The organism is Amycolatopsis sp. cmx-8-4 (assembly GCF_046548675.1).
GTDB lineage: Bacteria > Actinomycetota > Actinomycetes > Mycobacteriales > Pseudonocardiaceae > Amycolatopsis.
This window is the reverse complement of sequence record NZ_JAEBDZ010000006.1, coordinates 111,830-167,980: the sequence shown is the minus strand read 5'-3', so window position 1 is coordinate 167,980 and position 56,151 is coordinate 111,830. Positions and strand designations below refer to the sequence as shown.

Here is a 56,151-nt window from a genome sequence, read left to right as displayed (position 1 = left end):
CTCAGGTCGCTGTGCGGCCCCTCCCTCCGGTCGTACGCTCGGGTGATGACCGGCTCGGCGACCTGCGTCCGCCCTGGCCCGCTGACGGCCGCGGCGGTCGTCGGTGCGGCCGCGACAGCTTGGGGGCAGTACGCGTCCGGTGACCTGCGGGCCTACGACGTCCTGGCCGGGCTGCTCGGCTGCGCGCTCGTGCCGCTGGTGTTCCGCCGGCCGGTGCGGAGCACGCTCGCGCTGGCGGTGCTGGCCGTCCTGTCGCCGCTCGCGACACCGCCCGCCGTGCTCGGCGTGCTGCAGGTCGCGCGGTCCCGGCCGTGGAGCCACGCGGTCGCCGTCGCCGTGGCCGGTGTCGCGGCCCACGCCCTGCGTGGCCTCTGGCGGCCGACCGCCGGGCTGCCCTACGGCTGGTGGCTGGCGCTGGCGGTGCTCGCGCACGTCGCCGTCGTCGGGCTCGGCGCGCTCTCCGCGGGCCGTGACGCCGTGCTCATCGCCCTCAACGAACGGGCCCTGCGCGCCGAAGCCGAGCAGGGCCGGCGCATCGCCGAGGCGCGCGCGGCCGAACGCGCGTCGATCGCGCGCGAGATGCACGACGTCCTCGCGCACCGCCTTTCGCTGCTCGCGACCTACGCCGGCGCGCTCGAATACCGGCCCGACGCCCCGCCGGAGAAGCTCGCCCAGGCGGCCGGGGTGGTGCGGGCCGGGGCGCACCAGGCGCTCGGCGAGCTGCGGGAAGTGATCGGGTTGCTGCACGACGACCCGGTGCTCGACGGCACGGAACAGCCCGTGCCCGAGCTGACCGACCTGCCGGGGCTCGTCGAGGAGTCCCGCGCGGTCGGCACGGCGGTGCAGGTGACCGGCGAGGTCGGCGGGGTGCCGGGGATGGCGGGACGCACCGCCTACCGCGTCGTCCAGGAAGCTCTGACGAACGCCCGCAAGCACGCGCCGGGCCAGCCGGTGCGGATCGCACTGGGCGGGGAAGCCGGGGCCCGGCTGGAGATCGACGTCACCAACCCGCTCGGCCCGGCCGGGGATCCCCAGCGGGTGGCCGGGCACGGGCTCGTCGGCCTCACCGAGCGCGTCCGGCTGGCCGGCGGGCAGCTCGACCACCAGCGGACCGGCGGCGAGTTCCGGCTGCGGGCCTGGCTGCCGTGGCCGCGATGACCCGGTTGCTGCTGGTGGACGACGACGACCTCGTCCGCGCCGGGCTGACGCTGATGCTCGACGGTTTCGGCGGCATCCGCGTGGTCGGCGAGGCCGCCGACGGTGACGAAGTGGCCGCGGCGCTCGACGCGCACCCCGCCGACGTCGTGCTGATGGACGTCCGGATGCCGCGTGTCAACGGGATCACCGCGACCCGGCGCGTGCGGGCGCGGCCGAACCCGCCGGAAGTGATCGTGCTGACGACGTTCGACACGGACGAGAACGTGCTGCTGGCGCTACGGGCCGGGGCGAGCGGGTTCCTGCTGAAGGACGCGCCGCCGCCGCAGATCGCGGACGCCGTCCGGCGGGTGGCCGACGGCGAGCCGATCCTTTCGCCGCGGGTGACGCGGCGGCTGATGGACCGCGCGGCGACCGAGGCCGGAACTTACGAGCGGGCCACGCGGGCGCTGTCCGCGCTGAGCCCGCGGGAGCAGGAGGTCGCCGACGGCGTCGGCCGCGGGGCGGCGACCGCCGAGATCGCGGCGGACCTGCACGTGGGCGTGACGACCGTCAAAGCGCACATTGCCCGCATCCTGACCAAGCTGGACCTGGGCAACCGCACCCAGGTCGCCCTGCTGATGCACGACGCGGGCGGTGCTGACGCGGGTCAGTCGGCCTTGGCGGGCGAGGTGTCCTCGGTCGCCTTCGTCTTCTCGACCGGCTCGGCCTTCGCCTGCGGCTCGCCCTCGGCCGGTGCCGGCTCGGCCTTCTCGGCCGGTTCGTCGAAGCTGGCCGGGACGCGCTTGAGGTGCTTCGTCATCGAGCGCACCAGGAAGGCCACCGCGATGAGGAACAGGATCAGCACCAGGAAGCCGACCGGGGACGACTTGCCGAAGTCCTCCCCCTGCCCGCCGTTGTCGCCGTTGCCGGGTTGCTGCGCCAGCACCACCGCCGACGCGGTCACCGGAAGCGCCACGACGGCCGGCAGCGTCAGACTCATGTGTTCACCTTCTCCTTGATGCCGGCGAACAGGTCATCCTCCGGCAACGTGCTGTCCACCTGCGACTTGACCAGCTCGTACTCTTCGGTCGGCCAGGTCGCCCGCTGGATCTCCAGGGGGACGAAGAACCAGCGGCTGTTCGGGTCGATCTGCGTGGCGTGCGCCTTCAGCGCCTCGTCCCGCGCCTCGAAGTATTCACCGCACTCGACACGGGTCGTCACCCGCTCCATCACATCGGCCCGGTCGGGGTCCCACTTCGCCAGCCACTCGGTGTACGGCGACTCGAGCCCGGCCTCCTTCAAGGCGGCGTCGAAGGCCATCATCCGGGCCTTCGAGAACCCGTGCATGTAGTACAGCTTCAGCGGCTGCCACGGCTCGCCGGCGTCGGGGAAGCGGTCCGGGTCGGCCGCCGCGTCCCACGCCGCCATCGACACCTCGTGGGTGCGGATGTGGTCGGGGTGCGGGTAGCCGCCGTTCTCGTCGTAGGTGGTGATGACGTGCGGGCGGAACTCCCGGATCACGCGCACCAGCGCCTCGGTGGACTCCTCCAGCGGCACCACCGCGAACGAGCCCTCGGGCACCGGCGGCAGCGGGTCGCCCTCCGGCAGGCCGGAGTCGACGAAGCCCAGCCAGCGCTGGCTCACGCCGAGGATCTTGGCCGCGCGGGCCATTTCCTCCCGGCGGACCTCGCTCATGTTGGCCAGCACTTCGGGGCGGTCCATCGCGGGGTTCAGGATGCTCCCCGCTTCACCCCCGGTGCACGTGACGACCAGCACCTCGTGGCCCTCGGCGGCGTAGCGCGCCATGCTGGCGGCGCCCTTGCTGGACTCGTCGTCCGGGTGCGCGTGCACGGCCATCATGCGCAGGCGCGGCCCGGCGGTGTTCCTCAGCTCGTCAGCTTCCACCATGCTCCGAACGACTCCCTCTCGACCCTTATTCCGTAACCCACCCAGGACCCACCTGCGCGGCGCGCACCCGGCCAGCGGATACTCGGGTCCCGTAGGCGGTACCCGTGCCGGACGACACCATTGTCCCCAGGGGTACGACAAGTTCGAGCAGGAGGCCCCGGGTTGGCAGGCGGACCGGCGGAAACGGTCGTCGGGAGCAGCGCGTCGACGCTCCCCGAAGGCCGCTACGGCACCGACCGCGCACCGACGTCCCGGCGCTGGCGGCGCTGGTTGTTCCTGGCCATCGCCCTGGTCGTCAGCGGGGTGGTCGCGTACGTCGCCTACGTCAACCTCGGGTCCGCGCCGATCGACGCCGAGCGCGTCGCCTTCAGCGGCAAACCGGGCAACGCGATGGAAATCACCCTCAACGTGACCCGTGACGACAACAACCGGCCGGGCGTGTGCGTCGTCCGCGTCCGCGACAAGACCGGCGCCGAGAGCGGCCGCAAAGAGCTCCTGATTCCCGCCGGCGCGAACTACAGCACCATCACCACCACGATCAAGAGCATCGGGGCTCCGGTGACCGCCGACGTGTACGGCTGCTCGTACGACATACCACGGTACCTGTCAACCCCATAGCGGCCAACGGGGTGAACCGCGCGCTCAACGCCCACGACGCGCGGAAAAAAGGGGCTTGGCCCTGTCGTGCCGTGATAGTCTGACCCCTCAGCACGGCCCACGACGGGCCGTGTTTTTCCTTTATCTCAGCCACGCGGGCACCTAGGCCCGTGTGGGCCGGCTTGAACACGCAAGCCTGGCAGGCCCGACGAGGAGATGGTGACCGTGAGCGACACCAAGGTGACCTGGCTGACCCAGGATGCCTACGACCGGCTCAAGACCGAGCTCGACGAGATGATCGAGAATCGGCCGGTTATCGCCGCGCGCATCAACGACAGCCGCGAAGAGGGCGACCTCAAGGAGAACGGCGGCTACCACGCCGCCCGTGAAGAACAGGGCCAGGCCGAGGCACGCATCCGGCACCTGCAGGAACTGCTGCGCGGGGCCAAGGTCGGCGAGGCGCCGGCCAACGACGGCACCGCCGGCCCGGGCAAGGTGCTGACCGTCCGGTACGACGGTGACGACGACGAGGAGAAGTTCCTGCTCGCCACCCGCGAAGAGGGCGCCGAGGGCGGCCTCGACGTCTACTCCCCCGAGTCGCCGCTGGGCAAGGCCCTGCTCGGCGCCAAGGAGGGCGAGTCGCGCGAGTACGAACTGCCGAACGGCAAGTCCCAGAAGGTGACCCTCGTCAAGGCCGTCCCCTACAGCGACGGCAAGTAGCGGTCCGGGCGCGCCCGGTTTATCCGTCGCCGGGCGCGCGTCCCCGCAGCTAGCGTGTCCTCCCAGGAGCCACATTCCGGGAGGACGTCAGTGAGCACGGAACCGATCTGCCAGGCCTGCGGCATGCAGTACGCCGAGGCCCGGGACAACTGCCCGGTCTGCGAGGACGAACGCCAGTACGTCCCGGCGGCCGGGCAGCAGTGGACGAACCTGGCCGCACTCCGCGCGAGCGGCACGTACACCCCGCGCGTCGAGGAACAGGGCCCCGGCATCGTCGGCGTCGGCTCGAACCCCGGGTTCGCGATCGGCGAACGCGCCCTGCTGGTGCAGGCGGAGTCCGGCAACTTCCTCTGGGACTGCGCGGCGTACCTCGACGACGCGCTCGTCGAGCGGGTCCGCGCCCTCGGCGGGATCACCGGAATCGCGATCAGCCACCCGCACTACTACACGACGATGGTCGAGTGGGCGCACGCGTTCGACGCACCGATCCACCTCCACGAAGGCGATCGGCAGTGGATCGGCCGGCCCGACCCGGCGGTGCAGCTGTGGTCCGGCACGACCCTGGACGTCGCTCCCGACCTGCGGCTGATCAACCTGGGCGTCCACTTCGACGGCGGCACGGTCCTGCACTGGCCGGCGGGCGAAGAGGGCCGCGGCGCGTTGCTGTCGGGCGACATCGTGCAGGTGATCCCCGACCGCACGCACGTCGGTTTCATGTACAGCTACCCGAACCTCGTCCCGGAGCGCCCGCACATCGTCCGCCGCGCGGCGGAACTGCTGGCGGGCTACCGCTTCGAGGCGATCTACGGCGCGTGGTGGGACGCGATCGTGCGCACCGACGGCTTCGAGGTCGTGCAGCGCTCGGCGAAGCGCTACCTGGATCAGGTCGTCGACAAGGACTGAGTCAAAGCCCGGGTCAGCCGCGGGCGGTGCGTTCCAGCAGGGGGCGGACGCGCGGCGGGACCGGCGTCGACAGCGCGATCGACGTCGACGTCCGCTGGACGTCCGGGACGCCGACCACCTCGTCGATCACCCGCTGCAGGTCGTCGTTGCCCCGCGCCACCATGCGGACGAACAAGTCGCCCTGGCCCGTCGTCGCGTGGACCTCGCAGACCTCGTCGATCGCCGCCAGGGCCTCCGCCACCTCCGCGCGGCGGCCCTGCGCTATCTCGATCACCGCGAACGCCGTGAGGCCGTAGCCCATCGCCGCGAGGTCGAGCTCCGGCGGGAACCCGCCGAGGATGCCGCGCTCGGCCAGGCGGTCCAGGCGCGCCTGGACCGTGCCGCGGGCCACCCCGAGGCGGCGGGCGCACTCCAGCACCCCCAGCCGCGGGGTGTCGGTGAGCAACAGCAACAGCCGCGCGTCCAATGCGTCGAGGTTCTCCGACATTGCCCTCTTCCCTGCACAAGTTGTCCATGATGACAGCCGATGTCCCGCAAACACCGATCATATTGTCCAGCAAAAACTGAGACCATTGCACATCTTGCCTCACGAGGCGGATCCTTCGAGGTATGACCCAGACTGCCGAACCCCACCAGGGTGCCCTCGACGACGTCAGCTACGACCAGCTGCGTCAGCTCGTCGGCCTCGTCGACCACGACGCCTCGACAGACCCGTTCCCGGTCAAGGCCATGGACGCGGTCGTGTTCATCGCCGGCAACGCGACCCAGACCGCCTGGTACTACCAGATCGCGTTCGGGATGCAGCTCGTCGCCTACTCCGGCCCCGAGACGGGGAACTTCGAGCGCAAGTCCTACGTGCTCAAGTCCGGCTCGGCCCGGTTCGTCATCACCGGTGGTGTGCGGCCGGACTCGCCGCTGCTCGAGCACCACCGCAAGCACGGCGACGGCGTCATCGACCTGGCGCTGGAGACCACCGACGTCGACAAGTGCGTCGAGCACGCCCGCGCGCAGGGCGCGACCGTTCTCGAGGAGCCGCACGACGTCTCCGACGAGCACGGCACCGTGCGCGTCGCCGCGATCGCGACCTACGGCGAAACCCGCCACTCGCTGGTCGACCGGTCGCGCTACACCGGCGTCTACCTGCCCGGCTACGAGCCGCGCGAGAGCACCGTCAAGCGGCCCGAAGGCGCGCCGAAGCGGCTGTTCCAGGCCGTCGACCACTGCGTCGGCAACGTCGAGCTCGGCAAGATGGACTACTGGGTCGACTGGTACCACCGCGTCATGGGCTTCGTGAACATGGCGGAGTTCGTCGGCGACGACATCGCGACCGAGTACTCGGCCCTGATGAGCAAGGTCGTCTCGAACGGCAACCACCGGGTGAAGTTCCCGCTGAACGAGCCCGCCGTGGCGAAGAAGAAGTCGCAGATCGACGAGTACCTCGAGTTCTACGGCGGCGCGGGCTGCCAGCACATCGCGCTGGCCACCAACGACATCATCGCCACGGTCACCGCGATGCGCGCCGCCGGCGTCGAGTTCCTGGACACCCCGGCGTCGTACTACGAGGACCCGGAGCTGCGCGCGCGGATCGGCAACGTCCGCGTGTCGATCGAGACGCTCAAGGAGCACAGCATCCTCGTCGACCGCGACGAGGACGGCTACCTGCTGCAGATCTTCACCAAGCCGATCGGCGACCGGCCGACCGTGTTCTACGAGCTCATCGAGCGCCACGGTTCGCTGGGCTTCGGCAAGGGCAACTTCAAGGCTCTGTTCGAGGCCATCGAGCGTGAACAGGACCGCCGAGGCAACCTGTAACCACCGCACGAAACGGCGAAGGCCACCATCGGGTACCTCCGGGTCCCCTATGGTGGCCTTTGGCGTGTTTCCGCGCGGACCGGAACCAGGGGCGGCTCCGATCCGTCAGTGTGGAGACGTCGAGAGGGAGGGCCGGGATGCCGGACAGCGTCGACGCGAGCGACGAGATGATCGACAACTGGACCAAGCGGCTCGAGGACAACGCCGCCCGGTACCAGGCGCTGGCCGATCGCATGCAGGGCCAGACGGTCACCGAGCGGTCGAAGGACGGCCTCGTCACGGTGACGGTCGATTCGCGCGGGCTGTTGAAGAACCTCGTCATCGCGGAGTCCGCCGCCGGCGCCAAGCGGATGGCCGAGGTCTCGGCGCAGGTGATGCAGCTGGTGCAGCGCGCGCAGGCGCGGATCCCGGAACTGCTGCAGCAGGCCATGACCGAGACCACCGGCACGGGTGACCAGGCCGCCGTGGAGATCGTCCGCGAGGCGCAGAGCACGTTCCCGCAGCCGCCGCCGGAGCCCGAACCCGCGTTCCCGGAACCCGACCGCGTCCGCCGGTTCCTGCCCGACGACAACGAAGAGCAGCCGCCGCGCACTCCGCCGGCACCACCGCAGCCGCCGGCACCGCCGCAGCAGCCCCGGCGCCGCCGTCCGGCCGACAACGACGATGACGACGACTTCGGCGGCCCGATCCTTTCCTGAGGGGGAAAACCGTGTCAGACGTGGAACTCAGCACCGACCTCACCGCGCACGCCAAGCAGCTGGACGCCATCGGTGACGGGCTGCAGCAGGCCGTCGACGCGGCGAACCAGGTCAGCATGCCGACGGACGCCTACGGCATCCTCTGCCAGCCGTTCCGGATGCTGCTCGACCCGGTGGAGCAGTACGGGATCGACGCGCTCAAGGACGCCGTGCAGGCGATGACCGCCGTCTCCGGCAAGGTGCGCGAAGCCGCGGCGGCGTACCACACCTACGAAGCCGGGGTCGCCGACGATCTCACCAAGTCCACGGACGGTGCGTGATGCCCGAGGGCAACCCGCTCGTCGCGGACGCCAAGCAGGACCCCGACGGGCCGGGCGCGCTGACCGCCGGCAACGGCGACTACGGCTGGGCCGGCGGCATCGGCCTCGCCGAGTCGTCGATGGACGCGTTCAACGGGATCAAGGACGGCGACTGGGTTTCCGGTGGCCTGGGCGTGCTGAGCCTGGCCGGCGAGATCGCGGGCGCGGCCGTCGACCCGTTCGGGTACCTGATGTCGTCGGTGGCGTCGTTCCTGATGGAGCACATCCAGCCGTTGAAGGACATGCTGGACTCGCTCGCGGGCAACCCGCCGGTCATCCAGTCGTATGCGGACACCTGGGGCAACGTCTCGAAGGCGCTGGGCGAACGGAAGACCGACTTCGACAACGCGGTCAAGACGGGCACCGCGGGGTGGCAGGGCGCGGGCGCCGACGCCTACCGCAAGTTCGCCACCGAGCACAGCGACGCCCTGTCCGGCGCGGCGACGGTCGCCGGCGCGATCAGCACGGTCACCATGATCATGGGCCAGGTCGTCTCGTTCGTCCGCGAGACCGTGCGCCAGCTGATCGCGGACCTGGTCGGCAAGCTCATCTCCTGGGTGATGGAGGAAGCCTTCTCGCTGGGCTTCGGCACGCCGGTCGTCGTCGCGCAGGCGTCGGCCGCGATCGCCAAGTGGGGCAAGAAGATCGGCGACCTGCTCAAGAAGCTGACCGACACGATCCGCAAGGTGTCGCCGCTGCTGTCGAAGCTCGTCGACATCTTCGAGAAGATCGCCAAGGTCTTCGGCAAGGTGCTGGGCAAGGTCAGCGGCCTGGACGGACTGAAGATCAAGGAAGGCGGCTTCGTCCACAAGGTCCCCAAGGGCGAGGGAGGCGTCCACGCGAGAGCCCACGGCGGTGCGGAGGACTCGCCGGACGGCTCTTCGGGCGACTCCGTTGGCAGCCATGGGGATTCGGACTCGCCGAGTGCGGACCCGATGAACACGGACTCCTCGCCCGACACCGGCTCCCGCCGGAGTCCGAGCCGCGAGGAGCCCGGTTCCCCGAACGGCGACAGCGCCCACGCGGGCGACGGCGACACATCGGCGAGCGACGGGGGCTCGCCGACCGGGGACTCGAGCCCGTCGACGGCTCGCGGTGACTCTCCCTCGCAGGCGGGGAACACCGGCCCGTCGACCCGCGCGGGCGACAGCTCGCCCTCGCATGCCGGGGACGGTTCGCCTTCGCACGCCGGGGATTCCAGCCCCTCGGCACGCACCGGTGACAGCTCGCCCTCGCATGCCGGAGACTCCAGCCCGTCCGCGCGGGCCGCGGACAACAGTCCCTCCACGCATGCGGGCGACAACACGCCTTCCCGCGCCGCGGACGGTTCGCCTTCCCACGCCGGGAATTCCAGTCCCTCTGCACGCGCCGGGGACAGCTCGCCCGCGCACGCCGGAGACTCCAGCCCCTCCGCACGCGCCGCAGACAGCTCGCCCGCGCACGCGGGCGACAACTCGCCTTCCCACGCTGGGAATTCCAACCCCTCGGCACGCGCTGGCGATAGTTCGCCCACGCACGCGGGCGACTCCAGCCCCTCCGCACGGGCTACCGACAGCGGCCCCGCACCGACGCACTCCGGGACACCCGGCCACGCCGGCTCGGGGAGTCCTGCACACTCGTCGCCCGCTGGGCGGGCCGACGGGCCCGGCTCGCACGTCGGTGGGGACAGCCCCAGCAGTGCCGTGCCGCCGCGGGCCGACGGCACCACCTCCGCCAGCGGTACCGCTCCCGCCCCTTCACGCACCGGCGATCCGGGAGCCCAGTTCCCGTCGCCGCGTGGTGGGGACGGTGCCGCCTCCGGTGTTCCGCCGCAGGGTGGCGCGCCGATGAGCGGGGGCATGCCGCCCGGTGGCGGACCCGGCGGCGGCGGTGGTCCCGGCATTGGTTCCCCGCGCACGGGCGGCGGCTGGACCGGCACCCCGGGCAGCCCCGGCGCGCACTCGCCGCACGTCGACGCGCCCGGGCGCCCCCGCACCGGCGACGACGTTCCCGCAGGTCGCCCCCGCACCGGCGGCGACCTTCCCGACGGACGTCCACGGCCCGGCCGCGACCTCCCCGAAGGGCGGCCTGGTGACACCCCGCGTCCGCGCACCCCGGACACGCCCGCGCCGGCGGCCCGCGGCTTCGGGCCCGGCACCCACGGTCCCGACACCCGCCCCGGTGGCCACGCCCCCGGCACCCGGCCGGGCGGCCCCGGGCACACCGGCCCCGGCGGTCCGCACAGTCCCGAAAGCCATGGCCCGCGCGAAAACGGCCCACACGAAAACGGCCACCACGACCCGGACGGTGGCCCGCCCCACCACGGCGAGCCGCTCAGCCCGGACGAGGTCAACGCGCGGCACGCCGAAAGCACGCCGGCCGGCAGCTCGTACCACGCCGGCGACCCGGACATGGGCGACCTGCCGCACCGCGTGCAGCCCGATCCCGACGGCCGCTACACCGTCGACGTGCACGTCACGCCGGACGGCCACGCCCGCATCGGCGACCGGCTCTACACGCCGGAGGAGTTCGCGGATGTCTTGCGCCGCAACGGCGACTACGACGGCCGGCCCGTCCGGCTGATCGGCTGCGACGCGAGTTCCAACGACTTCGCGCACCGGCTTTCCCGCGAGCTCGACACCGAGGTGATGGCCCCGACGAAGCCGGCGTGGACCGACGCGCACGGCCGGGTCTTCTCGTCCGACTACGAAATCGGCCCGGACGGGAAGATGCGCCCGCGCATCCCGCCGGACGGCGAGTGGAACACCCACCACCCGGACGGCACGGCCCACCGTGCCGGCGACGACGGCTTCGCGCCGGACAGCCACCACGGCGACCCGCACGACGTCGACGCCGAGAGTGCCCGGCACCGCGGCGAAGGCGACGAAGACGGCTCGCCGTCCCACGCGGACGAAGACGACGACGAATTCGACTTGGACGGTTGGGGCGAGCACGAAATCTCGCCCACGGACCCGAGGTACGACGAACGGCTCGTCGACTTCGACCGCCCCGGGCACGAGCACCCGCACGACTCGCCGGCCAACCCGTACCACCGGCCGCCCGACTCGCCGCAGACGATCGAGTCCGGCCCGCGCCCGCGGGACCGCACCACGCCGGGCGACTTCTCGACGCCGGTGCCCACCCAGCCCCGGGTGCTCGGCGACGTCGAGCTCAAGCCCGACACCGAATACCGGGTGGTCAACAAGACCAAGACCGGGGAGATCGCGTCGGAGACGCGGTTCTTCACCGACTCCGAGGGCAAGGTCAAGTGGGTGGAGTGCACGCCCGGTGGCGGCCGGACGGCCGACGGCGTCAAGCTGCCCGCGAACCCGGACTTCAACTACCCGCTGCTGCCCGACTGCCAGTACCGCGTCGACAACTTCAACGACCCGGCGAAGAAACTGGACTACCACACGGATGCCCGTGGCCAGACGGACGCCGCGACGGGGCAGCCGGAGTACCGCGAGTCGAACGAGGACTACCGCGACGCCGGCGGCCGGTTCACCGGGCAGGGCCGCGCGGGCCACGAAGGCCAGAACGCCTACCGCGGCGACCCGGACCACGGCGAAGTCCGGTGGGCGGGCGGTCACCTCGTCTCCACCGAAGGCGGTGGCCCCCCGGGGTACGGCAACATGCACGGGCAGATGGCCGCGTCCAACAGCGGGCACGCCCGCGACGGCTGGGATCCGCCGGAAACCTGGCGGCGCCAAGAGGAACAGCTCGCCTCGTACCACAACCCGCCCGACCGTGAGGTCGAACTGCTGCAGGTGAGCACGCCGCGGCGGGCCGACGGACTGTCCGAAGAGGACGTCATGCGGTGGCGGGTCACCGAGGTCGACCCGGAGACGGGCGAGCGCGTTTCCCGGGTGTACGAGCGGGTGTTCGTCAACGTGCCGGAGAACATCGACCCCAACGCGACGGTGAGGCGTTATGGCGAGCCCTGATGAGCTGGTCCCGGCGATCTTCGACGCGGTCGGGCTGGCGCTGCCGCCGAACTGGCGGCGCGTCACGTTCCGGGTGTGGGCGACGGTCGTGGCGTACCAGACCGAATTGACGGTCGCCATGGCCGACGGCAGCTCGCCGGAGGTCGCACCGCCCGCGGTGACGAACCTGATCGCCGCGCTGCGCGAGGTGATGTACCAGCCGGGCCGGGGCACCTGGTTCTCCGCGAGCTTCCGGCTGCGCGCGGGCGAAGAGCCCGAGGCGTCGTTCAACTACGACCAGGACCCGCGGTGGTTCCCGGAGCTGCCGCCGGTGGCGTTCGCCCGCGACGTCGCGGCTTTTCCTCGCGCGGACGAGCGGATCCCGGACTGGCTGCGCGCGGTGCTGGCCGACGCGGCGGCCGTGACGGCGGCGCCGGAAGACTAGGGTCACCAGGACGAATCTCCCACCGGTGAACGAAAACGGAGGACCGGACAGCATGACGCTGACCCCCATCGAGCAGAACGAGCTGCTCGGCGAGATCGCCGAGTCGCTCATCGCGGCGGCCCCGCCGAACTGGCAGCGGCTGGTGTTCGACTTCATGGCCGTCGGCAAGCACGTCGACGTCGGGCTGGGCGCGGCGCTGGACAACGGCGTCCGGCAGCCGGTGCCCGCGCCGCGGGAAGTGTCGAAGCCGCTGGCGAAACTGCGCCGGGGGATGTACGCCGACGGCCTCGGCACGTGGTACTCGATGGACATGGTGATCGACCGGCCCGACCGGTTCCAGGCGCGGTTCAACCGCGACGACGAGCCGCCGTTCCGGACCCCGCCGGCGCCCGAGCAGTACGCGCTGGACCAGGAGCGCTACCCGCGCACCCCGGAAAACACCCCGCCGTGGTTCCGGGCGAAGCTCGGTTCGTGACCACGGCCGGAGGGCTCGAGCGCACCCGCGTGCCGGACCGGGCGCGGGCCGGCGAGACCGCTCGTCAGTGAACCCGGAGGGGGATGAACCGTGAGCCAGCCACGAGGACCGTTGCGGCCGGAGCAGCAGCATGAGCTCGTCCGGCAGATCGGCGCGGTGCTGACGGGGCAGGTGCCACCGGGCTGGCGGCAGCTGCGGGTCGAGTACCGCGCCGCCGGGCGGCACATCGAGGCCGATCTGCTGGTGACCGCCCCGGACGGGCTCCCCCGGACGTTGCCGCCGCACCCGGAGGCCGTGCGGCTGCTCGGCGTCCTGCGGGCGGGCATGTACCAGCCCGGGCTCGGCACCTGGCTCGGCGCGGTCCTCGTGTTCGACCCCGGCGGGCCGGCCGACGCCGACTTCGGCCGGCCGGACCTCGAACCGCCGTTCCGGCACCAGCCGCCGCCCATCGGTTTCCAGGACGAGCTGCGGTTCTTCCCGCGCGCCGACGAGCAGATCCCTGGCTGGCTGCGGGAGCGGGCCGGCCTGCCGACGCCGGCCCCGGCCCCGCAGCCGCTGCTCGGCCCGGACGAGAAGGTGCGCACGCCCCGCGTCCACGACGGTCTCGACGCGTCGGGCCGGCCGCTCATCCGGCGGCCGCCCCTCGTCCCGGCCGAGATCGAGCGGGTGCTGGCCTACCTGGAGGCGGCGCCGGTCATCCTGGCGTCCCGCAGCAACGGCGCCGACGTGTTCGCGCCGGAGCGGACCGACGCCGTGCCGATGAACTTCCGCACCGACGGGGCGTGGGCCTGGCCCGGCGCCGTCGGGTACTACCTGCGTGAGCACGGAGTACCGCCGGATCCGGACCTGGTCGCCCACATCCGGGCCCGGCGGTTCGCCGCGCCGTCGGAGGTCTCCGCCGAGGCCACGGTCCTGGCGCTGGCGGCGATCACCGGCGAGCGGCAGTAACAGCCTTAGACGACCGTGTAACCGGCGTTCGTCAGCGCGATCTCGATCTCCTTGCAGTGCTCGGGACCGCGGGTTTCCAGCGCCAGGGCGACGTCGGCCTCGCCGAGGTCGAGGCTGCCGGAGATCCGGGAGTGCTCGACGTCGAGCACGTTCGCGCCCTGCCCGCTGACGCACGACAGCACGCCCACGAGCGACCCCGGCCGGTCCGGGACCCGCAGGTGGAGCCGCAAGTAGCGGCCGCCCGCGGTCATGCCGTGCTGGATGATCTGCAGGAGCAGCACCGGGTCGACGTTGCCGCCGGAGAGGATCGCCACGACCGGCGGCTCGAACGCGCCGGGGTGCTGCAGCAGCGCGGCGACGGTGGCCGCGCCGGCGGGCTCGACGACCAGCTTGCGCCGCTCCAGGCAGAGCAGCACCGCCCGCGAGAGCGACTGCTCGGACACCGTCACGACGTCGTCGACCAGTGACGCGACGTGGGCGAAGCTGACCGGGCCCGGCTCGCCGACCGCGATGCCGTCGGCCATGGTCGACGTCTGGCTCAGCCGGACGGGCGCGCCCGCGACCAGCGACGGCGGGTACGCGGCGGCCTCCTGGGCCTGGACGCCGATGACCTTGACGTCCGGCCGCACGGCTTTGACCGCCGAGGCGACCCCGCCGACCAGCCCGCCGCCACCGGTGGCGACCAGGATCGTCTTGACCCCGGGCACCTGCTCGAGGATCTCGAGCCCGACCGTGCCCTGGCCGGCGATGACGTCGTGGTGGTCGAAGGGGTGGATGAACACCGCGCCGGTCCGTTCGCCGAACTCGATCGCGGCGGCGAGGGTCTCTTCGAGCAGCGCCCCGTGCAGGTGGACCTCGGCGCCGTAACCGCGCGTGGCGGCCAGCTTGGGCAGCGGCGCCCGCAGCGGCATGAAGACCGTCGACCGGGCGCCGAGCAGCGACGACGCGAGCGCGACGCCCTGCGCGTGGTTGCCGGCACTGGCCGCGACGACGCCCCGCGCGCGTTCCTCGTCGGTGAGGCCGTGGATGCGGGTGTAGGCGCCGCGGATCTTGAACGAGCCCGTGCGCTGCAGGTTTTCGCACTTCAGGTGCACCGGACCGCCGTGGAGCCGGCGCAGGTCGCGCGCGTGCTCCATCGGCGTCACCCGGGTCACTCCTTTGAGGAGTTCGCGGGCGGCCTGGATCCGCTCGATGGTGACGAGTTCCATGAGCCGGATGATGCCACTCAGGAGATCCACAGGTTGATCGGACCGGGAGCCGGGTACTCTTGGCGTGTCAACTTGCGGTAAACAGGGAGCAACCATGGCACGGGGGAAACCCGCGAACGCCGCTCGACGGGCGCGCGCCACCCGCTCCGCCGGGCTGGTCCCGCTCGTGATCGGGCTGGCGTCGGCCGCCGCCCTCACCGGAGCCGCGTACATCACGGTGGACAGCGCTTCGTGCGCGTCGCCGGCCCAGTACATCCGCCACGACAGCCACGTCGAGCTGGTCGGCGGCTGCGTCGACGGCGCGGACCTGCCCGCCGCCGGCACCCCGAAGTCCGGCACCGTGGTGCACGGCAACTACAACCCCTGACCTGCGCTCATCCCGAACGCCCCAATGTGGCGTTGGGTGCATCCAACGCACCCAATGTGGCGTTCGGTGCATCCAACGCACCCAACGCCACATTGGGGCGCTTGCGTCTCAGCCCAGGGCGGTCAGCAGGTCGGCGACCAGGTCGGTGCCGTCTTCGATGCCGACCGAGAGGCGCAGCAGGTCCGCCGGGACCTGCAGCGTCGAGCCCGCGGTGCTCGCGTGCGTCATCTTGCCCGGGTGCTCGATCAGCGACTCGATGCCGCCGAGGGACTCAGCAAGGATGAAGAGCTTCGTGCGCGCGGCGACGTCCAGCGCCGCCTGCTCGCCGTCGACGTGGCTGAACGAGACCATGCCGCCGAAGCGGCGCATCTGCTTCGCCGCGATCTCGTGGCCGGGGTGCTCCGGCAGGCCCGGGTAGTAGACCTTCGCGACCTTCGGGTGCTTCAGCAGCGCCTGCACGACCAGCTCGGCGTTGTCGCTGTGCCGCTCCATCCGCAGGGCCAGGGTCTTGATGCCGCGCAGGGTCAGCCACGCGTCGAACGGGCCGGGGACCGCGCCGGCGGCGTTGCGCAGGTAGAAGAACTGCTCGCGCAGCTCGTCCTCGTTGGTGACGATCGCGCCGCCGACGACGTCGGAGTGACCGCCGAGGTACTTGGTGGTCGAGTGCAGCACGATGTCCGCGCCGAGCGACAGCGGGTTCTGCAGGTACGGCGTCGCGAAGGTGTTGTCGACGACCAGGCGGGCGCCGGCGTCGTGCGCGACCCCGGCCAGCGCGGCGATGTCGGCGATGCCGAGCAGCGGGTTGGTCGGCGACTCGCACCAGATCAGCTTGGTCTCGGGCCGGATCGCGGCGCGCACCTCGTCGAGGTTGCCGAGGTCGGCGACGGTGTGCTCGACGCCCCAGAGGCTGAGCACCTTGTCGATCAGGCGGAACGTGCCGCCGTAGGCGTCGTTCCCGAGCACGAGGTGGTCGCCGGGGCGCAGCGTGCTGCGCAGCACCACGTCGGACGCGGCCATGCCGGACGCGAAGGCGAGGGCGTGCCGGCCGCCCTCCAGCGAGGCGAGGGCCTCCTCCAGCGCGCTGCGGGTCGGGTTCGCGGTGCGCGAGTACTCGTAATCGCCTTCGCGGGTCCCGCCGACGCCGTCCTGCGCGTAGGTCGAAGTCTGGTAGATGGGCACGATCACCGCGCCGGTGCGGGGGTCGGGCTTCTGACCGGCGTGGATCGCGCGGGTCTCGAAGCCCAGTTCGGAGTAGTCGTCCACCATCCCTTCAGCGTACGGCCCGGGCCGTACATTCCCGGCAGGTGGGATGGCTCTCGTCACTCACGTCCAGTGACCGGGAGGCCGCACCAGCGGGCGGTCGGCGCCGCCGCCGAAAGGACCAGCGTCGCGACGGCCGGGGGCAGCACCAGGACCAGCGCCAGCACCCCGCCCGCCGCCAGGTCACCGGGGCCGCCGAGGTCGACGTACGCCAGCCCGGTCGCCGCCAGCAGCAGCGACGTCAGCGTCGCGACGATCGCCGTCGCGCTGCCCGCGATGCAGCCGAGGCGGCCCAGCGGGTCGTGGCGCAGCAGGAGGACGCCGCCGGGCAGCAGCACCGCCGTGAGGAGCAGGTCGACCGCCGCGTGGACGGCCGTGCGGGGCGCGTCACCCGGGAACCGGACCAGCGCGACGACGTCGAGGAGCAGGCCGGCCAGGTAGAGCAGCCCGCCGAGGACGGCGAGGGCCGCGGCGGCCCGCGCCGTCCGGCCGGCGACGGAGGTGAGCGCGGAGAAGATCACGCGCCGAGGATAGGGCCACGGCGGGTGACCGCGCGATCACCAGCTCTCGGACGTGTACGCGCCCTGGCCGGTGAACACGGGCAGCGTGGGCGTGCGGTAGCGCAGGTAGCGGAACGTCGGCGGCAGGAAGGCCAGTACCAGCACGAACACCGAGAGCCCGGCGAGGCCGACCCGGTCGACCATGGCGAGGCCGCCGTGGGTGAACATCGCGTCGACGAACCGCGACAGCGGCACCCCGGCCGACAGCGGCTCGGTCAGCAGGGCGCCGATCGCCAGCAACGCGCCGAGCCCGAGCAGGACCGCCCCCGCGGTCGCGCGGAACAACGTCGCCAGCGAGCCGAGCAACAGCACGAGCCCGGCGAGGAGAAACGCGCCGAGATCCACCAGCACCAACGCGGGCAGCATGCCGAGACTGAATTCGGCGGGCATGTCGAGAAAGATCTTGACCGGCACGAAACCGGCGGCGACCGCGGCCGGCAAACCGAGCAATCCGGCGAGAACGGCCGTTACTCCGGACGGCCTAGCGGATGAATACGAATGCGAATGAGCTACCGGGTAACCGATCGGACCGGCCACGAATCCCCCATCGACAGAACACGAACATCGGCGCTCAGCCTAGTCTGCACCTGGGGAAGTAGTCCTAAAAAATATCGGAATTCGGCCAGACGGCGGAACCCAAGATCATTTTCCTGCGCTAGAGGCAGAAATCCTGTCACGCGATCACGGCGCGCGATTCACCGACCGCTTGTCCTATTCGGACAATTGCACGCCCCGCTATAAATGCAGCGTGCCCCGGAGCCGAATTGGCTCCGGGGCACGAAAACGGTGTTCACTCACCACTGCTGCGGCGGCTGACCGAACCCTCCGCTGGGCGGACCCTGCTGCTGCGGCGGCTGGCCCCAGCCCTGCGGCGGCTGACCCGGCTGCTGGCCCGGTTGCTGCGGGTAGCCGTGCGGCGGCTGACCCGGCTGGCCGAAGCCACCCGGCTGCTGCGGCTGCTGGTGCGGCGGCGGGAACCCGCCACCCTGCGGCTGCGGGAACCCGCCACTGGCCGGGTTGGGGCCGCCCGGCTGGCCGTAGCCCGGGGGCGGGCCGTAACCCTGCGGCGGCTGACCGAAGCCCTGCGGCGGCGGACCGGGCTGCCCCGGCTGGCCGAACCCGGGCTGCTGCGGGCCACCGAAGCCTTGCGGCGGACCGTCGAAGCCCTGCTGCGGGCCACCGAAGCCCGAGGGCGGACCGCCGAAGCCCTGCGGACCCGCCGGCGCGGCAGCACCGTCGCCGAGGCCGACGAACTGCTTGGTCGCCGGGAGGAGCCCCAGCACGCCGATCGCCAGCACGAAGATCCCGGCGACGAGGTAGAGGGCCTGGCCGTTGCCGAACTTGATCGTCGCGCCGTCCGGCACCTCGATGCTCAGCTCGATCATGATCAGGATCGCGAAGATCAGCAGCACCGCGCCGCCGCCGACCGCCAGGAACGAGGCGATCTTGTTCTTCAGGAACGTGAACACGGCGGCGCCCAGCGCGGCCAGACCGCCGACCAGCACCAGGATGTAGTAGATGGTCAACGCGCCGGGCGAGATGTACTGCCCGGCGTCCTTGGCCGCCTGGATCTGCTGGTCGGTGACCTTGCCGACCGCGTCGGAGTACGTGGTGAAGTCGCTGTCGAACATGTCGACGAAGAAGAACACCACCGCGAGCAGACCGAAGATCGCGAGCAGACCGGCCGCGATGTAGCCGAACAGCGGGTTGCCGCCGCCGGCCGGCGACGCGCCGAACTGCTGCTGCGGCGGACCCCCGAACTGCTGCTGGGGACCACCGAACCCGGGCGGCCCGCCGAAGCCCTGCGGCGGCTGGCCCGGCTGGCCGAAGCCGCCCGGCTGCTGCTGCCCGTAACCACCCGGCTGGCCGTACCCACCCTGCTGCTGGCCGAACGCCGCGGCCGGGTTGTCGGCCGCGCTCGGCGGCGGGTTGTACGGGATCGCCGGCGGCGGCTGGGATCCCGGCGGGACCAGCTGCGTGGAGTCCGCGACCGGGGCGTCACCGCCGGCCGGGTCCACCCACTGCGTCGCGTTCGCGTCGACCGGCGGCAGCGCCTGGGTCGCGCCCGCCCCGCCCTCACCCGGCTGGGCGGGCTGGACGACCTGCGTCGGTTCCGGCGTCTCCCCGAACGGGGAACCGCCTTGTGGCTGCACGACCTGCGTCGGCTCCGGACTACCGAACGGGTTGTCCTGCTGCGGATGGGGGCCACTCGGCGGGCCCTGAGGTGGCTGGTTGCCACCCCACGGCTGGTTCGGTGGCTGCGGTGCACTCATGTGGGTCTTGAACCCCCTTGACGAGGACGCGAAAGTGTTCTATTTGCGCCCACGCTATCGGATCACCCGGCAGGGCGCTCGTAACGCCCCAGCCGGGTTCGCCGATCAAGACCCTTTTCGGCTCTTGGTCACCGACCGGCCAGGAAACCCAGGAGGTCGTGCCGCGTGACGACGCCGGCCGGCTTGCCGTCGACCAGCACGAGGGCGCCGTCGGCCCCTTCGAGCGCCGTCATCGCGGAACCCACCTGCTCACCGCCGCCGATCGTCGGCAGCGGCGGGGACATGTGCCGGTCGAGCCGGTCGGCCAGCTGGGCCTTGCCGGTGAACAGCGCTTCGAGCAGGTCACGCTCGTTGACCGCGCCGACGACCTCGGCCGCCATCACCGGCGGCTCCGCGCTGACCACGGGCATCTGGCTGACGCTGAACTCGGCCAGGATCGCGATGGCCTCGGCGACCGTCTCGTTCGGGTGCGAGTGCACCAGGGCCGGCAGCTGACCGCTCTTCTTCGTCAGCACGTCGGCGACCGTCGCGCCCGAGGAGTCCGGGGGCAGGAAGCCGTAGGAGGACATCCAGGTGTCGTTGAAGACCTTCGTGAGGTAGCCGCGGCCGCCGTCGGGCAGCAGCACGACCACGACGTCGTCCTCGGTGAGGCGTTCGGCGAGCTTCAGCGCGGCCGCGACCGCCATCCCGCACGAGCCGCCGACCAGCAGGCCCTCTTCGAGCGCGAGGCGGCGGGTGACCTGGAACGAGTCGGCGTCGGAGATCGGGATGATCTCGTCGGCGACCTGGCGGTCGTAGGTGTCCGGCCAGAAGTCCTCGCCGACGCCTTCGACCAGGTAGGGACGGCCGCTGCCGCCGGAGTAGACCGAGCCCTCGGGGTCGGCGCCGACGACCTGGACGGCGCCGTCGCTGACCTCCTTGAGGTACTTGCCGGTGCCGGAGATGGTGCCGCCGGTGCCGACACCCGCGACGAAGTGGGTGATCTTCCCGTCGGTCTGCTTCCACAGCTCCGGGCCGGTCGAGAGGTAGTGGCTCTCCGGGTTCTGCGGGTTGGCGTACTGGTTGGGCTTCCAGGCGCCGTCGATCTCGCGGACCAGGCGGTCGGAGACGTTGTAGTAGGAGTCCGGGTGCTCCGGCGCGACCGCCGTCGGGCACACCACGACGCGGGCGCCGTACGCCTTGAGCACGTTGCGCTTGTCTTCGCTGACCTTGTCCGGGCAGACGAAGACGCACTTGTAGCCCTTGCGCTGGGCGACCATGGCCAGCCCGACGCCGGTGTTGCCGGACGTCGGCTCCACGATCGTGCCGCCGGGGCGCAGCGCGCCGGACTTCTCGGCCGCTTCGATCATCCGCAGCGCGATCCGGTCCTTGACCGAGCCACCCGGGTTCAGGTACTCGACCTTGGCCAGCACGAGCGGCTTGAGCCCCTTGGTCAACGAGTTCAGCTTGACCAGCGGGGTGTTGCCCACGAGGTCTGCGATGTGCTCTGCGTACTCCACGCCGTCAGCCTAAACGGCCTACCGGTGGCGTTGTCCACTCAGCACGTGACAAGGCCTCCGGGCGGTCTCCGGGTGCGCGTCGGAAGTGACGGGCGTTGTGCGCGAGGTCGGGCCGTTCCGGCGCCGGCGTGTCGCTAAGCCACCAAGCCGCTACCGGTGCCGATTCACAGACCCGAGGGTCGCCGCACGCTGAGCCGTCATTCCGTCCCGGAGGTCCCGCCCGGCGCCGTGCGCGCGGTCGCGACCCATCAGAGAAGGCAGGAAGGCCCAGCAAGTGCCTCGAGGTTCGACCATCCGGCTCACCTCCCCCGGTTTCGGAATGACGAAGCTCTTTCCGGAACCGATCCTATCGGGTGCCGGCATCCGGCGGTGCGTCCTTTCGAGTCAATCGTGTGCGGTCCGGCTGGTCGGCGATCGGGCGTTCTTCCCAGTCCGGGGGCCAGGTCCTGGCGAAGCCGCGCTGCGCCTCGGCTCCGGCGAGCCGGGCCGCGGTCTTCGTCCCGAAATCGACCGGACCTGCGAAAAAGGCGCCGTTGAAGGAGTCCTTGTCGCCACCGAAAACGGTGCCGCGGAAATCGACGCGCTCCTTGAAGATCGCTTTGTTGAAGTCGGCTTTGGTGCGGAATCCGGTGCCGCGGAAGGACACCAGTTCGAGGAACGTCGTCCCGTAGCAGACGATCGACCGGATCGAACAGTGCGTGAGGTTCAGCCCGACGAGCGTCGCCCCGGAGAAGTCGAGGTCGACGTCCGGCCAGAACCCTTCGTTCGGTTGTTCGACGGACCCGGCGCGCAGGTGCAGCTGCAGGATACGCTGCGCGGTCTTGCGGACCTGCAGCTCCTCGGCGTTCTTCGCGTTGTGCTTGAACGGCATCCGCAGGTACGCGCAGAGCACGTTGACGATGGTCTGCCGGTGCGGCGCGTACCCGCCGGCGAGCCGTTCGAGGGCGTACAGCCCGGCGAGCCGGACCGGCGCCTTCTCACTGCCGAGCTGGTCGGCGGCCTTGCTGTACATCTCGGTGACCCGGCGTTCGGTGGCGTCGTGGTCCTTCTGCACCAGGTCCAGCTCGGCGGAGCGCTGCCGCCGGGCGGCCAGCAGCAGCGCGGCCGCGCCCCCGGTGCCGACGACGATGTTGGCCGCGGTGCGCAGCGCGTCCAGCCGGGCGGAGTCCTCGGGCCGGCCCCCGCCGAGCAGCGACAGCAACAGCGTCGCCGCCAGCCCGGCGAGCAGCAGCAGGCCCGCGCCCCAGAGCAGGATCGTCCTCGTGCCCAGCACCCGCGCCTCGGTCCCCACCCGGGTGATCCTGCCAGCTCGGCTGTTGCCTTGGTCGCGTTCGGCTTTGTCCCGGGCGTGGTTCACGGCACTATGGTGAGCAACCGCTTAGCTCGCGATACGAGGATGTGTCACGTCATGCCTGAAGCCGTCATCGTCTCCACCGCGCGCTCGCCGATCGGGCGCGCCAACAAGGGCTCGCTGGTCAGCATGCGACCCGACGACCTGACCGTGCAGATGATCCAGGCGGCACTGGCCAAGGTGCCGCAGCTCGACCCCACCGACATCGACGACCTGATGCTGGGCTGCGGCCTGCCGGGCGGCGAGTCCGGGTTCAACATGGGCCGCGCGGTCGCCGTCGAGCTCGGGTACGACCACCTGCCCGGCTGCACCATCACGCGCTACTGCTCGTCCAGCCTGCAGACGACCCGGATGGCGTTCCACGCGATCAAGGCCGGCGAGGGCGACGTCTTCATCTCGGCCGGCGTCGAGACCGTGTCACGCTTCTCGAGGGGCAGCTCGGACTCCTGGCCGGACACGCACAACCCGCTGTTCGCCGACGCCGAGAAGCGGACGGCGTCGACGGCGGAGTCCGGCACCGACAGCTGGACCGACCCGCGCTCCGCCGGGGACGTCCCCGACGTCTACATCGCGATGGGCCAGACCGCCGAGAACCTGGCGCGGCAGAAGGGCGTCACGCGCGAGGACATGGACGAGTTCGGCGTCCGCTCGCAGAACCTGGCCGAGAAGGCCATCGCGGACGGCTTCTGGGCCAAGGACATCACCCCGGTGACGCTCCCGGACGGCACGGTCGTCTCGAAGGACGACGGCCCCCGCGCGGGCGTCACGGTCGAGGGCGTCTCGGGCTTGAAGCCGGTGTTCCGCCCGGACGGCCGCGTCACGGCGGGCAACTGCTGCGCGCTGAACGACGGCGCGGCGGCGCTGGTCGTCATGTCCGACACGAAGGCGCGCGAGCTGGGCCTGACGCCGCTGGCGCGGATCGTGTCGACGGGCGTGACGGGCCTGTCACCGGAGATCATGGGCTACGGCCCGGTCGAGGCGTCCAAGCAGGCGCTGTCCCGCGCCGGCCTGTCGATCGGCGACATCGACCTGGTGGAGATCAACGAGGCGTTCGCCGCGCAGGTCATCCCGTCGTACCGCGACCTGGGCATCGACCTGGACCGCCTGAACGTCAACGGCGGCGCGATCGCGGTGGGCCACCCGTTCGGCATGACGGGCGCGCGCATCACGTCGACGCTGATCAACTCCCTGCAGCACCACGACAAGCAATTCGGCCTGGAGACGATGTGCGTGGGCGGCGGCCAGGGCATGGCGCTGATCATCGAACGCCTCTCCTGAGGCTGTGACGCCTGAAGGCCACCACCGGAAGTCCCGGTGGTGGCCTTCGGTGCGTCCGGACGTGTGATCCGGAAGCCGGCACGCGTGATCGGGAGGTCAACTCGCGTGATCAGAGGGTCGACACGGCGAACCCGGACGGCGGGGCCGTGTCGACCTCCCCATCACGCGTGTCGGCTCTCCGATCACGCGTGTCGACCCTGTGATCACAACCCACCGACGTGACCCCGGCCGATCCCCGCGCACCGGCGGTCGGCTCGCGTGCCTGGAGGGTCGGGTCGCGTGCCTGGAGCGTCGGCTCGTGTGGCTGGTCAGTGGAGCATCACTGGTGGGGTCAGTTCCTCGCCTTCCGGGACTGCCGGGGCGGCCGGGCGGGACTTCGGGAGGAAGAGCGCCGGGATCACGCAGAGGACCACCAGGACCAGGGACCAGACGAACGTCGTCGAGAAGGCGTCCGCGGCCAGGCCGGTGGCCGCTTCGTGGGTGGCCGGGTTCATGATCGCCGCCGTGGCCGCGAGCTGGCCCTGGGCCGTCGGGACGCCGAACTTGCCCGCCAGCAGGGCCGCCAGGATCGTCGCCATCACCGCCGAGCCGATCGCGCCCGCGGTCTGCTGGACGATGTTCGTGGCCGTGGACGCGCGGGCCATGTCCTTGGGCTGCAACGTCTGCAGCGCGGACGTCGTGATCGGCATCATCGTGCAGCCCATGCCGAGGCCCATCACGAACAGCGCCGACAGCAGCACCCAGTACGGCGTGGTCGCGGTGACCTGGGTCAGCATCGCCATCGACCCGACCAGCAGCACCATGCCCGGCAGCACGATCTTGCGCACCCCGACCTTGTCGGCGAGCCTGCCGGCGATCGGCATCGTGATCATCGCGCCGAAGCCCTGCGGGGCCAGCAGCAGCCCGGCGTGCAGCGTCGTCTCGCCGCGCACCAGCAGGAAGTACGTCGGCAGCAGCATCATCCCGCCGAGGAACGCGACGAAGAACAGCGACATCGTCACCATCGCCGAGGTGAACGCGCGGTTCTTGAACAGCCGCAGGTCGACCAGCGGATTGGCCACGCGCAGCGCGCGCAGCACGAACGCCACCAGCAGCGCCAGGCCGCCCAGCGCCGGCAGCCAGACCTCGACGGCCGTGACGCCGCCCGCGGACGGGATCTTCGAGACGCCGAAGATCAGCGCGGCGAGACCGGGCGACACCATCAGCATGCCCGCGAAGTCGAAGCGGGACGCCGCCTCCGGGTCGTCCTTCGGCAGCAGCCGCCACGACAGCAGCAGCGTGACGACGCCGATCGGCACGTTGATGAAGAAGATCCAGCGCCAGCTCACGGCGTCGACCAGCCAGCCGCCGAGGATCGGGCCGCCGATCGGGCCCAGCAGCATCGGCACGCCCAGCACCGCCATCACGCGGCCGATCCGCTGCGGGCCTGCCGCGCGGGTCAGGATCGTCATGCCGCAGGGCATCAGCATGCCGCCGCCGAAGCCCTGCAGGACGCGGAATCCGATCAGCGTCTCGATGTTCCACGCCAGGCCCGCGAGCATCGAACCGGCCAGGAACAGCACGATCGCGACCATGTAGAGCCGCTTGGTGCCGAAGCGGTCCGACGCCCAGCCCGTGATCGGGATCACCGTGGCGAGGGCGAGCAGGTAGCCGGTGGCGACCCACTGGATGACGTCGAACGAGGTCGAGAACTCGATCGTGAGTTTCTGCAGCGCCACGTTGACGACCGTGGTGTCGAGGATCGCCATGATGGCGCCCAGCACCACCACGGACGCGACCTTCAGCACCCCCGCGTCGAGCGCGTCACCCTGCGGCGCGGCGGCCGTACTTTGCGTTGACATCAGGAACAATTCCCCCAGGTAGTGGTTTCGTCCGCGAGACTACCGGGGGCCACCGACAGAAAACGTCTCAGCAGATGCCGGCGGTCGGAACCGGGTTCGCGAGCCCGAACAGCGACCGTGGCGGCCAGCGACGTCGCGTTCGCCTTCTGCTGCCAGAACGCCCAGCTCTCCGGGTGCAGCCCGAACACCTGCAGGACCTTCGCGCCCCACAACGAGAACGCGCTGGTGATCAGCGCGAGCCCGAGACCCAGGCCGAGCAGCAGGAGGACGCCGGTCTTGGCGCCGTAGCTCGCCCAGACGTACCAGGTCAGGCCCACCGCCAGGACGCCGGCGACGGCCAGCGGGACGCCGCGGACGGGTTCTTCCGGCCGGGGCCGTCGCAGCTCGTCGCACAGTGTGGGACGAACGCCGTGTGGGACGAATGACCCAGTCCCGCTGCCCCTGAACGCCGCGAAGGCCCCCTCGCCGAGGCGAAGGGGCCTTCTCCGGTCTTGCGGTGTTACTCGTTCGTCTTGACGCACATCGTCGTCGCCGGCTCCGGGTAGACCGCGACGCGCGTGGCGTCGGTCCCCTCGCAGACGCTCTGGTCGGCCTGGCCGCTGACGACCTTGACGAGCTCACCGTCCTTCGACGGGTCGGAGCACGGGACCTTCTTGTAGCCCTGCGTCTTCGAGGTGAAGTTCGTCAGGCAGTCGCCCTGCTTGGCGTTGATCATCAGGCACAGCTTGTAGGAGCTGCGGCCGCTGACGGTGTAGGTGTCGTACGCCGCGTCGCTGCCGCCCGGGCAGGAGTCACTGGAGCTGTCCAGCTTCTTGGCGATCTTCACGTTCGCGCTCGGGTCGTTGCAGTCGGCCTTGCTCGGCTCGTCGCCGCCCGAGGTGAACTCGGTGACCGACAGGCAGTCACCCGCGTTGGAGCTCTCGGGCGAGTTCATGAAGGAGACGATCGCCAGCGTGCCGCCGACGACCACGATCACGGCCACGATGGCGAGGCGGATCCAGAGCGCCTTCGACTTCTTCGGCGGGACCGGCGGCGCGGGCGGGTAGCCGGGCTGACCGGGCGGCGGACCGTACGGGCCGGGCTGGCCCGGCGGCGGGCCGTACTGGCCGGGCTGACCCTGGACCGGCTGGCCCTGGGGCGGCGTGCCGTACTGCGGCTGCGGCTGGCCCTGCGGCGGCGTGCCGTACTGCGGCTGGCCGTACTGCTGCTGCTGGCCGCCGGGAGGCGGCCCGTAGGGATCGGGCTGACCCACCGGCTGCTGGCCCCCGGGGGCCGGAGGGGGAACGCTCACTGTGAACCTCACACATGTGAAAGAGAACTGACCGGCACATCAAACACGCAGGGTGATCAGCGTCCGCAGCGGGGTCCACGGATGAGACATTTACCGACAGAAAAGGCGCCCCGTCGATTACGGAGCGCCTTCACTGCAGGACTGTGAGCCAGCTTACTCACGGAGGTACGACAGCAGTCGCAGGATCTCCAGGTACAGCCAGACCAGGGTGGTCATCAGGCCGAAGGCGACGTACCAGGCCCACTTCGACGGCATGCCCTCGCGGATCATCCGGTCCGCCTGGTCGAAGTCGAGCAGGAAGCTGAAGGCCGCGATGCCGATGCAGACGATGCTGAAGATGATGGCGATCGGGCCGCCGTCGCGCAGCGGGTTGAAGCCGAAGGCCAGCGCGCTGATCAGGTTGAACAGCATCAGGATCGCGACACCGACGACGGCGCCGACGATCCACTTGGTCAGCTTCGGCGTCACCTTGACGGCGCCGGTCTTGTAGACCACCAGCATGCCGATGAAGACACCCATGGTGCCGACGATCGCCTGTAGCGCGATCCCCGGGTAGATCACCTCGAACACGCCGCTCAGCGCGCCGAGGAACAGGCCTTCGGCGGCCGAGTAGACGAGCGTGAGGGGCGCGCTCGCCTTCTGTTTGAAAATGATCACCAGCGAGATGACGAGCCCGACGACCAGGCCGCCGAGCATCGCACCGATGAGCGCGCCGGACAGCCGGCCGGTGTCGGCCAGCTGGTTCTGCGCCCAGATCGCCGTGACGATCCCGACGAGCAGCGTGGTGCCGAGGCTCATGCCCGTCTTGACGACGACGTCGTCGACCGTCATCGGGCGGTCGCCCTCGCCGGAGGAGACCTGTCCCGGGCCGTACCCGGGCACGCCGCCCTGGGGCTGGTTGAAGCCCACCGGGGGGCCGTACTGGCCGTAAGTCTGCGTTCCGCCCTTTGGCAGGTTGCGGAACGCCGGGTTGCTACTGGAACGCACCTGATCCTCCTGGATCTGCTGCTTTGTCAATCAAGCTGCGTGAATCAACGCTGCATCGGGTCCAACGACCGCCGGGGACGCGCGGTTCCCGTCGAGTAAAGACGACTTTACTCGACAGCTGGTCAGCGGTCCTCGCGCACACCGTATGCGACGGACGTCACGACCGTTCGCCGACAGGCACCCGATGGACGCTAGACATCCCCGACCTGTTCGAGCGACCCTCACTTGGCGTGTTCGGATCTTCACCGAAAGCGTGCCTGGGACTTGATCAAACGTGTGACCTGCGACGACACCCCGACGTCGGCGCGGGACCGTCGAAGGAGTCGAAACACCATGGGGTGGTCTGCACGCCCGCGCGCGGGTCGACGCGCGCTCACCGGCCTGGTCGCGGCCGCCCTGCTCGGCGCCCTCTCGGTGACGGTCGGGGCTCCGGCGGCGTCGGCGGCGTCCCAGGAGGGCATCGGCTACGAGGTCAAGCCCGGGCAGCCGATGAAACCGACCCCGAGCCGCAACTGGCTGGGCTCCTACATCGTCGGCGGGCAGCAGGTGTTCTGCGTGAGCTTCCAGCTCAAGGCCCCGAACACCGACGAGCAGTACAAGCCCGGTGACGAGCTGCTGACGAAGTGGGGCACGAAGCTGCCCGCGGACCAGGCGGCCAACATCTCCTACCTGCTGCTGCGCTACGGCGACACGAAGAAGCCCGAGGAAGCCGCGGCGCTCGCGCACCTGCTGCACTCCTGGACGGCGGCGCCGCGCTCGGCCGCCGACCTCGACCCGTCGCTGACCGCCGACAAGATCGGCTACGACGCGGACTTCCACCTGAGCAAGCTGCCCGCGAACGCCGTCGCCGCCGTGAGCAGGCTGACGACCGAGGCCGAGACCAACCGCGGCCCGTGGACCGCGTCGATCACGACGCCGAAGGACGACCAGCACGCCGGCACCGCCGGCGAGTGGACGGTGACGGTCAAGAACGCCAAGGGCAAGGGCGTCGCCGACGTCCCGGTGAAGCTGACGGCGACTGCCGCGACGCTCGGCGAGGAGAAGGCGGCCACGGACGCGGGCAACTCGAGCCCGCAGGCCGCGGCCAAGGACGTCACGCTCAAGACCGGCGCGGACGGCACCGTGAAGGTGTCGCTGACGCCGACCGGGGACAAGCCCGAGCTGGCCGCGGCCCTCACCGCCCCCGCCGACCGGCCGTACGTGCGCGCGCCGGTCAACACCGGCGTCCAGCGGGTCGTCTCGACCGGCGGCGAGAAGGAACTGACCGCCCAGGGCGTCGTCAACGTCGCGAAGCCGGGCGTGGTGCAGGTGACCAAGGTCGACGCGAACAGCGGCAAGGGCGTCGGCGGCGCGGTCCTGCGGATCACCGGCACGGACAAGACGTCGGCCGCCCTCGGCCAGGACGGCAAGCCGCTGACCGGCGCCGACGGCAAGCCCGCCGTCGTCACCACCGACGGGAAGACCGGCGGGGTCATCGTCGAGAACCTCCGGGCGCCGCAGGACATCTGCGTGGTCGAGGCCAGCCCGCCGCCGGGTTACACGAACGCGTACGACCCGCAGAACCCGCCGTCGGCCTGCGGGAAGATCGAGCCGGGCAAGACGCTCGCGCTGACCGTGTCGAACAAGCCGAACGAGGTGCCGCACGCGATCCCGGCGGGTGACCAGCCGGTCGCGCTGGCCCACGGCACGGTCGAGACGAGCTACTCGGGGCTGGGCGTGGCCGGGCTCGGCCTGCTCGCCCTGCTGGGTTCCGCGCTGGTCGGCTTCGCCGCTCGGCGGGCGTCGCGCGGGTAACGGGATGGCAGGCAAAGCCCGGCTGCTGGCCGGTTTCGCAGCGGGCGCCGTGACGGTGCTGGCGGTGCAGGTCGCCACCGGCGTGATCGACGCGCCGCCGTCGACGACTGTCGTCGCGGGGACGGCGCTGCCCGCTCCCGCGGCCGGGCGGTCGCCGGGCGGGGCGCCGGTGACTTCGACGCCGTCCTCGCCGCCTTCTTCTGTGCAACCGCCGCCTCCTGCGCCGCCGACGACGACCGCGGCGGCTCCGGCGGCGGAGACCCCGCGGGTGCCCGCGCCGCAGCAGCCGGGCACCGTCCGGCTGCCCGGCGGCGGCACGGCGACGCTGGTGCGCAAGGAACTCGGGCCGGACGCCGAGCTGCCGATCCCCGCCGACCTCGGCCAGGCGACCTGGTGGGGCGCCGAGCTGGACGCGGCGGGCGGGGCGAGCGTGTTCGCCGGCCACGTGAACTGGCGCGGCGCGACCGGGCCGTTCGCGGAGCTGTGGACCGACCGCATCGGCGGGCCGGTGTCCATTGTGGACGGCGCGGGCAAGACCTGGCGGTACACCGTCTCCCAGCTGGTCACCGTGCACAAGAACGACCTGGCCGCCCGCGCCGACGAGCTGTTCGGCCAGTCCGGCCCGCACCGGGTCGTCCTGGTCACCTGCGGCGGGCGCTGGGTCGGCGGTTCGGACGGCTACGAGGAGAACCGCGTCGTCATCGCGGACCCGGCCTAAGTTACTCGTGGGTAACATCACGCGGTGCCACGGTGGTCACTGACGCCCGGATGCAGCACAATGCCCAGGGGCAGGCAGCGTGTGCGGCGAGAGGTGAGGCGACGACGATGGCGACGTTCTTGGTGACCGGGGCGACCGGACTGATCGGGCGCCAGTTCACCCGGCTGCTGCTCTCCCGCCCCGACGACGACCGCGTGGCGCTGGTCGTGCGCGCCTCCTCGCGGGCCAAGCTGGCCGCGCTCGTCGACCAGTGGCCGCACTCCGACCGCGTCACGCTGGTCACCGGCGACCTCGGCGAGCCGCTGCTCGGGGTGTCCGAAACGGACCGTGACGAGCTGCGCGGGCACGTCGACCACGTCGTGCACCTGGCCGCGCTCTACGACCTCACCGCCGACGACGAAGCCAGCGTCAAGGCCAATGTGGACGGCACGCGCGCCGTCGTCGACCTCGCCGCGGACCTGCGTGCCGGCTGCCTGAACCACGTCTCGTCGGTGGCGGTCGCGGGTGATCACGACGGCGTCTTCACCGAGGAGATGTTCGACGCCGGCCAGCGGCTGGTCACGCCGTACCACCGGACCAAGTTCGAGGCCGAGAAGATCGTCCGCGAGCAGGACAGCGTGCCGTGGCGGGTGTACCGGCCCGCCGTCGTCGTCGGCGACTCCGTCACCGGCGAGATGGACAAGGTCGACGGCCCCTACTACCTCTTCCCCGCGATCAGCCGCCTCGCCGGGCTGCCGGACCTGCCGATCTTCGGGCCCGACCTCGGCGACACCAACGTCGTCCCGGTCGACTACGTCGCCAAGGCGCTGCTGGAGCTGGTGGTCCGCCCGGGCCTCGACGGCCAGGCCTTCCACCTGGTCAACCCCGAGCCGCAGCCGGTCGTCTCGGTGTACAACGCCTTCGCGAAGGCCGCGGGCGCCCCGACGATCACGGTGCAGCTCAACGAGCGTTTCTCGAGGGGCATCGTCGGGCTGGTCAAGCTGTCCGAGCACATCCCCGGCTTCACCATCGCGCGCGACGCCGTGCTCGAGCGCCTCGGCATCCCGCCGGTGCTGCTGGAGACGATGGCGTTCCCGTCGGTGTTCTCCTCGACCGCGACGCGCAAGGCCCTCGCCGGTCGCGTCGAGGTGCCGCCGCTGGAGGACTACGCGGCGACGCTGTGGCGCTACTGGCGCGAGCACCTCGACCCGTTCCGCGCGCGCAAGCACGGCCCGCGCGGCGAGCTCGACGGCCGGCGCGTGATCATCACCGGCGCGTCGTCGGGCATCGGCCGCGCGACGGCGCTGAAGGTCGCCGCGGCGGGCGGCGTCCCGCTGCTCGTGGCCCGGCGCCAGCACGAGCTGGAAGAGGTGCGCGACGAGATCATCGCGGCCGGCGGCACGGCGTCGGTGTACCCGGCCGACCTGACCGACGAGGACTCGGTGCACAAGGCCGTCGACGCGATGCTCGCCGAGCACGGCCGGATCGACATGCTGGTCAACAACGCCGGCCGGTCGATCCGCCGGTCGATCAAGCTGTCCTACGACCGGATGCACGACTACGAGCGCGCGATGGCCATCAACTACTTCGGCGCGGTCCGGCTGATCCTCGCGGTGCTGCCGCACATGTCCGAGCGGAAGTTCGGGCACATCGTGAACGTGTCGTCGATCGGCGTGCAGGGCATCGCGCCGCGCTTCTCGGCGTACGCGGCGTCGAAGGCGGCGCTCGACTACTTCTCGCGCATCGCGGCGACCGAGACGCACGGCGACGGGATCACGTTCACCACGATCCACATGCCGCTCGTGCGGACGCCGATGATCCGGCCGACGAAGATCTACGACGCGTTCCCGACGAAGTCGCCGGAGCAGGCCGCGGACATGGTGATGAAGGCGCTCCTCGAGCGGCCGAAGCACATCGGGACGCCGGCCGGGCAGGCGATCGGGCTGGCCTACACGCTCACGCCGGGCCTCACCGACGCCGTCGCGTACCAGGGTTTCCGGATCTTCCCGGATTCGACCGCGGCGGGCGGTTCGGGCGGGCTCAAGATCGGACGTGGCGAGAAACACCTCTCCCGCGCGGCGACGGCGCTGGCCCGGCTGTCCCGCGGCTTTCACTGGTGATCCGCCACTGGTGACTCTGCGTTTTCCGGGTGCGGCCATTCCGGCGACGCGCCGCCAAGGCCACGACACGTGTTGGTGATTTGTCAAGCCGGACGGCGGAAGCGCAGCGTGCCCGGGTACGGTCGGGCCCATGGTTCCTGAGCGCGAGAATGCCGCAAGCGCCCTCAACGGCCTGCTCCCCCTCCGTCGTGAGTACACCCAGGCCTGGCACGGCTTCGACCGGAACGAGGTGCGCCAGTACCTCGACCACGTCGAGGCGCAGCTGCGCCGGGTCGTCAGCGACCGTGACGCCGCGGTGGCGCAGACCGCCGCGGTGGCGCGCGAGCTGGAGTCCGTCCGCGGGCAGGTCGCGCAGCTCGAAGCGCGGGTCGAGGAGCTGAAGAAACCGCCGGAGCGGCTCGAGGACCTCGACGAGCGGATGCAGCGGACGGTGACGCTCGCGCAGGCCCGCGCGGACGAGATCGTCAAGCGCGCCGAAGCCGCGGCGGAGAAGACGTGGGCGGGCTCGACCGAGGCGTCGACGAAGCTGCGTGAGCGCTACACGCGGCTCGTCACGGAACTGGACAAGCAGGCCGACCTGCTCCACTCGGAGCACGAGAACGCGCTTTCCGAGACGCGCGCGGAGGTGCAGCGGCTCACCGTCGAGGCGGCCCAGCGGCGGGAACTGCTCGACAACGAGGCGGAGCGCAAGCGCCGCAAGCTCGAGCGCGAGTTCGAGGCGTCCCAGACGGCCCAGAAGGCGGCGCTGGAGAAGCACGTCGCCGACCAGCGCACGGCGAGCAAGAACCAGGCCGAGCGCCGGCTCGCGGAAGCGACGGCCGAGGCCAAGCGCCGGCTCGACGAGGCCACGGCCGAGGCCAAGCGCCGCCTCGACGAGGCGACGACCCAGGCGGCCCAGCGCACGACGGCGGCGAACCGCAAGGTCGAGCGGCTGGCGGAGATCCGCGAGCAGGCCCGCAAGAGCCTGGCGGCGGCGGAGGACATCCTCAACCGCAGCGAGACGCAGCTGGCGCCCCTGCCGGAGGAGGCCGTGATCCCGCAGGCGTCCCGCCTGGTGGGCGGCGACTCGCCGGCCGAGTCCCCGACGACCCCGGCCGCGCCGGTGGTCCCGGTGGTCCAGCCGTCGACGCCGGCCAAGCCGTCGGGCGCGACGAAGGCGCCGGTGCCCGTGAAGCAGGCGCCCCCGGTGAAGCAGGCCCCAGCGGCGGCGAAGCAGGCTCCGGCGGCGGCGAAGCCGGGCAACAACGCCCCGGCGAAGCAGCACGGCCCGGCGACCAAGCCGGTGAACGGCAACGGGAACGGCGCCGCGAAGCCGCTGACGCCCGCGGCGGGCAAGCCCAGCTCCTGAAGTCTTGAAGCCGTGAAGGCCGCGCTGCCGAGGTCGGTGGCGCGGCCTTTCGGCTGTGCGGGCTTGGCCGGTATCGCAGCCTTGCGCCCCAGCGGCAGCCCCTGGGTCGGCGGCGCCTTCCTGCCTGAGCAGCCCCCCGATTCCACGCTACCGGCGGGCACCGACAGTTCCGGGCCTCCGCGCGGCGGCGCAGCCGCAGTATCCACAACCGCCGGCGGTTGTGGACAGCACAGCTCAAGCGCCCCAATGTGGCGTTGGGTGCGTCAGACGCACCGAACGCCACATTGGGTGCGTCCTACGCACCCAACGCCACATTGGGGCGCTCAGGCGCGGGTGGTGCGGGGCCAGGGGTTCGCCGCCTCCAGCTGGGCCGCCAGGCCCAGCAGCAACGACTCCCCTCCCGGCCTCGCCACCAGCTGCACCGACGTCGGCAGGCCCGACGACGTCGCCCGGCTCACCGGGACCGAGATCGCCGGGTAGCCCGCGAGGTTCCACAGGCCCGTGAAGCCCGCCAAGCGCAACGACGGCACCACGTTCGACACCCACCGGCGCTCGTGCCAGCGGGCCGCCTTCGCCGGCCAGTGCGACAGCGTCGGCGTCATCAGGACGTCGTGGTCCGCGAAGAACTCCTCCGCCCGCGCTACCCAGCGCTGCTTCGTGCGCTCGCGGATGAAGCCCGCCTTCTCGAACAGCTGCCCGAGGCGGACGTGCGTGCGGGTCCGGCGCTGCAGGCGGGAGAAATCGAAGTCCCGGGCCTGCTCGGCCGGGCCCGCGCACCAGCGGGCCGAGATGCCCAAGAGCGCCGACACGGGGTACTTCGGCGCGCCCGGCGCCACCGTGTGGCCGGCCGCCTTCAGCAGGTCCGCCGCCTGTGAGACCGCCGTGACCAGCTCGCGGGGCACCGGCGAGTGGAGGACCGGCACCGTCGTCGACGTCCCGATGCGCACCGCGCCGGGTGTGGTGACGGTCGCCAGTGCAGGGTCCGCGGCCAGCACCGAGAGCAGGACGGCCGCGTCGGCGACCGTCGTGGCCAGGGGGCCGTGCACCGACATGCCGAACCAGCCGCCTTCGGCCAGCCGATCCGCGCCCGGCTTCAGGCCGACGAGTCCGCACATCGCGGCCGGGAGGCGGATCGAGCCGAGGCCGTCGGTGCCGTGGGCGAGCGGGACCAGGCCGGACGCCACCGCCGCCGCGCTGCCGCCGGACGAGCCGCCCGCGGCGTACGTCGGCTCCCAGGGGTTGCGGGCGATGCCGTCCGGGGTGTCGCTCATCGGCCAGACGCACAGCTCCGGAACGCGCGTCAGCCCGACGAGCACCGCGCCGGCCGCACGCAGCCGGGCCGCGATCACGCCGTCCTCACCCGCAGGCGTGGACGGCCCCGTCACCGAGCCGTGCGAAGCGAACTCGCCGGTGAGCGCCGTGACGTCCTTGACCGCGACGGGCACCCCCGCCAGCGGCAGCGACGCCAGATCGGGCCGCGCGGCGACCTCGGCGGCCTCCGCCAGGGCCTCCTCGACGCGCACCCGGCGGAACGCGCCGACCACGCCGTCGGTGGCGGCGATCCGGTCGAGGGCTTCCTTGGTCACCTGCACCGGATCGAGCGTCCCGGCCCGCACCGAGGCCGCGATCTCTGCTGCGGTCAACACCATGATCGCGACCCTAGCCGACGAAAAGGCGAAACTCGTTCAGATTGCGCCCGCCCGCAGCGCGTAGGCGACGGCGTGGGCGCGGTTGTTGAGCCCGCAGCGGGTCATCAGGCCGTAGAGGACGTTCTTCACGGTCCGCTCGGAGTAACACAGCTTCGCTGCGATTTCTTCGGTGCCGAAGCCCTCGGCGACCAAGCGCAGCACGTCGCACTCGCGGGCGGCCAGCCCGGAGAGGGTGAGCCCGTTCGGCTCGAGGACGTCCCGGCGCATGCGCTGGACCTGCGAAAGCAGCGCCCCCTGCAGCCGCGGCGGCAGGTTCGCCGTGCCGTCGCCGGCCGCCATCACCGCCGTGACCAGCTCGGACCCGCCCGTGTCGCGGCGCGGCAGGATCGCCACGACGCCGCTCTCCAGCACCGACATCAGGTCGCTCTCGCGGAAGTGCTCCACGACCAGCACGACGTGCGAGGCCTTGGCCGCCCGGATCTCGCCCAGCACCGCCTCGGTGACGTGCTCCTCCATCACCAGCAGCACGTCGGGCACCAGGTCGGTGATCCGGACGTCCGGATGGGACTCCAGGAGGCTCACCGCGCCGGCGTGCGTGATCGGGTCCGAGGCGAGGACGGTCACTTCGACGGGCTTCATGCACCGAGCATGACCTGTGGGTCTTCACGCCCTCCCTATTCCGTCTTCACGCCGGCCCGAAGGCCCGTGAAGACGGCTCAAGAACCAGCCTCGTCGTAGCCGCGGGCCAGCTCGCCGAACGCCTCCCGCGCGCGGTCGACGCAGTCCGGCATCCGCTCCGCCGCCCGGGCCCAGTCGCTCTTGGCCCGCAGGTACCGCTCCCGCGCCTCGTCGGTCCAGCCGGCCAGCCCCGGCTCCACAGTGGACTCCAGCTCGGCCAGCAGGTCGCCGAGGCCGCCGGTGATCGACCCCATCCGGTCGAGCACCAGGTCGGCGAGGGTGAAGTCGAACCGCTGGTGGGACACGGTCATGTCCCGCCCGGCCCGCCGGACCGCTGCCGGGGGACCCGGCCGCCGGTGGCCTCCAGCAGCCACGCGAGCCGGGTGAGGATCACGTCGAACTCCTGCTCCCAGTCGTTCATCGCCTGGCCGAACCGCACCGCGGCCTCGCCGCGCCACGCCGCCTGCAGGGTCGCCATCTCGCTGTTGACGTCGCGGAGCCGGGAGTTCGCGGCCTCGATGGCGGACGCGAAACGCACAGCGGCGCACTTCATGTCGTCCGTCGGCGCGGCTGGACTCATTCGCGGCTCCTCACGTGTCCGGCACCCGAGGGTGGCCTACCGGGCAGCCGAACGAAACCCCGCCCGGTAGCCGTTGCCCGAATGTCCGCCATCCTTGCCTGCGGGTTCACGACCGCCGCGTATGCTCACCTCAGGCATCCGGCGCGTGACGATACGTCAGCGCACGAAGGGAGACCGATGTCGGCTGCGGACAGCGCCGCACCGAGACTCCAGCTGCTGGGTCCCGTACAAGCTTGGCGAGGTGACACGGAGCTCGACCTCGGCTCCGCGCACCGGCGCACGGTCCTCGCCGCACTGGCGATGAGCCCCAACCGCACGGTCTCGCGCGAGGAGCTGATCGACGCCGTCTGGGGCGAGGCGCCCCCGCAGAGCGCGCAGGGTTCGATCTACACCTACGTCTCCGGGCTGCGGCGCTCGCTCGAGCCCGGCCGCGCCAAGGGCGAGGGCCCGCAGCTGCTCGCGTCGATCGGGTCCGGCTACTCCCTCTGCCTGGACGCCGAGGCGATCGACGTCCACCACTTCGAGGCCCTGCGCGAGCAGGCCCAGCGCCGGCAGTCTTCCGGCGATCTGCGCGGCGCGCGCGAAACCCTCGACGAAGCCTTAAGCCTCTGGCACGGCGTCCCGCTGTCCGGGCTGCCCGGGCCGTTCGCGGCCGCCCAGCGCGCGCGGCTCGGCGAGGTGCGGCTGGCGACGATCGAACGCCGGGCCGAGATCGTGCTGGAGTCCGGCGGGCACCACGAGCTCGTCGCCGAGCTGACCGCGCTGACCCGCGAGCACCCCTTCCGCGAGACGCTGCGCGGCCTGCTCATGCGCGCGCTGGCCCGCGCCGACCGGCGGACCGAGGCGATCGCGGTGTACGTCGACGTCCGCGACAGGCTGGTCGAGTCGTCGGGCACCGAACCGGGCCCGGCACTGCGGCGGCTGTACGAAGAACTGCTGGACAAGCCCGTCGAGCCGCCGGCTCCCAGGCCGGCGCCGCCCGCCCGCGTGACACGGTTTCCGGTCGCGTCACTTCCGGACCGCACGGACGTCTTCGTCGGCCGGGACGCCGAGCTGGCGCTGCTGCGCGAGGCCGTCGCCGACCTGCTCGACGGGACCGGCCGGTCCCTGTGGCTGGAAGGCGAACCGGGCAGCGGCCGGACCGCGCTGCTGGCCGAAGTGCTCGCCACGGCGCAGGAAGCCGACGTGAAGCCCGCTTTCGCCGCCGCCGACGCGCTGGATCAGCGGTTCGCGCTGCGGCCGTTGCTCGACGCGCTGGGCGTGCACCCGCGGGCCACCGACGAGCGCCGGTCGGACCTCGCCGTCCGCCTCTCCGAGCAGCCCGGCGAAGACCCGGTCGACGGCCTGCTCGGCCTCGTCCGCGAGCTGTGCGCGGAGGCGCCGCTGGTGCTCGCGGTCGACGACCTGCAGTGGGCGGACGCCTCGACGTTGCGTGTCTGGCGGTACCTGAGCCGGGAGACGCGGGACCTGCCGCTGCTGCTCGTCGGCGCGTGCCGGCCGGTGCCGCGGCTGTCCGCGCTCGACGACCTGCGCGGCGAGCTGGACGCCGACACCACCACCGTGCTCGCGCTGCCGCCGCTGGCCGAGAGCGCCACGCTCGAGCTCGCCACCGAGCTGGTGGGCGCGCCGCCGGGGCCCGGGCTGCAGCTGCTGGTGTCGTACGCGGCCGGGAACCCGCGCTACGTCCGCGAAGTCGTCGAGACGCTGCTGGCGCAGTCGATGATCGTGCTCGACGGCGTGCACGCGCACCTGGACGGCAACTCGTGCCAGAACATCCCGTCGCCGCTGGGGTCGCGGATCACGCTGTACCTGAGCTTCCTCTCCAGCGGCACGCGCGACACCCTGCGCTGGGCCGCGCTGCTGGGCCGCGAGTTCTCGTTGTCCGACATCGCGGTCGCCACCGAGCGGCCGCCGACGTCGCTCGTGGGCGCGGTCGACGAGGCGATCACCTCCGGCGTGCTCGTCGAGTCCGGCGACCGGGTGGCGTTCCGGCACCCGTTGCTGCGCCGCGTGCTCTACGAAAAGACCCCCGCGGCGATGCGCGTCGCGCTGCACCGGCAGCTGGCCGAGGCCTTCGCGACGGCGGGCGCGCCCGCGGACCGCGTCGCCGAACAGCTCGCCGCGGCGCCGGCCCAGGTGGACCCGTGGGTCGTCGGCTGGCTGCTGGAGAACATCGGCACGGTCGCGACCGAAACCCCGCGCGTCGCGGTCGATCTGCTGCGTCACGCCGTCACGCAGGGGGCGCTGCAGCAGGAAGCGCGGGAGACGCTCACCGCGACGCTGGCCCGGCTGCTGTTCTGGCTCGGGCGCGAACCCGAGGCGGAAGCGCGCTCGGTCGTCGCGCGGACGTCGGACAGCAGGCGCGCGGCCGAGATGCGCTGGATCCTGGCCTACATCTACTACCGCCGCGGCGACTTCGCCGAGGCGACGGCCGAGGTGAAGCGGACCCTCGACGACGTGGACGTCCCGGAGATGTGGCGCGGGCGGCACGAGTCGCTGCTGACCACGCTGGAACGGCTGGGCGACGACCCGGGCGCGGTGCTGGTGCCGGCCGGGCTGCACCCGCTGGACGACGCGGCGCTGTCCGTGCCGAACCTCGACAGCCTCGACGAAGCCGCCGAGCCGCTCGACGCCGCCCGCCGGCTCGCCGCGACCCGCGCGGTGCCGGGCGAGATGCACCTGGCGGGCGCGGTGCACTACTACTGGCTGGGCCGCTGGCCGGAGGCGCTGGCCGAGCTGGACGCGGTCATCCGCGACGGCGCGGAAACCGCTTCCTACGTGTTGCGCAGCCCGGGTTCGGCGCTGCTCGTGCACGGCGTCGGCGCGCTGATCGCCGGGCACCGCGGCGAGCCCGGGCAGGCCCGGACGCACCTCGAAGCGGCCAACCGGCAGCAGTTCCCGAAGGGTCTCGAACCCGACGGCGGCGACTTCCTGCTCGCGGCGCGGTCGCTGCTGGCCGAGCAGGACGGCCGGCCCGAAGAGGCGTTGGCGGCGCTGCTGCCGCTGCTGGAGGAGAACTACCCGCCGGCCGCGCGGCACCAGTGGCTGCCCGACCTCGTCCGGCTCGCCGGGCAGCTCGGCGACCAGCAGCACGCGCACCAGGCGTTGCGGCTGCTCGAACCCGAGGGCGACGTCCCGCCGGCGCACGCGGCCGCGGCCGCGCACTGCCGCGGCCTGGTCACGGGCGACCCGGAACCGGTCCTGACGGCGGCGGAGCACTACCGCGCGGCGGGCCGGCTGCTCAAGCAGGCCAAGGCGACCGAGGACGCGGCGATCCTGCTGGCCGAGTCGGACCGCCTGGACGATGCCCGCACGGCGTTCCGCACGGCGCTGACGGGGTACACGAGCATGGGCGCGGTCTGGGACGTCCGGCGCGCGGAGGCCCGGATGCAGCCGTTCGGGATCCGGCGGGCCAACTCGGTCCGCTCGCGGGCCGCCGGCGAGTGACAACGACGTCATCGATGCCCCGCCAGGCGTGATCAGAACGCCGACACCCGTGATTGCGGAGCCGACACGCGTGATTGAAGGGTCGACACGGGCTCCGGGGACGCCTGCGCCGTGTCGACCTTCCAGACACGCGTGTCGACCCCTCAATCACGCGAGTCGACCCTTCGGTCACGGGGCGGTCAGGGCCCTGGCCTGGGCCGTCCACCAGGGCATACACCGCTGGGGACCACTCGCGGCTTTCCGGCCGCCGGGGCGTGATCCCGGGCTTGCCAGGTCAGTAAGCTCCCCGGAGTAGGTCAACCCGATCGGGTGTTGCCACGTCGGTAAAGTCGACGGAGAAGTCGGTACCGAGAACGGAACGACATGCCAGGGGATGCGGACACCGGTCTGCGAGTGGGCGTGCTCGGCCCGCTGCGGGCCTGGCGCGGGACGGCCGAGATCGGCCTCGGCCCCGCTCGTCAGCGCGCGATCTTCGCCGTGCTCGCGGTCAACGCCGGCCGTCCCGTCCCGCGAGCCGAGCTGATCGCCGGCGTCTGGGGCGATTCCGCGCCCGCGAGCGTCGAAGGCAGCGTCCACACCTACGTCTCCGGCCTGCGCCGGGCGCTGGAACCGGACCGCTCGCGCTGGTCGGCGTCGAGCGTCCTGGTGTCGGAAACGGCCGGGTACTCACTGCTGCTCGACGACGACGCGCTCGACGCGGCCGTGTTCGAGCGCCACCGCGAACGCGCGCAGCGGCACCTCGACCAGGGCGACCCGCGGGCCGCCGTCACCGAGCTGGACGCGGCTTTGGCGCTCTGGCAGGGCGAAGCGCTCTCCGGCGTCCCGGGCGGGTTCGCCGAGCGGCACCGCGAGTACCTCGCCGAGCTGCGGCTGGCCACTTGGGAACAGCGGGCCGAGGCGTTGCTGGCGCTCGGCGGCCACCTCGACCTGGCGCCCGAGCTGGCCGTGCTGGCCGGGGAGAACCCGCTGCGGGAGTCCCTGCGCGAGTCGCTCATGCTCGCCCTCTACCGCAGCGGCCGCCACGGTGACGCCCTCGACGTCTTCCGCGACGCCCGCGCGACGCTGATCGGCGAACTGGGCGTCGAACCCGGGCCGGCGTTGCAGCGGCTGCAGCAGCAGATCCTCGCCCAGGACCCGGCCCTCGACGCGCCCGCGGTGGTCACGCCGCCCCCGCCCGTTCCGGCGCCGCGACACCGGCTTTTCGGCCGGGAGACAGAAACCGCGCGGCTCGCGGAGCTCGTCACCGACGTCCGGACCGGCCGCGGCCGCGCCGTCTGGATCGAGGGCGAAGCCGGGATCGGCAAGTCCGAACTGCTCGCCGACTCGCTGACCGGTGGCCCGGGTTTCCAGCTGCTGTGGGCGGCCGCCGACGAGCTGAGCACCCGCTTCCCGCTGCAGGTGATGATGGAGTGCCTGGAGATCGACGCGCACTCGCCCGACCCGCGGCGCGCGCGGGTCGCGAAGGAGCTCGCGGGCGAGGGCCCGGTGCGACGCAGCTGGGGCCCGGCCGACCCGGTGCTCGGCGCCGTCGACCGGCTGCTGGTCCTGGTCGACGAGCTCTGCGCGCAGACGCCGCAGGTGCTGGTGGTCGACGACCTGCAGTGGGCCGACGAGGCGTCCGTGCTGGTCTGGCACCGGCTCTGCGCGGCGACGCGGCAGCTCCCCCTGCTGCTGGTGGCCGCGACCCGGCCGGCGCCGGACCGCGCCGAGCTCGCCCAGCTGCGCCGCGGCGTCCAGGCGCGCGACGGCGTGGTGCTCGACCTCACGCCGTTGAGCGGTGACGACGTCGGCCGCCTCATCGAGGACCAGATCGGCGCGACGCCCGGGCCCGGCCTGCGCGAGCTGGCCGCCCGTGGCGCGGGAAACCCGTTGTACGTCAAGGAGATGGTCGACGTCCTGCTGCGCGCCGGCGCGGTCGAGGTGACCGGTGGCGAGGCCGACGTCGACGATCCCGAGGAGTTCGAGGCGCCGCGGTCGCTGGTCGCCGCGGTCGACCGGCGGCTCGACTTCCTGCCCGCGCGGACGCAGGAAGTGCTGCGCTGGGGCGCGTTGCTGGGCATGGAGTTCGCCGTCGGCGACATCGCCGCGGTGCTCGGCTCCCGGCCGTCGGACCTGCTGGAGCCGCTGGAAGAAGCCGTCGCGGCGAACGTGCTCATCGACACCGGCACGCAGCTCGCGTTCCGGCATCCCTTGCTGCGGCAAGCGTTGTACAACCGGCTGCTGCCCGGGACACGCGCGGCGCTGCACCGGCAGGCGGCCGAGGCGCTGGCCCGGATCGGCGCCCCGGTGAAGCGGGTCGCCGAGCAGCTGGTGGCCGCACCGGCCACAGTGGACGAATGGGTGCTCGACTGGCTGGCCGGGCACCACGCGGCCGTGTCGAACCGGGCGCCGCTGATCGCCGTCGAGCTGCTCGAACGGGCGCTGGCCGACGGCGCGAGCGACGACCCGCGCCGGGAGGTCCTGATCGTCGCGCTCGTCAAGGTCCTGTTCCGGCTGGAGCGCAACCCGGAATCCTGGGCGCAGCAAGCACTCGAGGTCGCCACCGAACCGGACGCCGTCGAGGAGATGCGGCACGTGCTCGCGGCGTTGCGGCACCGCCGCGGCGACACCGACGGCGCGGTCGCGACGCTCGGCGCGTCGGCCGACGACCCGGCCGTGCCGGAGCTCTGGCGCGTCCGGCACCGGCAGCTGCTGGCGAACTTCCGCCGCGGCGATCTGTCCGATTTGGACACTGCCGAGAAGGCGGCGCACGAGACGAAGGCGCAGGCCGGTGGCGACCGCTACCTGACCGCACACTCGCTGCAGTCGTTGTGGCTGGTGGACTCGGTGCGCCGCGAACACGACAGCGCGCTCGAGCACATCGACGCGGCGATCGAGGCCGTCGGCGACGAGCACGAGCTGGCCGACCTGCACCTCGACCTGCTCGACAACCGCGTCTTCACGCTGCAGAACCTCGACCGGCTCGCCGAGGCGGGCGAAGCGTTGCGCACGGCGGGCGACGTCGCGGCGCGGCACGCGATGCCGGTCGGGCTGCAGGTTTCCGTCGCGGTGCACCGGTACTGGGAAGGGAGCTGGGACGAGGCGCTGGTCGAGCTGGACACGGTCACCGAAGACGGCCCGGCGATCACGTTCTACGGCCTGCGCGAACCCGGCCCGGCGGCGTTGCTCCTGCACGGCGTCGCGGCGCTGATCGCCGGAAGGCGCGACGACCGCGCGCAAGCGGCAGCCCACCTGGACGCGGCGGAGGAGTACGCCCCGGCGACCGGCGCCGAGCGCGAGAGCTTCGACTTCCTGCTGGTCGCCGACGCCCTCGCGGCCGAACAACGCGGCGACCGGGTGCGGGCGCTGCAGATCCTCGAACCGATCCTGAACCCGACGTACGCGCAGATGATGCTGCGGCACCAGTGGCTCCCGGCGTTCGTCCGGCTGGCGATGGAGCAGGACGACCGCGAGCGCGCGGTGCGGGCGCTGGACGTCTGCGACGAGGAGGCGGCGAAGGAACGCCGTCCGGCGCGGGCGCTCGCCGCGGCGTCGTGGTGCCGCGGCCTGATCGAGGAGGACCCGAGCCCGGTGCTCGACACGGCGGAGCACTTCCGCTCGGTCGGCCGCCGCCCGGAACTGGCGTCGGCGCTGGAGGACGCGGCGGTGCTGCTGGCTCGCGCGGGCCGGCTGGACGCGGCCCAGGCGGCGTACGAGGAGGCGGCGGAGCTGTACACGGCGCTGTCGGCCCGCTGGGACCTGCGCCGCGCGGAGTCGCGCTTGCGCCGGCTGGGCGTCCGCCGCGGGGCGATGTTCTCGCCGATCCGCCCGGGCCACGGCTGGGAGTCCCTGACGCCGATCGAGGTCCGCATCGCGAGCCTGGTCGCGGAGGGCCGTTCGAACCCGGACATCGCGGCGGAGCTGTCCCTGCCCCGCCGGACGGTCCAGGCCCACGTGGCGAGGTTGCTGGGCAAGCTGGAGACGCCGTCGCGGTCTGGGGTGGCGGACGCTTTCCGCCAGCGCACCTGAGGCTGCCGCGGCTTGTCGTGAGTGTTTAGGGCGGTTCTAACCGCCCTAAACACTCACGAGAAGTCTGGCAGAGCGTTGGCCTTGGCGATGCGCCCGAGGAAGTGTCCCGAGTCCTTGACCGTCCGGACCTGCGTTTCGAAGTCGACGTGGATCAGGCCGAAGCGTTGTGAGTAGCCCATCGCCCACTCGAAGTTGTCCAGCAGGGACCACGCGAAGTAGCCGCGTACATCCGCACCCGCGCGGATCGCGTCGTGGACCGCGCGGACGTGGGAGTCGAGGTAGGCGACGCGGGCAGTGTCGTGGACCCGGCCGTCGACCACTTCGTCCACAAAGGACGCGCCGTTCTCCGCCACCACCAGCGGCAGCCCGCCGGAGCGGTCGGAAATCCAGCTCAGCATGGACGTCAGGGAGCTGGGCGTCTGCTCCCAGCCGAACGCCGTCAGCGGCGGCCGAGCCGGGAGCACGTCCAGGCCCCGCAGCCCCGGCAGCGGGCAGTTGCCCGGCGCCAACGGGTACGCGAGTGGTGTCACCCGCGCCGGGGCGTAGTAGTTCACCCCGAGCCAGTCGATGGCCGCCGCGATGGTGTCCGTGTCGCCGTCCCGGACCGACGCGGCGAATCGGCCTCCGTGAAAAGCCACGTCCGCCATGACGTCCGAGGGGTAACCCTTGCCCAGCACCGGGTCGAGGAAGAAGCGGTTGTGGATGCCGTCGAACTTCCGCGCCGCTTCGACGTGAGCCGGTGACGAGCCGTCCGCGATGGCCGGGGCGAAGTTCAGGGCCAGCGAGAACTCGTGCCCCGGCCGAGCCTGCTCCGTCAACGCGCGTGTCGCCAGGCCGTGGCCGAGCAGCAGGTGGTGCGCCGCGACCAGCGCCGTGTCGTGGTCTTGGACGCCCGGTGCGTGCACGCCGCTGCCGTAGCCCAAGAAGGCCGCGCAGAACGGCTCGTTGATCGTCGTCCACTGGTCGACGCGGTCGCCGAGCGCGTCGTGGACCACCGCCGCGTACTCCGCGAACCGGAACGCCGTGTCGCGCGCCGGCCAGCCGCCCGCGTCCTCCAGCGCCTGCGGCAGGTCCCAGTGGTACAGCGTCAGCACGGGCGTGACGTCGCGGCTCAGCAGCTCGTCGACCAGCCGGTCGTAGAACCCCAGACCGGCAGCCGACGTCGTCACGCCGTCGGGCATGACCCGCGGCCACGCCACCGAAAACCGGTACGCGTTGAGCCCGAGGCCGGCCAGCAGGCCGACGTCCTCGGGGTAGCGGTGGTAGTGGTCGCAGGCGACCTCGCCGGACGCGCCGTCGAGCACCTTGCCGTCGGTGGCCGCGAAGGTGTCCCAGATGGACGGTCCCCGGCCGCCTTCGGTGACGCCGCCCTCGACCTGGTACGACGCGGTCGCCGCGCCCCACCGGAAGCCCGCCGGAAACCCGGTCATACTGGCACCCCTCTCAGGATCCCCCGGACGACGTACCGGCCGAGCAGCAGGAACGCCACGATGACGGGCAGCACGGCCACGGTCGCCCCGGTCAGCATCAGCGCGTAGTCGGTGTAGTACCCGCTGGCCAGCTGCGACAGCGCGACCTGCACGGTCGGTGTCTCGTTGGGGTCGAGTACCACCAGCGGCCAGAAGTAGTCGTTCCACGTCGCCATGAACGTCAGCATCGCGAGCACCGCGGCCTGCGGGCGCAACGACGGCACCGCGACGTGCCAGTAGGTGCGCAGGATCGAGCAGCCGTCGACGGTCGCCGCATCGACGAGGTCGGTGCTGATCGCGTTCTCGCAGGCCTGCCGCATCCAGAACACGCTGAACGCGCTGACCAGCCCGGGCACGATCACCGCCTCGAGCCGGCCGTACCAGCCGAGGTCGCCGACGACGAGGTAGAGCGGGATCACGCCGAGCTGCGCCGGCACCATCGCCGAGCCGACGACGAGCAAGAACAGCGTGTTGCGGCCGGGGAACCGCAGCCGCGCGAACGCGAACCCGGCGAGGCTCGCCAAGACCACGTTGGACACCATCACCGTGCCCGAGACGATCAGCGAGTTGCCGATCGCGAGCCAGAAGTCGACGGTGTCGAACACGCGGCGCACGTTCTCGAAGAGGTGCCCGCCCGGCAGCAGCAAGGGCGAGGTCTCCCCGATCGCCGAGTTGTCCCTTGTGGACACCACGAACGACCAGTACAGCGGGAACATCGACGCGCCGAGCACGCCGATCAGCACCGCGTAGACCCAGCCGCCCGCGCGACGCCGGGGCCTCATGCCGCCCTCACGAACCGGCGCACCAGCCGGTAGTTGACCAGCGCGAACAGCACGCAGACGACGAACAGCACCCAGGTCAACGCGGCCGCGTAACCGGCGTCGAAGTGCGTGAACCCCTTCTCGTACAAGTACATCGTCACCGTCTGGAACTGGCGGTCGTTGCCGCCGGTGCCGCCGGAGCCGCCGGAGTCGAACAGCTGCGGCTCGGCGAACAGCTGCAGGCCGTTGACGGTGCCGGCGATGGCGGTGAAGGCGAGCGCGGGCCGGATGCCCGGCACGGTGATCGACCAGAACGTCCGCCAGCGCGACGCGCCGTCGAGCGCGGCGGCCTCGTACAGGTCGGCGGGCACGGCCTGCATCGCCGACAGGTAGATCAGCGCGTTGTACCCGGTCCAGCGCCAGAGCACCATCGACGCCACCGCGACGTGCGACGACCAGGTGCTCGCCTGCCAGTTGACCGGGGCGACGCCGAACCAGCCGAGCACTTCGTTGACGACACCGTAGTCGCGGCTGAACAGCTGCCCGAACACGAGCCCGACGGCGACCACCGACACGACGTTGGGCAGCAGGATCCCGGTGCGCCACCAGGTCGCGGCCCGCAGCGGCCGGTCGAGCAGCGCCGCGATCCCCAGCGCCAGCAGGAACTCCGGGACGGCGGCGAGCACGAAGATGCCGACCGTGTTGGCCAGCGCGTTGTAGAACCGCGGGTCGGTGAGCAGCTCGCCGTAGTTGGCGAGCCCGAGGTAGCCCTGGTCGCCGTCGAGCAGGTTCCAGTCGTGCAGCGACACCCAGATCGTGTAGAGCAGCGGGAACGCGCCGAACACGACGAACAGCCCGAAGAAGGGCGCGATGAGCAGCAACGGCGTGACCTTGCGGTCGAAACGGGCGAGCCGGTGCTGCACGCGGAGCTACTTCAGTGCTGCTTGAGCCTGCTGGACGGCGTCCGCCCAGGCCTGGTCGACGTTCTCGGTCTTGTCCTCGATCCGCCCGAGCGCGCGGCCGAACTCCGGCCGGACGTCGGCGTCGTGCAGGCCCCGGTAGTTGGGCCGCAGGGAGTCGGCCGACGCGGCGAAGATCTTGCCGGTCGGCGCGTCGTCGAAGTACGGGTCGGTGTGCGCGACGACCTGCGGGTCCTTGTAGACGGCGGGTTCGCTGGGCAGGATGCCGTCGGAGAGGAACAGCTTCTTCTGCTGCTCCGGCGCGGTCAGCCAGCGGGCCAGGTCGTACGCCTGCTGCGGGTGCTCGCTCTGCTTCGGCACGGTCAGGAACGAGCCGCCCTGGTTGCCGCTGGCGCCGGGCACGGTGGTGACGTCCCACTTGCCCCTGTTGTCGTCGCCGCCGGCCTGCTTGATCTGGCTGAGCATCCACGCGGGACACGCGATCGTGGCGAACGAGCCCTGCTTGATGGCCACGTTCCAGGCCTGCGTGAACGTCGTCGCGGCGGCCGTCTGGCCCTTCGCGGCGATGCCGCCCGACAGGAAGAAGGCGTTGCGCACGGTCGGGTTCGTGCCGCCGATGTAGGAATCGTCCTTCGCCGCGAAGTAGTTCTCGGGCGACTGGTTCAGCATCGCCGTGTAGACGGTGCCCGCGGAGTCCGCGAACTTGACGTTCGGGGTCTTGTCGGTGAACCGCTGCGCGGTGGCGGCGTAGGCGGTCCAGTCGGGCATCAGCCTCGCGACCGCGTCCCGGTCGGTCGGCAGCCCGGCCGCCTGGAACAGGTCACGCCGGTAGCAGAGGGCGAGGCTGCCCATGTCGGTGCCGAGGCCGAGGACGTAATCGCCGTCGGTCCCCTGCGCCCACTTCCAGGGCGCCCACTGGTTCTGGAGATCCCGCGCGCCGAACTGGGCGAGGTCGGCGAACTTGTCCTTCGCCTTCCGGTACTGCGGGATGTACTGCTCTTCGATCGCGACGACGTCGGCGGCCCCGTGGCCGGTGGCGAGCTGGGTCGCGAGGCCCTTGTGGTGGGTGTCGAAGTCGGTGACGCGGTTCTGCACCTCGACGTCCGGGTGCAGCTTCTCGTACTCCGCGATCAGCGGCGCGTAGCCGAACTCACCGAAGGTCGCGATGGTGAGCTTGGTCTTGCCCCCGGCGTCGCTCGGGGCGCAGGCGGCGAGCAGGGCCAGCGCGGCAGCCGCCGCGGCGGTCCGGCGGATGATCGTTCCCACGTGGGTGAGCTTCCCTCAGATCACACCCGCGCGCACGGCGTACGCGACCGCGTGCGGCCGGTTGCGCAAGTTGAGCCGGTTGGTCATGGCGTAGATGACGTTCTTCACGGTCCGCTCGGAGTAGCACAGCTTGCCCGCGATCTCGGCAGTGTCCCAGCCTTCCGCCATCAAGCGAAGCACATCCACCTCGCGCGGCGTCAGCGACGCCCCGGCACCTTCGTGGGCCAGCGCCTCGACCTGATCGCGCAGCGACGTCGTCCGGCCCCGCGCGGCGGCGAGCACGCTGTCGGTGACGCGGTCGAGGGCGGTCCGCGGCAGCACGGCGGAGACGTGGCAGTCGGCGAGCAGGCTCAGGTGCGCCGGGTCGACGTGCCCGGCGACAAGCACGATCGCGGCCGGCGACTCGGTGGCCGCGGCGCGCAGCGCGGCGATGACGTCCCGGTCGACCTGGTTCGCGGCGAACACCAGCACGGCGGCCTCGCCACGGCGGGCTCGCGGCACGACCAGCAGCTCGGGGCGGGATCGCAGGTGGTTGATCAGCCCGGTGAGGGCGATCGGGTCGGACGCCCACGCCGCCACGCGCACCTGGTCCATCGTGCCTCCTGGTAACCGTCATCGATTTTCTTGACGCCGCCCAGTCTGGTGAGACCGCCTTCACGAATTCTCTAACGGCGTAGTGCCGCTTCTTCAGAGTCTTCTTCACGGTCCTTCACACGGCGAAGAAGGGGCGTCGACTACCGTCGTGGGGCCCGCCGACGAGTGAAGGGACCGATGAACCGCCGAAGTCTGGCTGCCCTGGGGGTAGCCCTGTGCGTCGTGGTCGTGAGTCTGCTGGTCATCGGCCTGCAACCGCGGATCGTGTCCGGTTTGGCGATCCCGCGGACGCCGCCTTCCGCGGCTCCGCCCGCCCCGGCCGCGACCTCCGCACCCGCGCCGACCTCGAGTCTCGCGCGTCCGGGCGACTGCGCGTCGCTGGTGAAGAGCCTCGACGTCCGCCGGCAGGTCGCGCAGCTGGTCGTCGTCGGCGTGACCGGGGACAACCCGGCCTCGACGGTGGCGCTGGTGCGCGAAAACCAGGTCGGCGGGATCTTCATCGGGGGTAACGCAACAGCGTTGTTGAAAGATCACTCACTTGACGCGGTGCAGGGCGTAGCGAAGCTCCCGGTGGCCGTTTCGGTCGACGAAGAGGGCGGCCGCGTCCAGCGCATCGACGATCTCGACGGCGACATGCCGTCCGCGCGCGAGCTGGCGAAGACGAAGACGCCGGAGCAGGTCCGCGGCATCGCCGCCGAACGCGGCCGTCAGCTGAAGGCCCGCGGCGTCACGGTGGACTTCGCGCCCGACACCGACGTCACGGACGCCCCGGACGACGACGTGATCGGCGACCGGTCCTTCAGCCCCGACCCGGCCCGCGTGAAGACGTACGCCACGGCGTTCGCCGCGGGCTTGCGCGACGCGGGTGTCCAGCCGGTGCTGAAGCACTTCCCCGGCCACGGCCACGGCTCGGGTGACTCCCACAAGGGCACCGTCGTCACGCCGCCGCTCGCGCAGCTGCGCGCGGTCGACCTCGCGCCCTACCGGAACATCGCCGACTACGGCCCGGTCGCCGTGATGGTCGGCCACCTCGACGTGCCGGACTTGACGAACGGCGTCCCGGCGTCACTTTCGCCGCCCGCGTACCAGCTGCTGCGCGGCGAATTCCGCTTCACCGGGCCGATCCTGACCGACGACCTCGGCGCGATGAAGGCCATCACGGCGCAGTACACGTTGCCGGACGCCGTCCTGAAGGCCCTGGAAGCCGGCGCGGACCAGGCGTTGTGGTCCTCCGGCGGCCGCGTCGACGAGGTGCTGGACCGGCTGGAGAAAGCCGTCGCCTCGGGCGAGCTGCCGACGACGCGCGTCCAGCAGTCGGTGACGCGGGTGCTGCGCGGCAAGGGTGTCTGCGGCTGAGCCGGATCCTCCCTAGACTCCTTCGCGGCACCTACAGCAAGGAGTGACATGTCCGATCCCGGCGGTACTTTCCTTCTCGGCGGCGAACTTTCCGTGACCCGGATGGGCTACGGCGCGATGCAGCTGGCCGGCCCCGGCGTGTGGGGACCGCCGAAGGACCACGACACCGCGGTCGCCGTGCTGCGCGAGGCCGTCCAAGCGGGTGTCACGCACATCGACACCAGCGACTACTACGGCCCGCACACCGTGAACGCCGTGATCAAGGAAGCCCTGCACCCGTACCCCGAAGCCGTCCATCTGGTCACGAAGGTCGGCGCGCGCCGCAGCGAGGACAAGGGGTGGCCGGCCGCGCTGTCGGCCGACGAGCTGACCGAAGCGGTGCACGACAACCTGCGGAACCTGGGCCTCGACGCGCTCGACGTCGTCAACCTGCGGCTGAGCGACGCCACCGGCGGCTACCCCGTGGCGATGTCGCTGGCCGAGCCGTTCGGGGTGCTCGCGGACCTGCGGGAGAAGGGGCTGATCCGGCACCTCGGCGTCAGCCACGTGACCGCCGAACAGCTCGACGAGGCCAAGGCGATCGCGCCGGTCGTGTGCGTCCAGAACCAGTACAACCTGGCGCACCGGGAGAACGACCCGCTCGTGGACAAGTGCGCCGCCGAGGGGATCGCCTTCGTGCCGTACTTCCCGCTCGGCGGCTTCAGCCCGCTGCAGTCGGGCCTGCTCGACGACTGCGCCGCCCGCCTCGGCGTGACGCCGATGCAGGTCGCGCTCGCGTGGCTGCTGCAGCGGTCGCCGTCGATGCTGCTGATCCCGGGCACGTCATCGCCGGAGCACCTGCGCCAGAACCTCGCGGCCGCGGATCTCGAGCTGCCGGCGGACGTGCTCGCCGACCTCGACCGGATCGGCGCCGTCTGATGGCGGAGTGGGGCGATCTGGTCGCCTACATCAGGCAGGCTTACCGGGTGGTGCGCGACGAGCCCGACGAGATCCGCATCCGGCTGATCTTCGGCGACGAGCCGGACACCGAGAACCGCGCCCAGATCATGGTGATCGCCCGGGAGATCCTGGACCAGCGCGAAGACTGGGTGCAGATCGCGACGCCGTTCGCCCGGCACGACGAGGTCGACCTCCTGGCGGTGCTGACCGAGGTCGGCGAGTCGACCATCGTCGGCGGGGTCGCGGTGATGGGCGACCACATCGTGCTGCGGCACTCGCTGCCCCTGATCAACCTGGACATCAACGAGTTCATCGACCCGCTGGAACTGGTGGCGGGCGCGGCCGAGCTGCTGGAGCAGCAGTTCACCGGCCGGGACGACTACTGAGCCGAGACCCGGCGAACCACGCTTCCGAAGTCCGTGAATGGCACATTGAGGGACTCTGAGTCCCTCAATGTGCCATTCACGGCTTTGAGCCGCGGCGCCGCACGTCAGGCGGGTTTGCGGGCCAGCACCCGGCCCTGCGGCACCCGTGCCGCCGGGTTGCGCACCACCTTGGTCAGGATTTCGAAGCCCGCGTCGCTCAGCAGGTCGCCGACCCCGTCCACCGGCAGCCAGTAGATGTCCAGCGAAAACCCTTCTTGCCCGTACCCCTGCGTCCGGTGGTTGTGCTGGTCGCCGACGTGGAATCCCACCTGCAGGTAACCGCCCGGGCGCAGCACCCGGAACAGCTCCGCCGCCACCGCCGGGAGCCGCGACGGCGGGGTGTGGATGATCGAGTACCACGCCACCGCCCCGGCGAGACCGCCGTCCGGAAGATCGAGACCCAGCAGCGAACCCTCGGAAAACCGCAGCTCAGGGTAGTTGCGGCGGGCGATCGCGAGCATCTCCGGCGTCAGGTCGATGCCGGAGACGTCGAGGCCGAGCGACGCCAGGTACGTCGTAACGTGGCCCGTGCCGCAGCCGAGGTCGGCGACCGGGCCACCGCGGACCAGGTCGGCGAACGCCGCCAGCAGCGCGCGGTCCTCGATGTCGTCGCGCACCGGTGGCACGAACTCGCCGTAGCTCTCGGCGACAATGGCGTACGTGGCCCGGGTCGGGCTCAGGAACTGGTCATCGGTCACGTCCGCAAGCTAGCGGCGGGCACCGACAGTTTCCGGCGAGTGTCCTAAGTGGACTTTCCCAGGCTGTCCAGCATGATGCGGACGGACTCGAACTCCCGGACCTCCTGACGGCAGTCCGGGCACGACGCCAGGTGCCGCTCGACCCGCGCCGTCTCGGCGTCGTCGAGCAGGCCCAGGCTGTAGGCCCCGAGGTCGGTCCGGTCGTACCGGCCCATCGATCGTGTCTCCGTTTCCGCATCCCGCAAGGGAACACCCGCACCCCACCAGACGTCTCCAGCGTCCTGGGAGGTACGGCCGATCGGGGACGTTCCCCCGTTTTCCACCCGATCGGCCGACAACTGCGGTCGGAGTTCCGCCCATGTGAGTGACGCGCGTCGTCACGGATCCCACCCGACCGGACACGGAAAGCTTTCTCGCGACCAATTTCGCCGTTCGGCGTCATGGCTCCCGCACTCGGCCGTCGAACCCGCGTCAGGCCGGCATTTCCCGGCCTCGACCTGGGTGCCCAGCGAGCCGAAACGAGGAAAGCGATGACCGTACGAAGCCACCGGGCGGACAACGTCGTCGACGAGGTTGGGGTGTGGCTGACCGGGGAGTTCGGCGCACGGCTCCCGGTCACGGAGATCGACCGCGTCATCCACGTGACGCGGATCGACCTCGAGAGCTGCATCGCGCCGGAGGAGCTCGGGGAGATGCTCCACCGGCTGGGCCGCGCCCGGCTGCAGCGGCTGCTGCAGCTCGCGCCGCCGGCGAAGGTGCGGATCCCGCAAACGCGATGACCGCGGACTTGCCGGACACGTCCAGGGGCGTGTCCGGCAACCGCCCTAGGCGTCGCGGACGGGCCGGTAGGTGAGGCGGACGATGCCGGTGCCGACCGTGCGGTTCCCGACGAGCCGCACCGGTTTCACGGCACTGGTCCGGCCGAACAGGCGCTCGCCCTCCCCGAGCGCGAACGGGCAGACCATCAGCCGCAGCTCGTCGACCAGGTCGTGCTCGATCAGCGCGTGCGCGACCCGGCCGCTGCCGTAGAGGACGACGTCCCCGGCCACCTCCTGCTTCAGCCGCGAGACCGCTTCCACCAGGTCGCCCTTCAGGACCGTCGAGTTCCACTCGAGGTCTCCGGGGGTCGAGGACACGACGTACTTGGGCACGGCGCGCAGCCGGTCCGCCCAGGCGCCGCCGCGGGTCGCCCACCCCTGCGCGAGGAACCACTCGTGGGTCCGCCGCCCCAGCAGCACACGTTCTCGCTGATGACGATCTTCCCCATGGCGGATCTCCTTCTTCGTGTTGTCGGCCACCGGAGAGACGCCGCGAAACCGGGCAAGGGGGCGGTCGCCGAGCGCCCCCTTCTGCGCGCGGGCGGAGTCCGTACAAGATGAACGGACGAAGGGTGGCGAGTGTGGAACTGACCAGCACCGACCGGCTGAGCAGGGCCCGGGCCGGGGACGGCGACGCGTTCCGGGCGCTGACCGAGCCGCACCACCGGGAGCTGCAGGTGCACTGCTACCGGCTGCTCGGGTCGTTCCAGGACGCCGAAGACGCGCTCCAGGACACCCTGCTGGCCGCTTGGCGGGGGCTCGGTGGCTTCGACGGCCGCGCCTCGCTGCGCACCTGGCTCTACCGGATCGCCACCAACCGGTGCCTGAGCACGCTTCGCGCGGCGAGCAGGCGCCCGGCGAAGGAATGGGACATCCCCGGCGTCGAACCGCCGGAACCGACCCGGCTCGGCGAGGTCGTCTGGCTCGAGCCGTATCCCGACGCCCTCCTCGACCCGGAAGCTCGTTACGAGCGAGCGGAATCCGTGTCGCTGGCCTTCGTGACCGCGCTCCAGGTCCTGCCGCCCCGCCAGCTCGCCGTCCTCGTCCTGCGCGACGTCCTCGGGTTCCCCGCGAGCGAGGTGGCCGGCATGCTGGACACGACCGTGGACTCGGTCAAGAGCGCCCTCAAGCGAGCGCGCGCCGGCCTGCGGCACCACCGGCCCGCACCCGGCGCCCCGCCTCCCGCGGCCGGCTCCCCCGCCGAGAACGCGATCGTGGCGGACTTCGTCCACGCCTGGGAGGCCGCCGACGTCGGCGCGCTGGTGACCCTGCTGACCGACGACGTGTTCATGTCCATGCCGCCGCTGCCGCTCGAATACCAGGGCCGGAACGTCGTGGCCCGCTTCTGCGCCGACCTCTTCGGCGCGGGCCGGCGGTTCGAGCTCGTGGCGACCCGCGCCAACGGCCAGCCGGCTTTCGGGTCCTACCTGCGCGCCGCCACCGGCGTCCGGCACGGCACCGGCCTGTACGTCCTCACGCTCGCGGGCGACCGGATCAGCGCCATGTCCCGCTTCGAGAACACCGTGCTGCCCGCGTTCGGGCTACCGCGATCGCTGTGACGAGCGAAAGCTAGGACACCTGGACGACGACCGCCGTCGCGTTGTCCTGGCCGCCCGCCGCCTCCGCGACGGCCAGCAGCTGCCGGACCTGCTCGGCCGGCTCGGCCGGCCGCCCGAGGATCTCGCGGATCCGCTCGTAGGGCACCTGCTCGGCGACGCCGTCGCTGCACAGCAGCAGGACGTCGCCCGGGCGCAGCGCGAGGCTGAGCACGTCCGGCTCCGGGTGCGCGGGGTGCCCGATGTAGCGCGTCAGCTGGTACCGCGCGGCCGACGCCTGGGGCGAGTCGAACGCGTACCAGCCGTTGACCGCGCCGAGCCAGGCCATCGTGTGGTCGGTGGTGAGCAGCTCCAGGAGGCCGTCGCGAAGCCGGTAGGCCCGCGAGTCGCCGATCTGGACGAGCCAGTACCCGCCGCCGGACCCGACGAGCGCGGTGAGCGTGCACCCGGCCAGGCCGCCGATCCGCCTACCGGACTCGTTCACCTCGCGTTGCGCCGCGGCGACCGCCTCCCGCAACGAGTCCGCGGAATCACCTGCGCCCGCGACGAAGACGTCGACCGCGGTCCGTCCGGCCGTTCGGCTGCCTTCACCGTCACCCATTCCGTCGGCGACCACCGCGAGCAACGGATCCTCGGTCAGGTGCACGACATCGAAGTTGGCGGAGTAGCGCCGCCCCACCTCGCTGCCCGCGGCGGCGCGCGTGACATGTCCGGTCATCACCGCATCATGCCAGGGCCGTTCGCGCACACCCGTTGCCCGCGTTGCCCGGTTTCTTGACTGGACTAGACCAATCTGCTCTAGTGACTGGTGTCACGTTCTTCCCGGCCGGATGAGCACCCCCTCTTCGACACCCGGACGCCTCCCCACGTCCGGACCCTGTCGTGGCCGAAGGAGTGAGCGAGCCTTGAGAAGAAGTCTTGTCGCGGTGATTTCCGCCTTTGCGGCCGCAGCCGCGCTCGTGCTCGGTGTGCCCGCGTTGTCCACCGCCGCCCCGCAGGCCGCCGCCGCGGCGTGCAGCGGGCCCAACTGGGTCGCCGGCCAGTGGTACGACGTCGGCGCGGTCGTCAAGTACACCAACGGCAGTTATTACCGCGCCAAGAACGCGAATCCGGGTTACGACCCGATCATCAGCACCTGGTACTGGGAGCCCTACAGCTGTGACGGCGGCGGTGGCGGGACGACCTGCAACGCGCCCAACTGGGTCGCCG

The 56,151-nt window shown here is 71.7% G+C and carries 52 protein-coding genes and 1 pseudogene (1 of these 53 running past the window's edge); 26 read left to right on the top strand and 27 right to left on the bottom strand.

Annotated elements, in window-relative coordinates:
- Positions 1-45 precede the first annotated feature (45 nt).
- Together ACLJQZ_RS14745 and ACLJQZ_RS14740 are read left to right on the top strand one after the other, a co-directional pair.
- Positions 46-1,158 (top strand): sensor histidine kinase, encoded by a 1,113-nt coding sequence (locus tag ACLJQZ_RS14745; RefSeq protein ID WP_410620563.1) that lies wholly within the window; start codon positions 46-48, stop codon positions 1,156-1,158.
- Positions 1,155-1,763, top strand: a pseudogene (locus tag ACLJQZ_RS14740) (response regulator transcription factor); the annotation flags it as partial. The gene ACLJQZ_RS14745 and the pseudogene ACLJQZ_RS14740, both read left to right, overlap by 4 nt.
- Before the next feature lie 41 nt (positions 1,764-1,804).
- On the opposite strand, the gene ACLJQZ_RS14735 reads toward ACLJQZ_RS14740, so the two are convergent.
- Both ACLJQZ_RS14735 and mca read right to left on the bottom strand, forming a co-directional pair.
- A complete protein-coding gene (locus ACLJQZ_RS14735) occupies positions 1,805-2,137 on the bottom strand; it encodes a hypothetical protein (RefSeq protein WP_410620802.1) in 333 nt (110 codons plus the stop codon).
- Entirely contained in the window at positions 2,134-3,045 is a 912-nt protein-coding gene (gene mca / locus ACLJQZ_RS14730) for a mycothiol conjugate amidase Mca (protein WP_410620562.1), read from the bottom strand. The genes ACLJQZ_RS14735 and mca overlap by 4 nt, the downstream gene beginning before the upstream one ends.
- A gap of 162 nt (positions 3,046-3,207) precedes the next feature.
- Here mca and ACLJQZ_RS14725 point away from each other — a divergent pair, with 162 nt between their 5' ends.
- The 3 genes from ACLJQZ_RS14725 to ACLJQZ_RS14715 all read left to right on the top strand — a co-directional run bounded on the left by ACLJQZ_RS14725 (position 3,208) and on the right by ACLJQZ_RS14715 (position 5,265).
- A complete protein-coding gene (locus ACLJQZ_RS14725; protein ID WP_410620561.1) occupies positions 3,208-3,663 on the top strand; it encodes a DUF4307 domain-containing protein in 456 nt (151 codons plus the stop codon).
- Positions 3,664-3,858: 195 nt separating this feature from the next.
- Positions 3,859-4,362, top strand: a complete 504-nt coding sequence (gene greA / locus ACLJQZ_RS14720; RefSeq protein ID WP_247057692.1) for a transcription elongation factor GreA — start codon at positions 3,859-3,861, stop codon at positions 4,360-4,362.
- Between the two features lie 90 nt (positions 4,363-4,452).
- Positions 4,453-5,265: an MBL fold metallo-hydrolase gene (locus tag ACLJQZ_RS14715; RefSeq protein WP_410620560.1), complete on the top strand. Its 813-nt coding sequence runs from the start codon at positions 4,453-4,455 to the stop codon at positions 5,263-5,265.
- Between the two features lie 13 nt (positions 5,266-5,278).
- Here the strand turns inward: ACLJQZ_RS14715 and ACLJQZ_RS14710 are convergent, their stop codons facing one another.
- On the bottom strand, positions 5,279-5,752 hold the full coding sequence (locus ACLJQZ_RS14710; RefSeq protein WP_410620559.1) for an Lrp/AsnC family transcriptional regulator: 474 nt from the start codon (positions 5,750-5,752) through the stop codon (positions 5,279-5,281).
- 122 nt (positions 5,753-5,874) lie between these two features.
- On the opposite strand from ACLJQZ_RS14710, the gene hppD reads away from it, so the two are divergent.
- The 7 genes from hppD (at position 5,875) to ACLJQZ_RS14675 (ending at position 13,904) form a co-directional block, all read left to right on the top strand.
- On the top strand, positions 5,875-7,077 hold the full coding sequence (gene hppD / locus ACLJQZ_RS14705) for a 4-hydroxyphenylpyruvate dioxygenase (protein WP_410620558.1): 1,203 nt from the start codon (positions 5,875-5,877) through the stop codon (positions 7,075-7,077).
- A gap of 137 nt (positions 7,078-7,214) precedes the next feature.
- Entirely contained in the window at positions 7,215-7,775 is a 561-nt protein-coding gene (locus ACLJQZ_RS14700; RefSeq protein WP_410620557.1) for a YbaB/EbfC family nucleoid-associated protein, read from the top strand.
- Between the two features lie 11 nt (positions 7,776-7,786).
- Positions 7,787-8,095 carry a type VII secretion target gene (locus tag ACLJQZ_RS14695; RefSeq protein ID WP_247057704.1) on the top strand — a complete coding sequence of 103 codons (309 nt, stop codon included), beginning with the start codon at positions 7,787-7,789 and terminating at the stop codon, positions 8,093-8,095.
- Complete coding sequence (locus ACLJQZ_RS14690; protein WP_410620556.1) at positions 8,095-12,057, top strand: hypothetical protein; 3,963 nt, start codon at positions 8,095-8,097, stop codon at positions 12,055-12,057. Before ACLJQZ_RS14695 ends, ACLJQZ_RS14690 begins: the two co-directional genes overlap by 1 nt.
- Entirely contained in the window at positions 12,044-12,481 is a 438-nt protein-coding gene (locus ACLJQZ_RS14685; RefSeq protein ID WP_410620555.1) for a hypothetical protein, read from the top strand. Before ACLJQZ_RS14690 ends, ACLJQZ_RS14685 begins: the two co-directional genes overlap by 14 nt.
- 52 nt (positions 12,482-12,533) lie before the next feature.
- Complete coding sequence (locus ACLJQZ_RS14680) at positions 12,534-12,956, top strand: hypothetical protein (protein ID WP_410620554.1); 423 nt, start codon at positions 12,534-12,536, stop codon at positions 12,954-12,956.
- Between the two features lie 90 nt (positions 12,957-13,046).
- Positions 13,047-13,904, top strand: coding sequence for a ferredoxin (locus ACLJQZ_RS14675; protein WP_410620553.1), 858 nt, complete (start codon positions 13,047-13,049; stop codon positions 13,902-13,904).
- 5 nt (positions 13,905-13,909) lie between these two features.
- Here the strand turns inward: ACLJQZ_RS14675 and ilvA are convergent, their stop codons facing one another.
- Complete coding sequence (gene ilvA, locus ACLJQZ_RS14670) at positions 13,910-15,112, bottom strand: threonine ammonia-lyase (protein WP_410620552.1); 1,203 nt, start codon at positions 15,110-15,112, stop codon at positions 13,910-13,912.
- A 94-nt stretch (positions 15,113-15,206) separates the two neighbouring features.
- Between ilvA and ACLJQZ_RS14665 the strand changes: the two genes are divergently transcribed.
- Positions 15,207-15,479: a hypothetical protein gene (locus tag ACLJQZ_RS14665; RefSeq protein WP_410620551.1), complete on the top strand. Its 273-nt coding sequence runs from the start codon at positions 15,207-15,209 to the stop codon at positions 15,477-15,479.
- A 108-nt stretch (positions 15,480-15,587) separates the two neighbouring features.
- Here the strand turns inward: ACLJQZ_RS14665 and ACLJQZ_RS14660 are convergent, their stop codons facing one another.
- From ACLJQZ_RS14660 to ACLJQZ_RS14635, 6 genes are all read right to left on the bottom strand, one after another.
- The gene (locus ACLJQZ_RS14660) at positions 15,588-16,745 is read right to left on the bottom strand and encodes a cystathionine gamma-synthase (protein WP_247057719.1); all 1,158 of its coding nucleotides are present in this window, start codon (positions 16,743-16,745) and stop codon (positions 15,588-15,590) included.
- Between the two features lie 53 nt (positions 16,746-16,798).
- Positions 16,799-17,260, bottom strand: a complete 462-nt coding sequence (locus ACLJQZ_RS14655; RefSeq protein ID WP_410620550.1) for a hypothetical protein — start codon at positions 17,258-17,260, stop codon at positions 16,799-16,801.
- Between the two features lie 36 nt (positions 17,261-17,296).
- Complete coding sequence (locus tag ACLJQZ_RS14650) at positions 17,297-17,689, bottom strand: hypothetical protein (RefSeq protein WP_326944377.1); 393 nt, start codon at positions 17,687-17,689, stop codon at positions 17,297-17,299.
- A gap of 404 nt (positions 17,690-18,093) precedes the next feature.
- Entirely contained in the window at positions 18,094-19,572 is a 1,479-nt protein-coding gene (locus ACLJQZ_RS14645) for a hypothetical protein (protein WP_410620549.1), read from the bottom strand.
- Between the two features lie 128 nt (positions 19,573-19,700).
- On the bottom strand, positions 19,701-21,071 hold the full coding sequence (locus ACLJQZ_RS14640) for a cystathionine beta-synthase (RefSeq protein ID WP_326944379.1): 1,371 nt from the start codon (positions 21,069-21,071) through the stop codon (positions 19,701-19,703).
- A 346-nt stretch (positions 21,072-21,417) separates the two neighbouring features.
- The gene (locus tag ACLJQZ_RS14635; protein WP_410620548.1) at positions 21,418-22,362 is read right to left on the bottom strand and encodes a pentapeptide repeat-containing protein; all 945 of its coding nucleotides are present in this window, start codon (positions 22,360-22,362) and stop codon (positions 21,418-21,420) included.
- A gap of 117 nt (positions 22,363-22,479) precedes the next feature.
- Here ACLJQZ_RS14635 and ACLJQZ_RS14630 point away from each other — a divergent pair, with 117 nt between their 5' ends.
- On the top strand, positions 22,480-23,700 hold the full coding sequence (locus ACLJQZ_RS14630; RefSeq protein ID WP_410620547.1) for an acetyl-CoA C-acetyltransferase: 1,221 nt from the start codon (positions 22,480-22,482) through the stop codon (positions 23,698-23,700).
- Positions 23,701-24,008: 308 nt separating this feature from the next.
- Here the strand turns inward: ACLJQZ_RS14630 and ACLJQZ_RS14625 are convergent, their stop codons facing one another.
- The 4 genes from ACLJQZ_RS14625 to ACLJQZ_RS14610 all read right to left on the bottom strand — a co-directional run bounded on the left by ACLJQZ_RS14625 (position 24,009) and on the right by ACLJQZ_RS14610 (position 27,819).
- On the bottom strand, positions 24,009-25,541 hold the full coding sequence (locus ACLJQZ_RS14625) for a DHA2 family efflux MFS transporter permease subunit (RefSeq protein WP_410620546.1): 1,533 nt from the start codon (positions 25,539-25,541) through the stop codon (positions 24,009-24,011).
- Positions 25,541-25,858, bottom strand: a complete 318-nt coding sequence (locus tag ACLJQZ_RS14620; RefSeq protein ID WP_410620545.1) for a hypothetical protein — start codon at positions 25,856-25,858, stop codon at positions 25,541-25,543. The genes ACLJQZ_RS14625 and ACLJQZ_RS14620 overlap by 1 nt, the downstream gene beginning before the upstream one ends.
- Positions 25,859-26,040: 182 nt before the next feature.
- The gene (locus tag ACLJQZ_RS14615; protein WP_410620544.1) at positions 26,041-26,832 is read right to left on the bottom strand and encodes a hypothetical protein; all 792 of its coding nucleotides are present in this window, start codon (positions 26,830-26,832) and stop codon (positions 26,041-26,043) included.
- Between the two features lie 153 nt (positions 26,833-26,985).
- Positions 26,986-27,819 carry a Bax inhibitor-1/YccA family protein gene (locus ACLJQZ_RS14610; protein WP_247057739.1) on the bottom strand — a complete coding sequence of 278 codons (834 nt, stop codon included), beginning with the start codon at positions 27,817-27,819 and terminating at the stop codon, positions 26,986-26,988.
- A gap of 333 nt (positions 27,820-28,152) precedes the next feature.
- On the opposite strand from ACLJQZ_RS14610, the gene ACLJQZ_RS14605 reads away from it, so the two are divergent.
- From ACLJQZ_RS14605 to ACLJQZ_RS14590, 4 genes are all read left to right on the top strand, one after another.
- A complete protein-coding gene (locus ACLJQZ_RS14605) occupies positions 28,153-29,613 on the top strand; it encodes a hypothetical protein (RefSeq protein WP_410620543.1) in 1,461 nt (486 codons plus the stop codon).
- 4 nt (positions 29,614-29,617) lie between these two features.
- On the top strand, positions 29,618-30,331 hold the full coding sequence (locus ACLJQZ_RS14600) for a class F sortase (RefSeq protein WP_410620542.1): 714 nt from the start codon (positions 29,618-29,620) through the stop codon (positions 30,329-30,331).
- Positions 30,332-30,438: 107 nt separating this feature from the next.
- Positions 30,439-32,430: an SDR family oxidoreductase gene (locus tag ACLJQZ_RS14595; RefSeq protein ID WP_410620541.1), complete on the top strand. Its 1,992-nt coding sequence runs from the start codon at positions 30,439-30,441 to the stop codon at positions 32,428-32,430.
- A 130-nt stretch (positions 32,431-32,560) separates the two neighbouring features.
- Complete coding sequence (locus ACLJQZ_RS14590; RefSeq protein ID WP_410620540.1) at positions 32,561-33,778, top strand: cell division protein DivIVA; 1,218 nt, start codon at positions 32,561-32,563, stop codon at positions 33,776-33,778.
- A 323-nt stretch (positions 33,779-34,101) separates the two neighbouring features.
- On the opposite strand, the gene ACLJQZ_RS14585 is transcribed toward ACLJQZ_RS14590, so the two are convergent.
- The 4 genes from ACLJQZ_RS14585 to ACLJQZ_RS14570 all read right to left on the bottom strand — a co-directional run bounded on the left by ACLJQZ_RS14585 (position 34,102) and on the right by ACLJQZ_RS14570 (position 36,685).
- Positions 34,102-35,427 carry an amidase family protein gene (locus ACLJQZ_RS14585; RefSeq protein ID WP_410620539.1) on the bottom strand — a complete coding sequence of 442 codons (1,326 nt, stop codon included), beginning with the start codon at positions 35,425-35,427 and terminating at the stop codon, positions 34,102-34,104.
- A gap of 36 nt (positions 35,428-35,463) precedes the next feature.
- Positions 35,464-36,066, bottom strand: a complete 603-nt coding sequence (locus ACLJQZ_RS14580) for a helix-turn-helix transcriptional regulator (protein WP_247057751.1) — start codon at positions 36,064-36,066, stop codon at positions 35,464-35,466.
- A 77-nt stretch (positions 36,067-36,143) separates the two neighbouring features.
- The gene (locus ACLJQZ_RS14575) at positions 36,144-36,416 is read right to left on the bottom strand and encodes a WXG100 family type VII secretion target (protein WP_410620538.1); all 273 of its coding nucleotides are present in this window, start codon (positions 36,414-36,416) and stop codon (positions 36,144-36,146) included.
- Complete coding sequence (locus tag ACLJQZ_RS14570) at positions 36,413-36,685, bottom strand: WXG100 family type VII secretion target (RefSeq protein WP_410620537.1); 273 nt, start codon at positions 36,683-36,685, stop codon at positions 36,413-36,415. Before ACLJQZ_RS14570 ends, ACLJQZ_RS14575 begins: the two co-directional genes overlap by 4 nt.
- Before the next feature lie 177 nt (positions 36,686-36,862).
- On the opposite strand from ACLJQZ_RS14570, the gene ACLJQZ_RS14565 reads away from it, so the two are divergent.
- Both ACLJQZ_RS14565 and ACLJQZ_RS14560 read left to right on the top strand, forming a co-directional pair.
- The gene (locus ACLJQZ_RS14565; protein WP_410620536.1) at positions 36,863-40,132 is read left to right on the top strand and encodes a BTAD domain-containing putative transcriptional regulator; all 3,270 of its coding nucleotides are present in this window, start codon (positions 36,863-36,865) and stop codon (positions 40,130-40,132) included.
- Between the two features lie 363 nt (positions 40,133-40,495).
- Positions 40,496-44,140, top strand: a complete 3,645-nt coding sequence (locus tag ACLJQZ_RS14560) for a BTAD domain-containing putative transcriptional regulator (protein ID WP_410620535.1) — start codon at positions 40,496-40,498, stop codon at positions 44,138-44,140.
- 53 nt (positions 44,141-44,193) lie between these two features.
- On the opposite strand, the gene ACLJQZ_RS14555 is transcribed toward ACLJQZ_RS14560, so the two are convergent.
- Genes ACLJQZ_RS14555 through ACLJQZ_RS14535 form a run of 5 tightly spaced genes read right to left on the bottom strand, consistent with a single transcriptional unit; the run spans position 44,194 to position 49,150 of the window.
- A complete protein-coding gene (locus ACLJQZ_RS14555) occupies positions 44,194-45,570 on the bottom strand; it encodes a GH1 family beta-glucosidase (protein WP_410620534.1) in 1,377 nt (458 codons plus the stop codon).
- Positions 45,567-46,391: a carbohydrate ABC transporter permease gene (locus ACLJQZ_RS14550; RefSeq protein ID WP_410620533.1), complete on the bottom strand. Its 825-nt coding sequence runs from the start codon at positions 46,389-46,391 to the stop codon at positions 45,567-45,569. Before ACLJQZ_RS14550 ends, ACLJQZ_RS14555 begins: the two co-directional genes overlap by 4 nt.
- A complete protein-coding gene (locus ACLJQZ_RS14545) occupies positions 46,388-47,293 on the bottom strand; it encodes a carbohydrate ABC transporter permease (RefSeq protein WP_410620532.1) in 906 nt (301 codons plus the stop codon). The genes ACLJQZ_RS14550 and ACLJQZ_RS14545 overlap by 4 nt, the downstream gene beginning before the upstream one ends.
- Before the next feature lie 6 nt (positions 47,294-47,299).
- On the bottom strand, positions 47,300-48,556 hold the full coding sequence (locus ACLJQZ_RS14540) for an extracellular solute-binding protein (protein WP_410620531.1): 1,257 nt from the start codon (positions 48,554-48,556) through the stop codon (positions 47,300-47,302).
- A 15-nt stretch (positions 48,557-48,571) separates the two neighbouring features.
- A complete protein-coding gene (locus ACLJQZ_RS14535) occupies positions 48,572-49,150 on the bottom strand; it encodes a LuxR C-terminal-related transcriptional regulator (RefSeq protein ID WP_410620530.1) in 579 nt (192 codons plus the stop codon).
- 177 nt (positions 49,151-49,327) lie between these two features.
- Between ACLJQZ_RS14535 and ACLJQZ_RS14530 the strand changes: the two genes are divergently transcribed.
- From ACLJQZ_RS14530 to ACLJQZ_RS14520, 3 genes are read left to right on the top strand one after another with little or no spacing between them, the layout of a single operon-like run.
- Complete coding sequence (locus ACLJQZ_RS14530; protein WP_410620529.1) at positions 49,328-50,506, top strand: glycoside hydrolase family 3 N-terminal domain-containing protein; 1,179 nt, start codon at positions 49,328-49,330, stop codon at positions 50,504-50,506.
- 48 nt (positions 50,507-50,554) lie between these two features.
- Positions 50,555-51,424: an oxidoreductase gene (locus ACLJQZ_RS14525; protein WP_410620528.1), complete on the top strand. Its 870-nt coding sequence runs from the start codon at positions 50,555-50,557 to the stop codon at positions 51,422-51,424.
- The gene (locus ACLJQZ_RS14520; protein WP_410620527.1) at positions 51,424-51,831 is read left to right on the top strand and encodes a hypothetical protein; all 408 of its coding nucleotides are present in this window, start codon (positions 51,424-51,426) and stop codon (positions 51,829-51,831) included. Before ACLJQZ_RS14525 ends, ACLJQZ_RS14520 begins: the two co-directional genes overlap by 1 nt.
- Positions 51,832-51,935: 104 nt before the next feature.
- Here the strand turns inward: ACLJQZ_RS14520 and ACLJQZ_RS14515 are convergent, their stop codons facing one another.
- Together ACLJQZ_RS14515 and ACLJQZ_RS14510 are read right to left on the bottom strand one after the other, a co-directional pair.
- Positions 51,936-52,568, bottom strand: coding sequence for a class I SAM-dependent methyltransferase (locus ACLJQZ_RS14515; RefSeq protein ID WP_410620526.1), 633 nt, complete (start codon positions 52,566-52,568; stop codon positions 51,936-51,938).
- 44 nt (positions 52,569-52,612) lie between these two features.
- The gene (locus ACLJQZ_RS14510) at positions 52,613-52,783 is read right to left on the bottom strand and encodes a zf-HC2 domain-containing protein (protein ID WP_247057784.1); all 171 of its coding nucleotides are present in this window, start codon (positions 52,781-52,783) and stop codon (positions 52,613-52,615) included.
- 315 nt (positions 52,784-53,098) lie between these two features.
- On the opposite strand from ACLJQZ_RS14510, the gene ACLJQZ_RS14505 reads away from it, so the two are divergent.
- Entirely contained in the window at positions 53,099-53,347 is a 249-nt protein-coding gene (locus ACLJQZ_RS14505) for a hypothetical protein (protein ID WP_410620525.1), read from the top strand.
- A 45-nt stretch (positions 53,348-53,392) separates the two neighbouring features.
- On the opposite strand, the gene ACLJQZ_RS14500 is transcribed toward ACLJQZ_RS14505, so the two are convergent.
- Positions 53,393-53,866 (bottom strand): dihydrofolate reductase family protein, encoded by a 474-nt coding sequence (locus ACLJQZ_RS14500; RefSeq protein ID WP_410620524.1) that lies wholly within the window; start codon positions 53,864-53,866, stop codon positions 53,393-53,395.
- Positions 53,867-53,973: 107 nt separating this feature from the next.
- Here ACLJQZ_RS14500 and ACLJQZ_RS14495 point away from each other — a divergent pair, with 107 nt between their 5' ends.
- On the top strand, positions 53,974-54,945 hold the full coding sequence (locus ACLJQZ_RS14495; protein WP_410620801.1) for a sigma-70 family RNA polymerase sigma factor: 972 nt from the start codon (positions 53,974-53,976) through the stop codon (positions 54,943-54,945).
- Between the two features lie 10 nt (positions 54,946-54,955).
- Here ACLJQZ_RS14495 and ACLJQZ_RS14490 read toward each other — a convergent pair whose 3' ends face one another.
- The gene (locus ACLJQZ_RS14490; protein WP_410620523.1) at positions 54,956-55,660 is read right to left on the bottom strand and encodes a PP2C family protein-serine/threonine phosphatase; all 705 of its coding nucleotides are present in this window, start codon (positions 55,658-55,660) and stop codon (positions 54,956-54,958) included.
- 211 nt (positions 55,661-55,871) lie between these two features.
- Here ACLJQZ_RS14490 and ACLJQZ_RS14485 point away from each other — a divergent pair, with 211 nt between their 5' ends.
- On the top strand, positions 55,872-56,151 hold the 5' portion of the coding sequence (locus ACLJQZ_RS14485; protein ID WP_410620800.1) for a chitinase. 773 nt of this gene lie beyond the right edge of the window; 280 of the gene's 1,053 nt are visible here — the first part of the coding sequence; its start codon is at positions 55,872-55,874; the stop codon falls past the right edge of the window.

Coding starts and splice junctions, on each gene's coding strand:
- ACLJQZ_RS14745 (WP_410620563.1), top strand. CDS start 46: ATGACCGGCTCGGCGACCTGCGTCCGCCCTGGCCCGCTGACGGCCGCG.
- ACLJQZ_RS14735 (WP_410620802.1), bottom strand. CDS start 2,137: ATGAGTCTGACGCTGCCGGCCGTCGTGGCGCTTCCGGTGACCGCGTCG.
- mca (WP_410620562.1), bottom strand. CDS start 3,045: ATGGTGGAAGCTGACGAGCTGAGGAACACCGCCGGGCCGCGCCTGCGC.
- greA (WP_247057692.1), top strand. CDS start 3,859: ATGGTGACCGTGAGCGACACCAAGGTGACCTGGCTGACCCAGGATGCC.
- ACLJQZ_RS14710 (WP_410620559.1), bottom strand. CDS start 5,752: ATGTCGGAGAACCTCGACGCATTGGACGCGCGGCTGTTGCTGTTGCTC.
- hppD (WP_410620558.1), top strand. CDS start 5,875: ATGACCCAGACTGCCGAACCCCACCAGGGTGCCCTCGACGACGTCAGC.
- ACLJQZ_RS14700 (WP_410620557.1), top strand. CDS start 7,215: ATGCCGGACAGCGTCGACGCGAGCGACGAGATGATCGACAACTGGACC.
- ACLJQZ_RS14690 (WP_410620556.1), top strand. CDS start 8,095: ATGCCCGAGGGCAACCCGCTCGTCGCGGACGCCAAGCAGGACCCCGAC.
- ACLJQZ_RS14685 (WP_410620555.1), top strand. CDS start 12,044: ATGGCGAGCCCTGATGAGCTGGTCCCGGCGATCTTCGACGCGGTCGGG.
- ACLJQZ_RS14680 (WP_410620554.1), top strand. CDS start 12,534: ATGACGCTGACCCCCATCGAGCAGAACGAGCTGCTCGGCGAGATCGCC.
- ilvA (WP_410620552.1), bottom strand. CDS start 15,112: ATGGAACTCGTCACCATCGAGCGGATCCAGGCCGCCCGCGAACTCCTC.
- ACLJQZ_RS14665 (WP_410620551.1), top strand. CDS start 15,207: ATGGCACGGGGGAAACCCGCGAACGCCGCTCGACGGGCGCGCGCCACC.
- ACLJQZ_RS14660 (WP_247057719.1), bottom strand. CDS start 16,745: ATGGTGGACGACTACTCCGAACTGGGCTTCGAGACCCGCGCGATCCAC.
- ACLJQZ_RS14650 (WP_326944377.1), bottom strand. CDS start 17,689: ATGCCCGCCGAATTCAGTCTCGGCATGCTGCCCGCGTTGGTGCTGGTG.
- ACLJQZ_RS14645 (WP_410620549.1), bottom strand. CDS start 19,572: ATGAGTGCACCGCAGCCACCGAACCAGCCGTGGGGTGGCAACCAGCCA.
- ACLJQZ_RS14630 (WP_410620547.1), top strand. CDS start 22,480: ATGCCTGAAGCCGTCATCGTCTCCACCGCGCGCTCGCCGATCGGGCGC.
- ACLJQZ_RS14625 (WP_410620546.1), bottom strand. CDS start 25,541: ATGTCAACGCAAAGTACGGCCGCCGCGCCGCAGGGTGACGCGCTCGAC.
- ACLJQZ_RS14605 (WP_410620543.1), top strand. CDS start 28,153: ATGGGGTGGTCTGCACGCCCGCGCGCGGGTCGACGCGCGCTCACCGGC.
- ACLJQZ_RS14600 (WP_410620542.1), top strand. CDS start 29,618: ATGGCAGGCAAAGCCCGGCTGCTGGCCGGTTTCGCAGCGGGCGCCGTG.
- ACLJQZ_RS14595 (WP_410620541.1), top strand. CDS start 30,439: ATGGCGACGTTCTTGGTGACCGGGGCGACCGGACTGATCGGGCGCCAG.
- ACLJQZ_RS14590 (WP_410620540.1), top strand. CDS start 32,561: ATGGTTCCTGAGCGCGAGAATGCCGCAAGCGCCCTCAACGGCCTGCTC.
- ACLJQZ_RS14585 (WP_410620539.1), bottom strand. CDS start 35,427: ATGGTGTTGACCGCAGCAGAGATCGCGGCCTCGGTGCGGGCCGGGACG.
- ACLJQZ_RS14580 (WP_247057751.1), bottom strand. CDS start 36,066: ATGAAGCCCGTCGAAGTGACCGTCCTCGCCTCGGACCCGATCACGCAC.
- ACLJQZ_RS14575 (WP_410620538.1), bottom strand. CDS start 36,416: ATGACCGTGTCCCACCAGCGGTTCGACTTCACCCTCGCCGACCTGGTG.
- ACLJQZ_RS14570 (WP_410620537.1), bottom strand. CDS start 36,685: ATGAGTCCAGCCGCGCCGACGGACGACATGAAGTGCGCCGCTGTGCGT.
- ACLJQZ_RS14565 (WP_410620536.1), top strand. CDS start 36,863: ATGTCGGCTGCGGACAGCGCCGCACCGAGACTCCAGCTGCTGGGTCCC.
- ACLJQZ_RS14560 (WP_410620535.1), top strand. CDS start 40,496: ATGCCAGGGGATGCGGACACCGGTCTGCGAGTGGGCGTGCTCGGCCCG.
- ACLJQZ_RS14555 (WP_410620534.1), bottom strand. CDS start 45,570: ATGACCGGGTTTCCGGCGGGCTTCCGGTGGGGCGCGGCGACCGCGTCG.
- ACLJQZ_RS14550 (WP_410620533.1), bottom strand. CDS start 46,391: ATGAGGCCCCGGCGTCGCGCGGGCGGCTGGGTCTACGCGGTGCTGATC.
- ACLJQZ_RS14535 (WP_410620530.1), bottom strand. CDS start 49,150: ATGGACCAGGTGCGCGTGGCGGCGTGGGCGTCCGACCCGATCGCCCTC.
- ACLJQZ_RS14530 (WP_410620529.1), top strand. CDS start 49,328: ATGAACCGCCGAAGTCTGGCTGCCCTGGGGGTAGCCCTGTGCGTCGTG.
- ACLJQZ_RS14525 (WP_410620528.1), top strand. CDS start 50,555: ATGTCCGATCCCGGCGGTACTTTCCTTCTCGGCGGCGAACTTTCCGTG.
- ACLJQZ_RS14520 (WP_410620527.1), top strand. CDS start 51,424: ATGGCGGAGTGGGGCGATCTGGTCGCCTACATCAGGCAGGCTTACCGG.
- ACLJQZ_RS14510 (WP_247057784.1), bottom strand. CDS start 52,783: ATGGGCCGGTACGACCGGACCGACCTCGGGGCCTACAGCCTGGGCCTG.
- ACLJQZ_RS14505 (WP_410620525.1), top strand. CDS start 53,099: ATGACCGTACGAAGCCACCGGGCGGACAACGTCGTCGACGAGGTTGGG.
- ACLJQZ_RS14490 (WP_410620523.1), bottom strand. CDS start 55,660: ATGACCGGACATGTCACGCGCGCCGCCGCGGGCAGCGAGGTGGGGCGG.